55 protein-coding genes and 2 pseudogenes (1 of these 57 running past the window's edge) are annotated in these 56,627 nt (G+C 64.1%); 18 read left to right on the top strand and 39 right to left on the bottom strand.

What is annotated here, in order from left to right:
* Positions 1-110 (bottom strand): annotated as a pseudogene (locus P0R31_RS32410) (IS5/IS1182 family transposase); the annotation flags it as partial.
* A gap of 164 nt (positions 111-274) precedes the next feature.
* Here P0R31_RS32410 and P0R31_RS32415 point away from each other — a divergent pair.
* On the top strand, positions 275-445 hold the full coding sequence (locus P0R31_RS32415) for an RNA polymerase sigma factor region1.1 domain-containing protein (RefSeq protein ID WP_275518645.1): 171 nt from the start codon (positions 275-277) through the stop codon (positions 443-445).
* A gap of 27 nt (positions 446-472) precedes the next feature.
* Here P0R31_RS32415 and P0R31_RS32420 read toward each other — a convergent pair whose 3' ends face one another.
* The 3 genes from P0R31_RS32420 to styA all read right to left on the bottom strand — a co-directional run bounded on the left by P0R31_RS32420 (position 473) and on the right by styA (position 2,622).
* Positions 473-1,000: a flavin reductase family protein gene (locus P0R31_RS32420; protein ID WP_275518646.1), complete on the bottom strand. Its 528-nt coding sequence runs from the start codon at positions 998-1,000 to the stop codon at positions 473-475.
* Positions 1,000-1,302 (bottom strand): EthD family reductase, encoded by a 303-nt coding sequence (locus P0R31_RS32425; protein ID WP_275518647.1) that lies wholly within the window; start codon positions 1,300-1,302, stop codon positions 1,000-1,002. The genes P0R31_RS32420 and P0R31_RS32425 overlap by 1 nt, the downstream gene beginning before the upstream one ends.
* A 69-nt stretch (positions 1,303-1,371) precedes the next feature.
* Positions 1,372-2,622: a styrene monooxygenase subunit StyA gene (styA, locus tag P0R31_RS32430; RefSeq protein ID WP_275518648.1), complete on the bottom strand. Its 1,251-nt coding sequence runs from the start codon at positions 2,620-2,622 to the stop codon at positions 1,372-1,374.
* A 93-nt stretch (positions 2,623-2,715) separates the two neighbouring features.
* Between styA and P0R31_RS32435 the strand changes: the two genes are divergently transcribed.
* Positions 2,716-3,612, top strand: coding sequence for a LysR family transcriptional regulator (locus tag P0R31_RS32435; RefSeq protein WP_275518649.1), 897 nt, complete (start codon positions 2,716-2,718; stop codon positions 3,610-3,612).
* Positions 3,613-3,919: 307 nt separating this feature from the next.
* Here P0R31_RS32435 and P0R31_RS32440 read toward each other — a convergent pair whose 3' ends face one another.
* A complete protein-coding gene (locus tag P0R31_RS32440; RefSeq protein WP_275518650.1) occupies positions 3,920-6,004 on the bottom strand; it encodes a hypothetical protein in 2,085 nt (694 codons plus the stop codon).
* Positions 6,005-6,262: 258 nt separating this feature from the next.
* On the opposite strand from P0R31_RS32440, the gene P0R31_RS32445 reads away from it, so the two are divergent.
* The 3 genes from P0R31_RS32445 to P0R31_RS32455 all read left to right on the top strand — a co-directional run bounded on the left by P0R31_RS32445 (position 6,263) and on the right by P0R31_RS32455 (position 7,704).
* Complete coding sequence (locus tag P0R31_RS32445; protein WP_275518651.1) at positions 6,263-6,430, top strand: hypothetical protein; 168 nt, start codon at positions 6,263-6,265, stop codon at positions 6,428-6,430.
* Between the two features lie 40 nt (positions 6,431-6,470).
* A complete protein-coding gene (locus P0R31_RS32450) occupies positions 6,471-6,638 on the top strand; it encodes a hypothetical protein (RefSeq protein ID WP_275518653.1) in 168 nt (55 codons plus the stop codon).
* Positions 6,639-7,326: 688 nt separating this feature from the next.
* Positions 7,327-7,704: a PRC-barrel domain-containing protein gene (locus tag P0R31_RS32455; protein ID WP_275518654.1), complete on the top strand. Its 378-nt coding sequence runs from the start codon at positions 7,327-7,329 to the stop codon at positions 7,702-7,704.
* Between the two features lie 111 nt (positions 7,705-7,815).
* Here the strand turns inward: P0R31_RS32455 and P0R31_RS32460 are convergent, their stop codons facing one another.
* The 7 genes from P0R31_RS32460 to P0R31_RS32490 form a co-directional block, all read right to left on the bottom strand.
* Complete coding sequence (locus P0R31_RS32460; protein ID WP_275518655.1) at positions 7,816-9,471, bottom strand: amidase family protein; 1,656 nt, start codon at positions 9,469-9,471, stop codon at positions 7,816-7,818.
* Between the two features lie 229 nt (positions 9,472-9,700).
* Complete coding sequence (locus P0R31_RS32465) at positions 9,701-11,197, bottom strand: ABC transporter substrate-binding protein (RefSeq protein ID WP_275518656.1); 1,497 nt, start codon at positions 11,195-11,197, stop codon at positions 9,701-9,703.
* A gap of 56 nt (positions 11,198-11,253) precedes the next feature.
* Positions 11,254-12,258 (bottom strand): ABC transporter ATP-binding protein, encoded by a 1,005-nt coding sequence (locus P0R31_RS32470; protein WP_275518657.1) that lies wholly within the window; start codon positions 12,256-12,258, stop codon positions 11,254-11,256.
* A complete protein-coding gene (locus P0R31_RS32475) occupies positions 12,255-13,268 on the bottom strand; it encodes an ABC transporter ATP-binding protein (RefSeq protein ID WP_275518658.1) in 1,014 nt (337 codons plus the stop codon). Before P0R31_RS32475 ends, P0R31_RS32470 begins: the two co-directional genes overlap by 4 nt.
* A gap of 2 nt (positions 13,269-13,270) precedes the next feature.
* Positions 13,271-14,158: an ABC transporter permease gene (locus P0R31_RS32480; RefSeq protein ID WP_275518659.1), complete on the bottom strand. Its 888-nt coding sequence runs from the start codon at positions 14,156-14,158 to the stop codon at positions 13,271-13,273.
* Complete coding sequence (locus P0R31_RS32485; RefSeq protein ID WP_172784338.1) at positions 14,155-15,105, bottom strand: ABC transporter permease; 951 nt, start codon at positions 15,103-15,105, stop codon at positions 14,155-14,157. Before P0R31_RS32485 ends, P0R31_RS32480 begins: the two co-directional genes overlap by 4 nt.
* 84 nt (positions 15,106-15,189) lie before the next feature.
* On the bottom strand, positions 15,190-16,611 hold the full coding sequence (locus P0R31_RS32490) for an amidase (RefSeq protein ID WP_275518735.1): 1,422 nt from the start codon (positions 16,609-16,611) through the stop codon (positions 15,190-15,192).
* Positions 16,612-16,735: 124 nt separating this feature from the next.
* On the opposite strand from P0R31_RS32490, the gene P0R31_RS32495 reads away from it, so the two are divergent.
* The gene (locus P0R31_RS32495) at positions 16,736-17,623 is read left to right on the top strand and encodes a LysR family transcriptional regulator (protein ID WP_225141478.1); all 888 of its coding nucleotides are present in this window, start codon (positions 16,736-16,738) and stop codon (positions 17,621-17,623) included.
* 6 nt (positions 17,624-17,629) lie between these two features.
* On the opposite strand, the gene P0R31_RS32500 is transcribed toward P0R31_RS32495, so the two are convergent.
* The 23 genes and pseudogenes from P0R31_RS32500 to P0R31_RS32610 all read right to left on the bottom strand — a co-directional run bounded on the left by P0R31_RS32500 (position 17,630) and on the right by P0R31_RS32610 (position 40,955).
* Positions 17,630-18,565, bottom strand: coding sequence for a carbohydrate kinase family protein (locus P0R31_RS32500; RefSeq protein ID WP_275518662.1), 936 nt, complete (start codon positions 18,563-18,565; stop codon positions 17,630-17,632).
* 5 nt (positions 18,566-18,570) lie between these two features.
* Positions 18,571-20,217: an FGGY-family carbohydrate kinase gene (locus P0R31_RS32505; protein ID WP_275518663.1), complete on the bottom strand. Its 1,647-nt coding sequence runs from the start codon at positions 20,215-20,217 to the stop codon at positions 18,571-18,573.
* A 34-nt stretch (positions 20,218-20,251) separates the two neighbouring features.
* Complete coding sequence (locus tag P0R31_RS32510; protein WP_275518664.1) at positions 20,252-21,025, bottom strand: SDR family NAD(P)-dependent oxidoreductase; 774 nt, start codon at positions 21,023-21,025, stop codon at positions 20,252-20,254.
* Positions 21,026-21,056: 31 nt separating this feature from the next.
* Positions 21,057-22,064: an ABC transporter ATP-binding protein gene (locus P0R31_RS32515; RefSeq protein WP_275518666.1), complete on the bottom strand. Its 1,008-nt coding sequence runs from the start codon at positions 22,062-22,064 to the stop codon at positions 21,057-21,059.
* Positions 22,065-22,078: 14 nt separating this feature from the next.
* Entirely contained in the window at positions 22,079-22,909 is an 831-nt protein-coding gene (locus tag P0R31_RS32520; RefSeq protein WP_036005504.1) for a carbohydrate ABC transporter permease, read from the bottom strand.
* Position 22,910: 1 nt separating this feature from the next.
* A complete protein-coding gene (locus P0R31_RS32525) occupies positions 22,911-23,783 on the bottom strand; it encodes a carbohydrate ABC transporter permease (RefSeq protein WP_275518668.1) in 873 nt (290 codons plus the stop codon).
* Between the two features lie 82 nt (positions 23,784-23,865).
* Positions 23,866-25,179 carry an ABC transporter substrate-binding protein gene (locus P0R31_RS32530; RefSeq protein WP_275518669.1) on the bottom strand — a complete coding sequence of 438 codons (1,314 nt, stop codon included), beginning with the start codon at positions 25,177-25,179 and terminating at the stop codon, positions 23,866-23,868.
* A 357-nt stretch (positions 25,180-25,536) separates the two neighbouring features.
* Positions 25,537-26,487 (bottom strand): sugar-binding transcriptional regulator, encoded by a 951-nt coding sequence (locus tag P0R31_RS32535; RefSeq protein ID WP_275518671.1) that lies wholly within the window; start codon positions 26,485-26,487, stop codon positions 25,537-25,539.
* A 6-nt stretch (positions 26,488-26,493) separates the two neighbouring features.
* The gene (locus tag P0R31_RS32540; protein ID WP_275518672.1) at positions 26,494-27,156 is read right to left on the bottom strand and encodes an HAD family hydrolase; all 663 of its coding nucleotides are present in this window, start codon (positions 27,154-27,156) and stop codon (positions 26,494-26,496) included.
* 162 nt (positions 27,157-27,318) lie between these two features.
* Positions 27,319-28,509: a multiple monosaccharide ABC transporter permease gene (mmsB, locus tag P0R31_RS32545; RefSeq protein WP_036005525.1), complete on the bottom strand. Its 1,191-nt coding sequence runs from the start codon at positions 28,507-28,509 to the stop codon at positions 27,319-27,321.
* Complete coding sequence (mmsA, locus tag P0R31_RS32550) at positions 28,506-30,083, bottom strand: multiple monosaccharide ABC transporter ATP-binding protein (RefSeq protein WP_275518675.1); 1,578 nt, start codon at positions 30,081-30,083, stop codon at positions 28,506-28,508. Before mmsA ends, mmsB begins: the two co-directional genes overlap by 4 nt.
* Before the next feature lie 149 nt (positions 30,084-30,232).
* On the bottom strand, positions 30,233-31,303 hold the full coding sequence (gene chvE, locus P0R31_RS32555; RefSeq protein WP_275518677.1) for a multiple monosaccharide ABC transporter substrate-binding protein: 1,071 nt from the start codon (positions 31,301-31,303) through the stop codon (positions 30,233-30,235).
* A 70-nt stretch (positions 31,304-31,373) separates the two neighbouring features.
* Entirely contained in the window at positions 31,374-32,252 is an 879-nt protein-coding gene (locus tag P0R31_RS32560; RefSeq protein WP_275518736.1) for an SMP-30/gluconolactonase/LRE family protein, read from the bottom strand.
* Positions 32,252-33,328: an aldose epimerase family protein gene (locus P0R31_RS32565; protein ID WP_275518679.1), complete on the bottom strand. Its 1,077-nt coding sequence runs from the start codon at positions 33,326-33,328 to the stop codon at positions 32,252-32,254. The genes P0R31_RS32560 and P0R31_RS32565 overlap by 1 nt, the downstream gene beginning before the upstream one ends.
* A 2-nt stretch (positions 33,329-33,330) precedes the next feature.
* Positions 33,331-34,257, bottom strand: a complete 927-nt coding sequence (locus tag P0R31_RS32570) for a Gfo/Idh/MocA family protein (protein ID WP_275518680.1) — start codon at positions 34,255-34,257, stop codon at positions 33,331-33,333.
* Complete coding sequence (locus tag P0R31_RS32575; RefSeq protein WP_275518681.1) at positions 34,254-35,030, bottom strand: FadR/GntR family transcriptional regulator; 777 nt, start codon at positions 35,028-35,030, stop codon at positions 34,254-34,256. Before P0R31_RS32575 ends, P0R31_RS32570 begins: the two co-directional genes overlap by 4 nt.
* Positions 35,027-35,182, bottom strand: a complete 156-nt coding sequence (locus P0R31_RS32580; RefSeq protein ID WP_275518740.1) for a hypothetical protein — start codon at positions 35,180-35,182, stop codon at positions 35,027-35,029. Before P0R31_RS32580 ends, P0R31_RS32575 begins: the two co-directional genes overlap by 4 nt.
* Before the next feature lie 2 nt (positions 35,183-35,184).
* Positions 35,185-35,322 (bottom strand): annotated as a pseudogene (locus tag P0R31_RS32585) (sugar ABC transporter substrate-binding protein); the annotation flags it as partial.
* Between the two features lie 484 nt (positions 35,323-35,806).
* On the bottom strand, positions 35,807-36,979 hold the full coding sequence (locus P0R31_RS32590) for a fumarylacetoacetate hydrolase family protein (protein ID WP_275518682.1): 1,173 nt from the start codon (positions 36,977-36,979) through the stop codon (positions 35,807-35,809).
* A 112-nt stretch (positions 36,980-37,091) separates the two neighbouring features.
* Positions 37,092-38,069: a HEAT repeat domain-containing protein gene (locus P0R31_RS32595; RefSeq protein ID WP_275518683.1), complete on the bottom strand. Its 978-nt coding sequence runs from the start codon at positions 38,067-38,069 to the stop codon at positions 37,092-37,094.
* A gap of 2 nt (positions 38,070-38,071) precedes the next feature.
* Positions 38,072-38,305, bottom strand: a complete 234-nt coding sequence (locus P0R31_RS32600) for a 4Fe-4S dicluster domain-containing protein (protein WP_007593252.1) — start codon at positions 38,303-38,305, stop codon at positions 38,072-38,074.
* Between the two features lie 32 nt (positions 38,306-38,337).
* The gene (locus tag P0R31_RS32605; RefSeq protein ID WP_275518685.1) at positions 38,338-40,080 is read right to left on the bottom strand and encodes a fumarate reductase/succinate dehydrogenase flavoprotein subunit; all 1,743 of its coding nucleotides are present in this window, start codon (positions 40,078-40,080) and stop codon (positions 38,338-38,340) included.
* A 101-nt stretch (positions 40,081-40,181) separates the two neighbouring features.
* Positions 40,182-40,955: a ferredoxin--NADP reductase gene (locus P0R31_RS32610; protein WP_275518686.1), complete on the bottom strand. Its 774-nt coding sequence runs from the start codon at positions 40,953-40,955 to the stop codon at positions 40,182-40,184.
* 205 nt (positions 40,956-41,160) lie between these two features.
* Between P0R31_RS32610 and P0R31_RS32615 the strand changes: the two genes are divergently transcribed.
* From P0R31_RS32615 to P0R31_RS32635, 5 genes are all read left to right on the top strand, one after another.
* Complete coding sequence (locus tag P0R31_RS32615; protein ID WP_275518738.1) at positions 41,161-41,457, top strand: gamma-butyrobetaine hydroxylase-like domain-containing protein; 297 nt, start codon at positions 41,161-41,163, stop codon at positions 41,455-41,457.
* A gap of 99 nt (positions 41,458-41,556) precedes the next feature.
* Positions 41,557-42,330, top strand: a complete 774-nt coding sequence (locus P0R31_RS32620) for a Crp/Fnr family transcriptional regulator (protein ID WP_275518687.1) — start codon at positions 41,557-41,559, stop codon at positions 42,328-42,330.
* Between the two features lie 181 nt (positions 42,331-42,511).
* Positions 42,512-43,927, top strand: a complete 1,416-nt coding sequence (locus P0R31_RS32625; RefSeq protein WP_275518688.1) for an ABC transporter substrate-binding protein — start codon at positions 42,512-42,514, stop codon at positions 43,925-43,927.
* Entirely contained in the window at positions 43,924-44,835 is a 912-nt protein-coding gene (locus P0R31_RS32630) for an ABC transporter permease (RefSeq protein WP_275518689.1), read from the top strand. The genes P0R31_RS32625 and P0R31_RS32630 overlap by 4 nt, the downstream gene beginning before the upstream one ends.
* Positions 44,832-45,704: an ABC transporter ATP-binding protein gene (locus P0R31_RS32635; RefSeq protein ID WP_275518690.1), complete on the top strand. Its 873-nt coding sequence runs from the start codon at positions 44,832-44,834 to the stop codon at positions 45,702-45,704. Before P0R31_RS32630 ends, P0R31_RS32635 begins: the two co-directional genes overlap by 4 nt.
* 133 nt (positions 45,705-45,837) lie before the next feature.
* Here P0R31_RS32635 and P0R31_RS32640 read toward each other — a convergent pair whose 3' ends face one another.
* The 3 genes from P0R31_RS32640 to ald all read right to left on the bottom strand — a co-directional run bounded on the left by P0R31_RS32640 (position 45,838) and on the right by ald (position 48,535).
* Entirely contained in the window at positions 45,838-46,896 is a 1,059-nt protein-coding gene (locus tag P0R31_RS32640) for a YeiH family protein (protein ID WP_275518692.1), read from the bottom strand.
* Positions 46,897-47,007: 111 nt separating this feature from the next.
* A complete protein-coding gene (locus P0R31_RS32645) occupies positions 47,008-47,226 on the bottom strand; it encodes a hypothetical protein (protein ID WP_027546306.1) in 219 nt (72 codons plus the stop codon).
* 193 nt (positions 47,227-47,419) lie between these two features.
* The gene (ald, locus tag P0R31_RS32650) at positions 47,420-48,535 is read right to left on the bottom strand and encodes an alanine dehydrogenase (RefSeq protein WP_275518694.1); all 1,116 of its coding nucleotides are present in this window, start codon (positions 48,533-48,535) and stop codon (positions 47,420-47,422) included.
* 143 nt (positions 48,536-48,678) lie between these two features.
* Between ald and P0R31_RS32655 the strand changes: the two genes are divergently transcribed.
* The 6 genes from P0R31_RS32655 to P0R31_RS32680 all read left to right on the top strand — a co-directional run bounded on the left by P0R31_RS32655 (position 48,679) and on the right by P0R31_RS32680 (position 56,042).
* The gene (locus P0R31_RS32655) at positions 48,679-49,158 is read left to right on the top strand and encodes an Lrp/AsnC family transcriptional regulator (protein WP_225188251.1); all 480 of its coding nucleotides are present in this window, start codon (positions 48,679-48,681) and stop codon (positions 49,156-49,158) included.
* Between the two features lie 140 nt (positions 49,159-49,298).
* Positions 49,299-49,784: a (2Fe-2S)-binding protein gene (locus P0R31_RS32660; protein ID WP_275518696.1), complete on the top strand. Its 486-nt coding sequence runs from the start codon at positions 49,299-49,301 to the stop codon at positions 49,782-49,784.
* Positions 49,781-50,797 carry an FAD binding domain-containing protein gene (locus tag P0R31_RS32665; protein ID WP_275518697.1) on the top strand — a complete coding sequence of 339 codons (1,017 nt, stop codon included), beginning with the start codon at positions 49,781-49,783 and terminating at the stop codon, positions 50,795-50,797. The genes P0R31_RS32660 and P0R31_RS32665 overlap by 4 nt, the downstream gene beginning before the upstream one ends.
* A 7-nt stretch (positions 50,798-50,804) precedes the next feature.
* Positions 50,805-53,009 (top strand): xanthine dehydrogenase family protein molybdopterin-binding subunit, encoded by a 2,205-nt coding sequence (locus tag P0R31_RS32670; protein ID WP_275518698.1) that lies wholly within the window; start codon positions 50,805-50,807, stop codon positions 53,007-53,009.
* A gap of 96 nt (positions 53,010-53,105) precedes the next feature.
* Positions 53,106-55,463 (top strand): Orn/Lys/Arg decarboxylase N-terminal domain-containing protein, encoded by a 2,358-nt coding sequence (locus P0R31_RS32675; RefSeq protein ID WP_275518699.1) that lies wholly within the window; start codon positions 53,106-53,108, stop codon positions 55,461-55,463.
* Between the two features lie 6 nt (positions 55,464-55,469).
* Positions 55,470-56,042: a GNAT family N-acetyltransferase gene (locus P0R31_RS32680; protein WP_275518700.1), complete on the top strand. Its 573-nt coding sequence runs from the start codon at positions 55,470-55,472 to the stop codon at positions 56,040-56,042.
* Positions 56,043-56,045: 3 nt separating this feature from the next.
* On the opposite strand, the gene P0R31_RS32685 is transcribed toward P0R31_RS32680, so the two are convergent.
* Complete coding sequence (locus tag P0R31_RS32685) at positions 56,046-56,258, bottom strand: hypothetical protein (protein ID WP_275518701.1); 213 nt, start codon at positions 56,256-56,258, stop codon at positions 56,046-56,048.
* 164 nt (positions 56,259-56,422) lie between these two features.
* On the opposite strand from P0R31_RS32685, the gene P0R31_RS32690 reads away from it, so the two are divergent.
* A protein-coding gene (locus P0R31_RS32690) for an ornithine cyclodeaminase family protein (protein ID WP_275518703.1) crosses the window boundary here: on the top strand, positions 56,423-56,627 show its start. It continues 737 nt past the right edge of the window; 205 of the gene's 942 nt are visible here — the first part of the coding sequence; the start codon lies at positions 56,423-56,425; its stop codon lies off the right edge, out of view.

Here is a 56,627-nt window from a genome sequence, read left to right on the forward strand (position 1 = left end):
CGCGGGGGCATCTTCCGGGCGATCAGCGCCCATTCGGCATCGGTCAGATCGCTTGCGTAACGCAGTCCACTGCGCTGATACTTGATACGAGCGGCTTTGGTCCACGGCATGGTGTCCTCCCTCGAATTTTTGCAAATCCGAAGGAATCACAAGCCCGCTAAAGCCGCTCACCTTTTTCGGTCAGGCTCTGAGGAGCCCGCCCAAAGCGGGCGTCTCGAAGGATGGCCGCAGCGAAGGCTCTCAATGCGAACCCAGCAGGACAAACGGTGAGAACATGCTCGTGCCGGACATCATACGACGCGCCATCGAAATTGGCGAACGGAGCGGCAAGATCACATTCGATCAGTTGAATCAGATTTGTGACAGCCGTGTACTGAGCCCCGAAGACATCGACCGTATTCTGAGCGCTGTGAGCGAGGCTGGAATTCGGATTGAAGAAGACTGACGATTTGGCGCCTGGCGCAATGTAGGTCTAGGTCCACCATCCGTCACTGGGATAGGCAACAGCATCCGCGGAAGAGATTTCCATCCCCACGCCCTTTCGAAGACGGCTGGCGTAGAATGCGAGAGGCGTTCCCTCGTTCTGCCGGCACCAGCGCACCTCGCCGATGAAGAGCGTATGGTCGGCGATATCGATCGATTGGACCACCTCGCAGGCGAACTGCGCGATGGCCTGCGGGAGCACGAAAAATCCTTGGCGAAGGACGAGCGGCGGAGCGTCGCGCAACAAGGGCTTTCCGGCAAAGTGCGCGCAGAGCGCAGCGTCTTCCGCATGCAGGACATTGACCGAATAGACGCCGGACCTGGCCACAGCCTGCCACGTCCGCCCGTGCATGAGAGAGACAAGCACCGTCGGCGGGTTTGCCGAAACGGTCGTGAAGCTGTTGGCGGTCATGCCGAGCGGCGCGCCATCCTCATCGACCGTCGCGACGACCGCAATGCCCGTCGCGAACCGCGATGCGGCTGCCCGAAAACCGGCCGGTTCGGCATGATGGCCCATTACGCGCCTTCGATCGTGAAATGACAGAGTGTCGCCCCCCTGGGCGAATAGTTCGGCACGTCGGCTGCGACCTTCCGGCCGATCTCCGAACCGAGCGCCGCGTCCATCGCAGCCGCGTCGGGGAAGAAGGCCTGGAAGATGCAGAAAGGCGCCTCCCCCGGTCCGAGTCGTTGGGGGAAAGCGTAATGATGACGCACCAGACCAGGGAGCGTCGCGGCCAGGGGGACGTGCTTGTCTACGTAATAGGCCCTGAAGCCCGATGGATCGTCGGGCGTCGGGTAGAGAACGGTCAGGCAGTGCATTGGTGCTCCTCTCAGACATGGTTCAGCCAACCGCCCAGGACAGGATCGATTCCGTATGGCGGTTCGGCGTCAGGCGGCGATCCTGCCGCGGCTATCGATCCAGGCGTGGATGCGCTTGTCGCTCGCCAAACGATCCCACTGGCGCTCCGGATAATTGAAGTTCTCGGTGAACTCGTCGCAAAGCTCCCGGTCCTGCGACATGGCGAAGATCAGCCGGCCCATGGCCTCCGACGGCGGCTGCAACATCATGTTGGTCCAGCGGGCAGCGGCCAGCACGCGGTTCTCGCGCGCGCGGTCGACATCCTCGACGAAGCGCGCATCGAATGCCACCGCGTCGGCGATCGCCCTGCCGAGCTCGAAGGCGGCATATGAGGCCATGTTGGCGCCCTGGCCCATCAAGGGATCGACGACGGAGTGAACGTCGCCCAGGGCAATGGCGAGCTTGTCACCGTCGAAAGCCACCCAGGATTGCCGCACCGTCGGCACCACCGCGCCTTGCAGCAGGTCGAGCGGCTGAGCCAGCCCGAAGCGGTGGGTGTCGATCCGGTTGTAGGTGTGCGGATGATGCTTTTCCAGCTTGTCCAGAAGGGTCTGGCGGAATGCTGCCGGGTTGGCATCGTAGCTGAGCGACACCAGGTCGGCCATGTCGCCGCCGGGGATGTTTTCCATCAACAGCGCCGTCTTCATGCCGCCGAAGGTCAGCGTGGGAATGACGATCATCTCGCCGTGGCCGGGCGAGACGGACAGGGTGACGCCACGCGGATCGTCGCCATCCGGGCTGCCGTGATCGACGCCGTCGTACAGGCCGACGCAAAGCAGGCGCTGCGGCCGACTGTACGGAGAGAGTTCGGGCCGGTGAGCGAACATGCGCCCGAGCGCGCCCTTGCCGGTGGAGACCACGAGAAGGTCGAAGCGCGAGACCAGCGCGGGGATGTCGTCATCCTGAATGCTGGCATATTCGATCAGGCCGCCACGATCCTCGAAATCCTTCATCAGGGCCGGCAGGTAGATCCGATAATCAACCGCGCGGCTCGGCCGTTGAAATGCACCGCGGAACAGCAGCCCGCCGTTCGGGAAATTGAAGTAATGATCGTGGTGGTGATAGACCACGCGGGGATCGTCCCAGTGGTTCACGCCGAGCTCGTTCTCGCGCGCGATGGTGACGCCGTGATGCGCGACGGTGTTCATCAGCCGCGTCGCCGCATATTGCTCCGGGGCGCGATCCGTCAGCACGGTTGCCATGATGCCCTGCTTCTGCAGGTAGAGTGCCAGATGCAGGCCGCCGATGCCGGCCCCGAGAATGCCGATCGATTTGCTCATTCGCGTTCCTCCCCTGAACGCAGGAAGGCTAGACCGGACCAGCCATGCCGTATATGGAATGGCCAGAATAATATAAATTCCGGCGAGGAATGAATGGACCGGATCGAGGCGCTGCAGACCTTCATCCGGGTGATGGAGGCAGGGAGTTTCACCCAAGCCGCCGACGACCTCGGTCTGGGTCAGCCGGCGATCAGCAAGCGGATCGCGCTGCTGGAAGCCGAGTTTCGCTGCCGCCTGTTCGTGCGCACCACGCGCAAGCTGCGGCCGACCCCGGAAGCCGACCGTGTGTTGAAATACGCCAAGGACATTGTCGCGCTGCTCGAAAGCGCCGGCGCGCCGACGCAGAGCCGGATCGGCAATCCGTCGGGGACGTTGCGGATGACGGTGCCGACCTCGTTCGGCCGCTTCTTCTTCCGTGAGATCTTCGCCGAATACACCCGCCGCTATCCCGATGTCCGGCTGGACGTCAGTTTTACCGAACAGTTCGTCGACCTCATCGAAACCGGGACCGAGCTTGCGATACGGATCGGCAGCCTCAATTCGAGTTCGTTGGTGGCGCGGCGGGTGGGCACCATCAAACGGCTGCTGGTGGCGGCGCCCGGACTGCTTGCGCGCCATCAGGTGCCCTCGCTGCCGGACCATCTGCGCCGCATGCCCTGCGTCACCTATTCACGGCTGTCGCAGAAGAATCAGTGGACGTTCGAATCCGAAACCGGCCGTTACGTCGTCGACATCGCGCCGGCGATGACCTGCGACGATGCGGACGTGATGACGCTGGCTGCATTGGAGGGGATCGGCGTCGCCGTGCTGCCGAACTGGTGCACCCTCGAGCACATCGCGGCCGGCCGTCTCATCCATGTGCTGCCCGACTTCGTCGTACCGCCGCTGCCCATGCATGTCGTCTATCCCGATCCGCAATGGATGTCGCACCGGGCGCGACTGTTTCGCGATCTGATCATCGAACGTGCGGACGTCTTTGCGCTCGGCTGATCGCTTTCGAAACGCTGATCTCGCCCCTTCGGCGACGACGGAAGTCGGCTCGTTCCGTTGAGTCTTCGGCGTCTGGAAAGGGGCCACAAAGCTGCCGGCTTGCCCGGCGGTCGGGCGCTGCCGGTTTAGCCCCGTTTCCGGACAACCCGTCGCCACGTCCTAACGGAAGCGATGGGCCATAAGCGGTCATGTCATCCGATCACCTTCTTCCCGCGTAGAAGCGGCGCTGGCTGCTATATCCAACGACGGCCAAGCCTCAATATTTGGACTCCCTCTATCGTTGGTGACCCCCAAGCTACAAGCCGGCTTACCATGGTCGAACTTGGCTGCCGACCACTGGTGTCCGCACGGGTTTCGCCAAGCCGAAGAATACTACGAAGGCGTTGCCGCCACAGCGGGTCGAGAGGGTTTCGTCAGGGGTCTTCGTTAGACAAACCTCATCCATGAGATCGATATTGTTGGCAGCCCACACATTCCCGGCCGGATCGACGACAACACCGGTCAGAAATTGCATCCCTTTCCCCGCGTAGCCGGTTTTGGGGGGAGAGATCGCGTCGCCCGTCTTGAAGCCAGGAGGACATGTCTCAGTGCGCACGCCGCAAAGCTCGGTAAGCGTTTTGCCGAAACCATTCGCGACCCACACGTGGTCATTGCCGTCAATTGTAATGCCCCAAGGCCCGCTGATGCTCCCGCCACCATCAAACGGCGAGCCGGGCGCCTGGCTGCCGTCCGGGCGTATCATGCTGACGCTGCCGCCGGGGAATTCCTCGATGATGCGGACCAGGGCGATGAATTTTTCCACCGTCTCGTCACCACCGCTCGCGGGTGTCAGTTTGCTTTCCAGCGCGCTCCGCATCTTGGCCCGGAGCAAGTCCAGCTTTTCCCTGATGCTTGGCTCGCCCAATGTATTTGCGACCCATGCATTGCCCTGGCTATCGATGGCGATGGCATGGGGGCTGTAACCGACCTTCAATTGTTCGGCTTTGCCGGGATCATTCGCCGGGAAGCGGGTTACCGTGTTGGAGTTGGAATTGGAAACCAGGACTCGGCCTTGCAGGTCGAACGCGACGTGGAACGGTCCCTTGACCTGGCACGTGCCGTCGACTGGCTTGTCGTTAACAGTGCGGCACAGGATGCGTGCCTGTGCCGGATCGCCCTTTGGTAAGTGGACGATTTGGCTCTTGCTTGAATCCAGCGCCCAGACATCGCCATCGGGGGTCGTATTGACGCCCTGCATTCCACCGAGTTGCCCATTCAAGTTGTAACCAGTCGATGGGGACAGCGGCTTCCCTTTCTTGTCAAACACCGAAATCGTCTTGCCTCCGATACTTGTCACCCACACCTTGCCGTCGCCCGCGATGGTGAGGCCCCAGCCGGGAAAGTCCACGCCGCCCCCGGTATAGCCGGTGGTCATCGGCGAGATTGGACGGCCATTCGGAGCGAGTGCGGAGAGCGTGCCGCCGATCCCGCCGAACATGGTCGATTGCGAGCCTGCCATCTGGTTGTTTGCCGCCCAGGCGTTGCCATCGCCATCGATGCCGATGCCGCCGAGGCCGTTCAAACCGCCGCCGGCGTAACGCAGCGCGATGGTCCATGTGCCGGGAGCGAACAAAAGGTAGGGCCGGAATGGGACGGCGCGCGAGCCCGCCTCCTGCCGGGCCGGATAGAAATAGTCCAACAATGCAAAGAGTTTCGCGGGCTCATTCCATGGATGCAGCGCGATAGCCTCGGCCGCAGTCAACGTATCGGTCGGAGCGGACTTTCCTGGCGGCGTGGAAGCCTGAAACAACCTTTCGCAGGCGTCGGCCTGCACGCGAGTGATGCAGCCCGCCAGCAAGGCGCCCAACGTGTTCAACGTAGCCAGAGTGGTGGTCTGCGTGCTGTTCAATGGATCTTGGATCACTGGACCCAATCCGCCGGTCGTGAGATCCACCAGATTAGGCACATTGCCGGCGGCTATCTTCAATCCGAGCGCATGACCGCTGAGCGTCTCACCCCTCAAGAACTGCGCGGCAGTCCATACCGATGCCACGGTCGTGAGTTCGTTGATGGTCACTTCTGTCGGCGCACCGGTGCCCAAGGTTGTCATCAACGCGATGGCCGGGTTCGCTCCTCCGGAGCCGCCCATCTTGGGCTCCCCACCTCTGGCGGTCAGGTAAAGCACGCCGCCGCCAGCCTTTTCGGTGTCGAACTGAAAGCGAAAGGCGCCGTCGTCATCCGTGCTTGCTTCTGACAGCTTGACAGGCGCTGCCTCACTCGCTGCCCATAGCGTCACTATCGACTTTGCGATGGGACCACCGCCACCACCGACATGGCCGATAAGGTGCTGTGCTGAGGCGACCTCCCCGAAGCCTACTGCGACAAAAGCGAAGGCAAGAAAGGAAAAGCGCATAGTGATCTCCTCGGCCGAGGGGAACGGTTAGCAGGTGGTTAGACTGCGGAATTTCAATAGGTCAGCGGGTCTTTCTGGCGCACGTCGTTTCTACCCTGCACTGTCCAAGCGCGGAACAACAACTCCTTGAGATAGATCAAGGCTGGCCATGGGGCAAAAGTCGCTATCGGCCGCATTGCCATCGATTTCCGCTGAGGGTCCAGAAGCGGTCATCCATAACGGTCGCCGAGATTATCCTAGGCCATTAGGAACGTCTGCATGCATTGGCTCGTTCAGCTCCACATGTTCAATAACCAGCGCTCGATGAAACGCCGCGGAAGCATCGAGATGAGTGCCGCGACTTTCCCGCTCTGGATGTTCGGCATTCTCCTGGTCGCGCATCTTGCCAAGAGGCGTTCCCGCGCGGAAGTGGCGTCTTATGTCTAGAGAAGCTCTTTCAGATCAACTCAGGAACGTGGAACGACAAGTGATTGAAGGAGAGCGGCGGATGGCCGCGTGCGAGGCGCGCATTGTTGAGCTTAAGCGTAGCAAACAGGACACAACGGAAGCTGAAGCAGAGCTCGACGCCATGCGCAAGGATCAGCGTATTCTTGAACAGGACCGGCAGCGGCTTCTAGGGCATCTGCAGCCTTAGTTCTGCTTCCGATGCCGTAGGAGCGGGACCATCGGTTTCAGTTCTGAGCTTTGTAGTGAGGGCGATCTAACTGGCTTTTGATGCAGAGCTATGATGTCCTGATTTTCCGCCATTTTCTTAGGCTTGGTCGCGGGCGCTTTGCGATAGCTGAGTGATCCATTATCGCCGGTCGTCTCGGTATGCCTTGGTTTCTGTCCGGCACATTGCGCTCTCAACTACGGAGATACGAAGCGTCTCCCGAGTATGATGTTGACGAGCTTGCAATGCGCGCTTTTCCTCTTGAAGAGCTTTGCTCTCTTCAATAGCGAGCTGAGCGCGAGCGAAAAGCGGATCAATCATCGCTCGACAATGGACCCGAACGAGCTTGGTTGCTATTGCCCAAGTTATTTTGTCCGTGCCGTTGGGAAACGGCTTGTAAGTCTCGCGACCGAGAGAGGTATCACCGGCTGAAAGAGATCTAGCTGCGAGGCGCATGATTTTCTGTCCGCTTCGGGTCCAGCAGCGCCGGCTTGAAACGGCGCCGTGTCACTTCCGGAGTGTTTGGTCAGCAGACCATAGCTGAGCCAAACAGGAACTTTGCCCTCGGGCCAATCGCGTCGATTTGGCGGTGCGACGGGCGCTTAACGCAGGAACGCCTTCGTAGCCGCCGAGTTAAGCGGGCAAAACCACCTGTGAAGGAGACAAAGTCATGGCCCGCGCAACAGCCCACCCGGATCATCACTGTATCTCAAGCGAAGACATTCAGGGAACCGAGGTCTACGGAGCGGATGGAAAGAATATCGGTGAGATTGATCACCTCATCATCGACAAGGTGTCAGGCCGCGTAGCTTATGCCGTCATGAGCTTCGGCGGATTTGTTGGCTTGGGTCACAGCCACTACCCCATTCCCTGGGGCGCTCTGAGGTATGATACGTCGCTCGAGGGCTTCCGAACTAATATCACAGAGCAACAGCTAAAGGACGCGCCCGAGTTCAGCGATGACTCCTGGCAGGATCGAGACTGGGAAACGCGAACCCACCGGTATTATGGGACGCCCACTTACTGGGAAGGGCGAGGTGGCCTATAGCGTCAGGCGACGCGCCGGAAGCAGGACGGCGCTTCCGCTGGATCGCCGAGAACAGACAGCGGATTTGTCGGCACATGCCATCGGCACAGACCTGCGCACGCATAGTGCACTCTAGAGCGCCGGCAAACCGGGCGGTGGCTTGCGCTTGGCGGAGGCCTGTTCATACGCGTAGGCCAGGCGCAGCAGCTTGTGCTCGCTCCAGGCGCGACCTGCGAAGGTGACGCCGAGCGGATAGTCGGGCGTGTCCTTGCCGTCGACGCCCGCGACGAAGCCGCACGGCACCATGACGCTGGGATAGCCTGCCCTGGCGGTGATCGCGGCGCCTTCGCTGCCTGGGAACAGCACGGCATCGAGCTTGTGCTGGTTCATGTACGCATCCATGCCGCGGGTCCTGGCGCAGTGCAGGTCCATGGCAAGTGCCGCCCTGTACTCGCGCTCGCTGAGGTCGGCCCTTGTGAGGTCGGCGGCGAGGAGGTTGTCCTGGCCGAAGCGGAGCGCTTTGCCCGCATTCGCTTCGTTGAAGGCCACGATGTCGGTCATGGTCTTGATGGCGGTGTTGGTCGCCCAATCCCTCAGATAGAGGTTGAGGTCTCGTTTCAACTCGTAGAGGAAGACGATCCGCTGCGTGACTGCATTGCCCCTGTTGGCGCTCAGCGGATTGCGGTTGAGCACGGCCATGATCGTCCCCGGTCCGCTCATCCAGCCGGCTGTCGGCATGCTGGCGCGCACGATCACGGCGCCGAGATCCTCCAGCACCTTGATCGCTTCGGCCACCACCTTCGCGCCTTTGGGGGGCAGCTTGCGGAAGAAGGGATCGTTCAGGGGATCGGCGGGATCGCTCGGGACGCCGATCCGCGCGCCCTTCAACGCGTCGGCAGCAAGGCCGACGGTGAAATCGGCGGGCCGCCGCTGCTTCTGCGTCGCGAGATCGAGCGGGTCCTTCGCAGCGAGCACGTTGAGCAGCAGCGCCGCGTCGCGCACGGTCCGCGTCATCGGCCCCGCGGTGTCCAGACTATGCGCGATCGGCACGATGCCGGCACGACTGATCAGGCCGACGGTCGGCTTCACGGTGACCAGGCCATTCTGGCTGGCGGGCCACAATAGCGACCCCGAAGTCTCCGTGCCGATCGAGGCCGCGCACAGACCTGCCGCCACCGCGACCGCCGAACCCGCGCTCGAGCCGCCCGGGGACACGACAGGGATGCCGTGGTCGTCGGCCAGCGCCGGCGCATAGGGGTTCTTCACCTGGCCGCCCAGCGACGAATAGCCGGCGGGCATGTCGATTGCGAGCATGTTTGAAAATTCGGTCAGGTTCGCCTTGCCGAGGATCACCGCACCGGCCTCGCGCAGCAGCTTGACGAGCGTCGCATCGGCCCGTGCGCGCGCGCCTTCCAGCGCCAGCGAGCCCGCCGTGGTCGGCTGCGCGTCGCCGGTCGCGATGTTGTCCTTCACCAGGATCGGGATGCCGGCCAGCGGTCGCTCGGCAGACGGCTTGACGCCGTCGAGCCCGCCCGCGATCGCGAGCGCGTCGGCATTGAGCGCGCGGACCGCGTTGAGCTTAGGCCCGTCGCGGTCATAGGCTTGGATGCGCGCGAAATAGGCTTTGACCAGCGCGGTGGCGGTGGCCTGCCCATCGGCCAAAGCATGAGCGATATCGCTCATCGACGCATGATCGAGCTTTGCATGATCAAGCTCTGGGGAGATCGGCGCCTCGGCGCTGACGGCCGCCGCGGCAATGCCGGCATCGCGGCGGGATGATTCCTGCACGGCTGCCTCGCCCGACGGCGCGCGTCTCCACCACGAGACTCGAGCATGCCATCATGCCAGTGTTTTGCCCGACGGTTCAACTTTCGGGCGAATCGCCTCGATCACACAGGCGCAACGTGCAAACCATTGAAATGACTGACCCCGGCTACTGTGCATGGGGTTGTTTTTCAGGTTTTTGTTTGGAGCTGCCCTCTCCTGCACTCGGAGAGGGCACAGCAACGGACGCCGGCTACTCCCAATACCACGTGGAGAAATCGTTCTCGAATTGCGGCACGTCCTTCCAGACGCCCTTCAGCTTCTTGTTGGTGATGGTGATGAGCTGCGGCTGGTACAGATAGGCGGAGACCGCGTCGGTGGCGAGCATGCGCTGGGCGTCGCCGAGCAGCTTTGCGCGGCCGGCTTCATCCGGCGTCGAGACGATCTGCTTGTAGAGCGCGTTGAACTTCTCGTTGTTGTAACCGAGGTAATAGTCCGGCTCGGTGATCTTGACGAGGTCGAACGGCTCGACATGGCTGACGATGGTCAGATCGAAATTGTGCGGACCATTGCCGGCGAACACCTGGGACAGCCATTGCGCCCATTCGACGTTCTCGATCTTGGCGATGATGCCGACCTTGGCGAGCTGGGCCGCGGCGATCTCCCCGCCCTGCCGCGCATAGGACGGCGGCGGCAGCTTGAGCGACAGTTCGAGCGGCGTGGTGACGCCGGCCTCCGCGAGCAGCTTCTTGGCCTTCTCGGGGTCGTAGGGGTTGATGCCGGTGGTGTCGACATAACCGAGCGCGCCCGGCACGTAGAAGCTCCCGATCGGCGTGCCGAAGCCGTCGACGGCGCCGTCGATCATGGCCTTGCGGTCGATCGCGGCAAGGATGGCGCGGCGGACGCGGACGTCGTCCAGCGGCTTCTTGCGATGGTTGATCGCGACGATGGTCTTGGCGCGGGAGCCGCCGACCAGCACCGTGAAGCGCGGATCGGCCTTGAACTGTGCCAAGGCGCGCGCCGCGGCGACGCGCGGGAATGCATCGACGTCACCCGACAGCAGTGCGGCGGTCTGCGCCGCCGGTTCGGAGATGAAGCGGATCGTCACCTTGGACAGCTTAACCGCAGCGGCGTTGCGGTAGTCGGCCCATTTGTTCAGGGTGATCGAGGAGCCCTTGGCCCAGGCCGCGAGCTGATAAGGCCCGGTGCCGACCGGCTGCGTGATGTTCGTCGCCGCGCTCTTCGGCTCGACGATCGAGCCGCCCGCCTGCCCGAGCAGGAACGGCAAATTCGGCTCGCCATATTTCATGGTGATCACGACGGTCTCAGTGTCGGGCGTCTCCACCTTCTCGAACGCCTGGTACAGGCTCTTGTCCTTGTTGGTGCTGGTCGGGGCTGCGTTGCGCTCGAACGAGAACTTCACCGCGGCGGAATTGAACGGCTCGCCATTGTGGAATTTGACGCCCTTGCGCAGCTTGAACGTATAGGTCTTCAGATCGGGCGAGGCGGTCCAGCTCTCCGCCAGCAGCGGCGAGACCGAGCCGTCCTCGTTGATCTTGGTCAGCGTCTCATAGATGTTGTAGAGCGTGACCTCGGCGATCGCCGCCGCGGCGGCGTTGGTGGGGTCGAGCCCCGGTGGCTCCAGCGCCATCGCCATGACGACGCTGTCCTTCTTGCTCTGCGCCAGCACCGGCAGAGGCGCCGCGACGAGCGCAGCGGCAAAGGCGACGATCGATAATTTCCTGAACATGCGCAAACTCCCCTGCCAATCCTGTTTCCAGCTTAACGCCAATCCTGCCCTGAACACTAACCTTCCATGGCCGCCTGCGGCAACGCCATCACAGCCTCGGCCTTGTGGCAGGCGGCAAGGTGCCCCTCGCCCACCTTGCGTAACTCTGGCGGAACCTCTCGGCAATGCTGGTCGGCAAGGACGCAGCGCGATGCATAGGGGCATCCGGCCGCCGCCGCCGATTGCGAGGCGATCGCCTGGGCCCCGCGCCGGCGCCGGCCACCCCCGGCGCGCGCCCGCGGCACCGCATCCAGCAGCGCCCGCGTATAGGGATGGGCGCCGTGCTCGAACAAATCCTCTGGCCGGCCCTGCTCGACGATGCGGCCGAGATACATCACCGCGACCTCGTCGCAGAGATAGTCGACGACGGCGAGGTCGTGGCTGATCAGGATGTAGCTCAGACCGAACTGCTCCTGGAGGTCCTGCATCAGGTTCAGCACCTGGGCCTGCACAGAGACGTCGAGCGCCGAGACCGGCTCGTCGGCAACGATCAGCTTCGGCTGGGTGATCAGCGCACGCGCAATCGCGATGCGCTGGCGCTGGCCGCCGGAGAACTCGTGCGGATATTTTTCCATGTCCGCATCGCGCAAGCCGACCTGGCGCAGCACGGCGGCGACGCGGTCGCGGAACGTGGTGCGGTCGGCGCCTTCCAGCACGGTCAGCGGCTCGGCGACGATCCGCGCGATGGTCTGTCGCGGATCGAGCGAGCCATAGGGATCCTGGAACACCATCTGGAAATCGCGCCGGGCGCGGCGCAGCTCGTCGGCCGGCAAGCGGTTGAGATCGCGCCCGAGCAGCGCGACCTGTCCTGCGGTCGGCCGCTCCAGCGCCATCACGACGCGCGCGAAGGTGGACTTGCCGGAGCCGGACTCGCCGACGATGCCAAGGCTCCTGCCGGCCCGGACCTGCACGCTGACACCGTTGAGCGCGCGCACCTGTCCCGGCGGACGGAACAGGCTCTCGCGCGGCAGCGTATAGCGCTGTTCGAGATCCCTGACGTCGAGAAGCGGCGCGGTGCTCATGCGGTCAGCGCTCCGACGCGTTCGGCCATCGACACGTCCGTTCTTATGCAGCGCGCAAAATGGCCCGGGCCGACGTCCACCATCGGCGGCAGCGCCGCGCGGCACTGGTCGATCACGAGCGGACAGCGATCGGAGAAGGTGCAGCCGGACGGCAGATCGGCAAGCTCCGGCACCGTGCCCGAGATCGTCTTCAGCCGCGTCCCCTTGCGCGCGCCGAGCTTGGGCCGGGCACGGAACAGGCCCTGCGTGTAGGGATGGCCCATGCGACGGAAGACTTCGTCGGTCGGCCCGCTCTCGACGACGGTGCCGCCATACATCACCATCATGCGCTGCACGTTCTCGGCGATGACGCCGAGATCGTGCGAGATCAGGATCATCGACATGCCGCGCTCCTCGACGAGGTCGGCGATGAGGTCGAGGATCTGGCCCTGGATGGTGACGTCGAGCGCGGTGGTCGGTTCGTCCGCGATCAAGAGGTCCGGCTCGCAAGCGAGCGCCATCGCGATGGTGATGCGCTGGCGCTGCCCGCCGGAGAACTGATGGGGATAGGCATCGACGCGCCGCGCCGGGTCGGGCAACCCGACGCGGTCGAGCAAGGCGATTGCTTCTTTACGAGCCTGCGCCGCCGAATAGTTCTTGTGACGCCGCAGCGGCTCGGCGACCTGGTTGCCGATCGTGTGCATCGGGTTGAGCGCAGTCATCGGCTCCTGGAAGATCATGCTGATGCGGTTGCCGCGCAGGCGGCAATAGTCGGCATCCGCAAGTCCGATGAGCTCGTCGCCGTCCAGCTTGATGCTGCCGGTGACGACGGCACTGTCCGGCAGCAACCCCATCAACGACAACGCCGTGACCGACTTGCCGCAGCCGGACTCGCCGACGAGCCCGAGCGTCTCGCCGCGCTTCAGCGCAAAGCTGACCCCGCGCACGGCCTGCGCCGGCCCACGGCTGGTGTTAAGGCGAACGCCGAGATTTTCGACCTCGATCAGCGGCGTGTCGGAGCGCTCGGCCATCGTCATCGCTCTCGCGCCAGCCGGGGATCGAGCAGGTCGCGCAATCCGTCACCGAGCAGGTTGAGGCCGAGCACCGAGATTGCGATCGCAACGCCCGGATAGACCGCGAGCATCGGCGACTGGAACAGCAACGTCTGCGCGTCGTTCAGCATCCGCCCCCAGGACGGTTGCGGCGGCTGCGTTCCGAGGCCGAGATAGGACAAAGCGGCCTCGGCGAGGATGGCGAGCGCGAATTGGATGGTGACCTGCACGATCAGGATCGACAGGATGTTCGGCAGCACATGCTCGATGGTGATGCGGAAGCGCCCCTTGCCCGCCGCCCGCGCCGCCAGCACGAATTCGCGCGCCCAGATCGCATTGGCCGAGCCGCGCGTCAGCCGGGTCAAGGTCGGGATCTGGAAGATGCCGATCGCGACGATCGAGGTCACCATGCCGGGCCCGACGACCGCCGCGAGCATGATCGCGGACAGCACGGCTGGAAAGGCGAAAGTGAAGTCGGAAAAGCGCATGATGATCTCCTCCGTCCAGCCGCGCCGGGCCGAGGCGATCAGGCCCAGCGTGACGCCGAAGGTGAGACCGATGCTGACGGCAATGACACCGACCATGATGGTGGACCGGGCGCCCGCAAGCAGCAGCGAGACGATGTCGCGGCCGAAGGAATCGGTGCCGAGCCAATGCGCCGCCGAGGGCGGCCGAAGCTTTGCGGCGATGTCGATCTCGTAAGGCGACCACGGCGTCCATACCAGCGACAATAGCGCCGAAGCCAGCACCAGAAGGCTCAGCGTGCCACCGAGGACGAAGCTGCGGTGGCGCAGCGCGCGGCGCCAGAACGTGCGCGCCGGCAGCGGACGCGTTGCGACGGGCGCGTCGATGACGATCGGCGCGCTCACAGGTCGTGCACCTTGATGCGGGGATCGATGAAGGCATAGAGCACATCGACCACGAAGTTGACGATCACCACCATCGCGGCGAGCAGCATCACGCAATTGCGCACCACGATCAGGTCGCGATTGGCGATTGACTGGAAGATGAGGCGGCCGAGGCCCGGGAGGTAGAACACGTTCTCGATCACGATGGTGCCGGCGAGCAGATTGGCGAATTGCAGCCCCATCACGGTCATCACCGGGATCATGGCATTGCGCAGCACGTGGCTCCACAGCACCTCGCGCTTGCCGAGGCCCTTCGCGCGGGCGGTGCGGACGAAGTCCTCGCGCAGCACTTCGAGCACGGCCGAGCGCGTGACGCGCGCGAGGATCGCGGCCTGCACCACCGCGAGCGAGATCGCGGGCAACAGCAGCGACTTGATCCCCGGCCAGATGCCGTCCTCCCAGCCGGCAAAGCCGCCCGCCGAGAGCCATTGCAGGCGCACCGAGAACAGCAGAACGAGCAGAATGGCGAACCAGAAGTTCGGGAGCGCGATACCCACTTGCGTCAACGACATCACGCCGACGTCGCCGAGCTTGTTGTGGTTGGCGGCGGTGTAGATGCCGGCCGAAAGCGCCAGCGTCACCGTGATCGTCATCGCCATGATCGCGAGCGGAATGGTCAATACCAGCCGCTCGGCGATCAGGCTGGCGACCGGGGTGCCGTAGACATAGGAATTGCCGAGATCGCCGACGAGGAGGCCCTTGATCCATTGCACGTAGCGAACGGCCAGCGGCTGGTCGAGCCCGAGCTTGACCGTGAGCGCGCGCACCGCGTCCGGCGAAGCGTCGGCGCCCATCAGCATCTGCGCGGCGTTACCGGGCAGCGCGTCGAGCACCAGGAAGATGATCAGCGATGCGCCGACCAGCGTCGCCAGCAGAGTCAACAGACGTCGGAGGACAAAGACGCTCATGCGCGCTCGGCTTCAGGGCTCACCCAGGCCACGATCAACATGTCCGGACGCCTTAAGCAAGCTCTTTGCTGCATCTCCATGTCCTCAAGCCGGCCAGCGGGACAGAAAGTCGCTTGACGCCTCGAACAGTGCGCTCACGCGTAGCAATTCCGCGTCAGCCCGGAAACGGCCGACCAGTTGGAGCCCGATCGGCAAGCCGTCGCGCGCAAAGCCCGAGGGAAGGCTGATCGCGGGGTGACCGGTCATGTTGAACGGCATGGTCCAGGGAAACCAATGCGGCCGGACGCTGTCGAAATGTCTGCCGTCGATCTCGATGCTGCCGAACAGGTCCTGGTTGATCGGCAGCGCGGTGCGCGTCAGCGTCGGCATCGCCAGCAGGTGACCGCGCGCAAGCAGCGATTGCACGCGGCGGAACAACGCGGTGCGCGCGAACATCGCCTCCTGATAGTCGATGCCGCTGACCTCGCTGGCGAGCGCGAGCTGCTTGAGGAAGGCTTCGCTCAGCTCGTCCCGATGCTCGGCCGCAAGCTTGGCAAAGCGCGTCCGCCAGACGGTGTGGTTGATGGCGCGCCAGATCGGCTCGATGTCGAATCCCTCGCCGGAGAATTCCTCGAGCTCGGCCCCTAACCCGGCCAACCGGTCGAGGCTCGCCTTGAAACTGGCGGCGACCTCGGCTGAGACCGGACGGCCCGGCGGCGTCAGGCAGTACAGGATCCTCATCCCGCGCAAATCACCACGCGGGGCGGCGGTGCCGATGAAGTCGGACACGGGCACGGCGATCGACCAGGGATCGATAGGATCTTCGCCCGCCATCGCCTGCATCATCAATGCGGTGTCGGCGACGGTGCGGGTGGTCGGCGTGACATAGGTCTGGTTGCCGAACACATCGAGAGCCTGGCTGTGCGGGATCACGCCGTTGCTCTGCTTCAGGCCCACCACACCGTTGCAGGCCGCCGGAATGCGCGTCGAGCCACCGCCGTCGGTCGCAATAGCGAGCGGCGCGATGCCGCTCGCCACAGCAACCGCCGCGCCGCCGCTGGAGCCGCCGGAGGAACGGCAGGCGTCCCACGCATTGCGGGTCCGACCGAACAAAGGTGAATCGGTGAGGCACTTGCTGCCGAACTCCGGCGTCGTGGTCTTGCCGATCAGGATCGCGCCTTCGCTGCGCAACCGCGCGACGGCGACGGCATCCTCGGCCGGCACATTGTTCTTGTAGGGAACGGCGCCAAAGGTGGTCTTGACCCCCTTGGTATTGACGATGTCCTTGACGGTTGCGGGGATGCCGTGCAGCAGGCCGAGCGGTTCGCCGGCCATCACTTTGCGCTCGGCTTCGCGTGCCGCTGCGATCGCCTCGTCGCCGCACAGCGTGATGAAGCAGTTCAATTCGGGCTGTAGGGCCTCGGCGCGGGCGAGCACGGCGCGGGTGAGCTCGACTGGCGAAATCCGCTTTGTCGCGATGAGACCGCGCAGCTCGGTCGCGGACAACAGACAGGGATCGCCGTTCATCGTCACATCACGCTCCGAAGCGGGCCGCCATTGGCCCGAAGACATTGACAGCGAGACTGACAGTTTTGTTAACTCGCCGTCCAATACGATTTTTGTCGCCAACCCATACGCTGACGGTATGCCAATGGATCTTCGCCGGCTCCGCTATTTCGTCGCCGTCGCCGAGGCGCGCAGCATCGGCAAGGCGGCCGAGCAGCTCCGGATGGCGCAGCCGCCGCTCTCGGTCCAGATCCGCAAGCTCGAGGCCGAGATCGGCGCGCCGCTGTTCCGCCGCGGCACCCGTGGCATGGATCTGACCGAGGCCGGCCAGGCATTGCTGGCGCGCGCCAGCGAAGCGCTGGCGCTGGCAGCCGATGGCGCCGAAGCCGCGCGCGCGGTTGCTTCGGGACGGCGCGGCCGCCTGTCGGTGGGTTACATGTTCGTGCTGGCGAATGCGATGCTGCCGCGGCTCATCCCCGAACTGCGCCGCGCGGTTCCCGGCGTCGACCTCAGCTTCGTTGAGCTCAGCGCCTCGACGCGCGAGGCCCGCGTGCTCGACCGCAGCGTCACAGTCGCGCTGTGTATGCCCGCGATCAATCATCCCGAGATCCAGGTGGCAAAGATCGGTGCACAGCCCTTCATGCTGGCCATGCCGATCCGCTCTCCGCTCGCCCGCTTGAGCTCCGTGCCGATGGCCCGGCTACAGGGCCGTCCGCTGATCGCACTCCCGCATCCGGACCATGGGCCCGCCTCCTCCGCGGTCGTCCCTTTATTGCGTCGGCACCAGGTGGTGATGCCGATCGCCAGCCGGGTGGAGACGGTGCATTCGGCGATGAGCCTGGTCCTGGCCGGCGAAGGTCTCGCCATCCTGCCGGCCTGCGCACAGCTCGGCGCGCCACGCGGCGTCGTGTTCAGGCCCCTGCGTGACGTCGCTGACTCCCTCGATATCGCAGTCTGTTGGCGGCGGGACTCCCACAGTCCGCTGATCGGAACCTTCCTCAAATGTGCCGAGAAGGCCGTCGCGCGGATGTGACGTGGACTACCAGTCCCAATTGATCTCGTGGCTCCAGGGCGGATCGGCGCCTGGACGCGTACAGGTCAGGCCGGCACAATTGGCGGCGAAGGACAGCGCCAGGCGGAGCTCGTCCGCGCCGATGTCCTGCAATCTCGGTCGGGCGATGCGACCCTGCTTGTACAGGGCGAACAGCAGCGCCGCCTGAAAGCTGTCGCCGGCGCCAATCGTGTCGGCCACCTCGACCTTTGGTGCTTGCACTTCGATCTGCCCTGCTTGCGTGTGCCACGCGATGGCGCCGTTGTTGCCGCGGGTGATGACGACGAGGCTGGTGCCCTGCCCCAGCAACGTGCTCGCGCGCTGCTGATAGGGCTCCTCGCCGAAGAGATAGCCGAAATCGACGTCCGACATCTTGATGAGATCGGCACTTCCGGCGAACCCGGCCATGCGCGCGAGATAGCCCGGCTTGTCCTTGACGAGAACCGGTCGGCAGTTCGGATCGAAGGAGATCGTGGACGAGTCCCGTGCGTCTGCGATTAGCGCCTTGGTCTCGGCCGCACCCTGGTCGTTGACCAGCGTGGTCGAGCCGACATGGACGGCCTCGACAGTATCGAACGGAATGGACCCATGCCGGTAAGTCCAGCTCCGCGTCGCGGTCTCGGCATCGTAGAAGGCGTAGTGCGACTCACCCGCGACAATGCGGACAAAGGCGAGCGTAGTCTGGTGGTCGCTGCGGGTGGCGAGATCGAGTGCAACCTTCGATGCGGAGGCATGATCGGCGATCATGCGCCCGAACAGGTCGGTCGAGATGCCGCCGACGAAACCAGTTGGCGCGCCCAGCCGCGCCATGCCGATCGCGACGTTCAGGCAGGAGCCGCCCACCGCGGGCATCACCGCTTCGCGCCCTTCGACGTTTCGCGTCGGCACGAAATCGATCAGCGCGTCGCCGCAGGCAATCAGCATCTCCTTCAACCTCTCGCGACGCTGCGCATCGCGGCACGGCTGCCGCGATCGAGCTCGCGCAGCAGCTTGTAGACCTCGCGCTTGCGGGCGTGAAACGCGGCCATATCAGGCGCGGTCGGCTCGCTCTTGCGTCCCAGCGCCGACATCTTGGCCATCGTCTCACCGATCGAGCCATAGGCGCCACCGGCGACCGCCCCTAACATCGCGGCGCCCAGCAGCACCGGCTCCCTGGTCTGCGGCAACGCGACCGTGAGACCGGTGGTATCCGCCATGATCTGGCGCACCAAAGGACTGCGGCTGGCACCGCCACCCATGATCATGATGCTGGAGCGGACCCCATGCGCGGCAAAAGCCTCGATGACCTCCGCAAGCCCGTAGGCAAGACCGCAGAGGCCGGCGACGAACAGCCGTTCCATCGCGGCGACGTCAGTGTCGAGATCAAGGCCCGCGATCACCGCGCGCGTGTCTGGATCGGCATAGGGCGAGCGGTTGCCAATGAATTCCGGCAGCACGTGGATGTCGCGCGCCAGCAGCGCGGCACGGCTGGCATCGCCGGCGCGCGCCATGATGCGGCGCTCGAGGAAATCGATGAGGTCGAGGCCTTCGCTGCGTGCCGCCGCGGTCGCCTCGGCATGGCCGGGATGCGACTTGAGGAGATGATCGATCGCAGCGCCCGCGGCGGACTGCCCGCCTTCATTGAGCCAGAAATCCGGCACCATGCCGGAATAATAGGGACCCCACACGCCCGGCACGAAGCACGGCTCCTTCGTCGTCGCCATGATGCAGGCCGACGTTCCCATGATGTAGGCAAGACGATCGCAGACATCGCTCGGGCCGCCCGCCCCGTCACGGCCGCCGATCGCACCGATACCGCCGGCATGGGCGTCGATCAGGGAGGCGCCGACCGGGGTGCCGGGAGGAAGGCCGAGCTCGACTGCTGCTGCCGGCGTGAGCCCGACGCCAAGGCGCGTCCCGGGCGCAACGACCTCGGTGCCGATGCGCGCGTATTTTTCGGCGACGAAGTCGGACAGGCCGATGCGCTTGAAGAACGGCGCGCTCCAGCCGCCACCGTCATGGGCGAGATAGTTCCACTTGCAGGTGACGGTGCAGGTCGAGCGCTGCAGCGCGCCGGTCGCCCGCCAGGTCAGATAATCGGCCAGGTCGAAGAAGTGACCGGCGGCATCGAAACTCGCGCGCAGATGCCGCTTCAGCCAGAGCAGCTTCGGCATCTCCATCTCCGGCGAGATCGAGCCGCCGACATAGCGCAGCACGGCATCCTCGGTCTCGTTGATCAGCCGCGCTTCGGCCGTGGCGCGATGGTCCATCCAGACGATGACGTTGCGCTGCGCATCGCCGGAGGCGCTGACGGTGAGCGGCGCGCCTTGCGGATCGAGCACCACGAGGGAACAGGTGGCATCGAAACCGATGCCGCCGATGCTACTAGGTGCAATCGCTGCTTCCGCCATCGCCGCGCGCACCGATTTGGCGCAGGCCTGCCAGATGTCCTCTGACGACTGCTCGACGATGTCGCCGGCCTCGTGCCAGATCCTGATCGGATGCCGGGCCGTCGCGAGCAGCGTGCCGGCCTCGTCAAACACCCCTGCCCGCGTGCTCGTGGTCCCCACGTCGACGCCGATATACGCTCGCGGCATGGTCTCTCCCGGTCCGTCCGTTTTGACGGTGAGCCTACCAGCAAGTGTAGCCGCCATCCACCAGCACGATGCTGCCGGTCATCAGGCTCGCGGCCTCGGACGAGAGGAACAGCACGACGGAGGCGATCTCCTCGACCTGCCCCATACGCGCCATCGGGGTTCCACCGATCCAGGCGTCATACATTTTCGGATTGCTCTTCACGAAGGCGTTGAGCGGCGTCTCGATATAGGTCGGCGCCACCGCGTTGACGCGGATGCCGCGCGCGCCCCATTCGGCGGCCAGCGACTTGGTCAGATGGTGCACGGCGGCCTTGGAGGCGTTGTAGAAGCACTGCTCCTGCGGCTTGTTGACGATGAAGCCGCTCATCGAGCCTATGTTGACGATGGCGCCGCTTCCAGCCTTCAACATATGCTTGCCGAACTCGCGGCAGCACCAGAAAGTGCCGTTGAGATTGACGTCGATGACGTTGAGCCAGTGCTCGTCGGTAACGGTCTCGGCCGGCGTCTCGCTCCGTGCGATGCCGGCATTGTTGACGAGGATGTCGACCTTGCCATGGCGGGCGACGAGATCATTTGCCACCTCCGCCACGCGTGTGGTGTTAGTGACGTCCATGATTGCGGTCTCGATGTCGTAGCCCTTCGCCCTGAGGCTCGCTTTAGCGCCGTCGGCGACCTTGCCGTCGCGGTCGCCGATAATGACCTTCGCGCCGGCCTCAGCCAGCGCCTCCGCGCAGGCGAGGCCGATGCCCTGGCCGCCGCCGGTGATGAACGCGGTCTTGCCGCTCAGCCTGAATTTTTCCAGATACATGGTCGTCTTTCCGTCTTCTTGCCGTTTCTTGTCAGCCCCGAAGAGCGTTGCCGCTCTCGTCGAAGCGGTGAATGCGCGCAGGGTCGGGCATCAGCGACACCCGGTCGCCGGCATGCAGGCTCAATTCGCCGATGTAGCGCGCCGTCAGCATGCCGAGCGCGCCGGCATCGACGTAGAGGAAGGTGTCACTGCCGAGATGCTCGGCCACCGCAATGGTACCCTGCCAGCCGCCACCGCCGTCGCGCTCGATCTTCAGATGCTCCGGCCGAACGCCGATCGTCGCCGCCCCCTTCTGCAAAGCGGGCTCGCCAGTGACGAAGTTCATCCTGGGCGAGCCGATGAAGCCGGCGACGAAGAGATTGGCGGGTCGCTCGTAAAGCTCCAGCGGCGAGCCATATTGCTCGATTTTGCCGCCGTTGAGCACGACGATCTTGTCGGCCATGGTCATAGCCTCGACCTGGTCGTGGGTGACGTAGATCGCGGTGGTGCCGAGCTGCTTCTGAAGTCGCGTCACCTCGATGCGCATCTGCACGCGCAGCGCGGCGTCGAGGTTGGAGAGCGGCTCGTCGAACAGGAATGCCTTGGGCTCGCGGACGATGGCACGGCCGATCGCGACGCGCTGGCGCTGGCCGCCGGAGAGCTCGCGCGGCTTGCGGTCGAGGTAGGGCGTGAGATTCAGCGTCGCGGCGGCCGCCTCGACCTTGCGGTTGATCTCGTCCTTCGGCAAGCCCGCCATCTTGAGGCCGAAGCCGATATTGCCGCGCACGCTCATATGCGGATAGAGCGCGTAGGACTGGAACACCATCGACAGCCCGCGCTTGGCGGGCGGCGTATCGACGACGTTCTTGCCGTCGATCAGGATCTTGCCGCCGCTGACGTCCTCGAGCCCCGCGATCAGCCGCAGTAGCGTGGTCTTGCCGCAGCCGGAGGGACCGACGAACACCACGAAGGAGCCATCGGCGATCTCGAGGTCGGCGCCCTTGATGATGTGTACGGGGCCGAAGGATTTCTGCACGCCCTGAAGTGTGATCTGACCCATGATCCGGCAGCCCCCTATTTCACCGCGCCAAAGGTGAGCCCGCGCACGAGCTGCTTCTGGCTGAACCAACCGAGGACGAGAATGGGCGCGATCGCCAGCGTGGACGCCGCCGACAGTTTTGCCCAGAACAGCCCTTCGGGGCTCGAATAGGAGGCGATGAACGTGGTGAGCGGCGCAGCGCTCGAGGTGGACAGGTTCAGCGTCCAGAACGCCTCGTTCCAGGCCAGGATCAGATTGAGCAGCAGCGTGGACGCCAATCCCGGGATCGCCATCGGCGTCAGCACGTAGACCAGCTCACGGCCGATCGTGGCACCATCCATGCGCGCCGCTTCGAGGATGTCGCGCGGGATCTCCTTGAAATAAGTGAAGAGCATCCAGATGACGATCGGCAAATTCCCGAGGCACAGGATGAAGACGAGGCCGATGCGGGAATCGAGCAGCCCGAGGCTCTTGTAGATCAGGTAGATCGGCACCAACACGCCGACCGGCGGCATCATCTTGGTCGAGAGCATCCAGAGCAGGATGTCCTTGGTGCGCTTGGTCGGCGAGAACGCCATCGACCAGGCGGCTGGAATGGCGATCAACAGCGCAATGAGCGTCGAGCCGCCGGCGATGATGATCGAGTTCATCGCGTGGTGCAGGTAGTCGCTACGCTCCTGCACGGTCGCGTAATTTTCCGTGGTCCAGTGGAAGAACAGGAAGGATGGCGGGATCGCGAAGGCCTCAAGCTCGGTCTTGAAGCTCGCCAGCCCCATCCACAGGATCGGAAAGAAGATCAGGAAGCCGAACAGCCAGGCCGCCGCCGTCGATATCATCACCCGTCGCGTCGTCGCCATCCGTGCCATGTCAGGCCTCCAGGTTGCGGCCGACGATGCGGACCAGGAAGAAGGCGACGATGTTGGCAATGACCACCGCGACGAGCCCGCCCGCCGAGGCGCTGCCGACGTCGAACTGGATCAGCGCCTGCGAATAGATCAAGAAGGCGATGTTGGTGGTCTGCAGGCCCGGCCCGCCGCCGGTGGTGACGAAGATCTCGGCGAACACCGTGAGCAGGAAGATGGTCTCGATCAGGATCACCACCGTGATGGGACGCGCGAGGTGCGGCAGCGTGATGTAGATGAAGGTCGAGACGGCGCTGGCGCCGTCCATCTCGGCGGCCTCCTTCTGCTCCTCGTCGAGCGATTGCAGCGCGGTCAGCAGGATCAGGGTCGCGAACGGCAGCCATTGCCAGGTCACGATCAGGATCACCGCGAGCAGCGGCACATCGTTGAACCAATCGATCGGCGTCAGACCGAACAGCGAGGCGAGCCAGGCGAACAATCCCGACACCGGATGCATCAACAGGTTCTTCCAGACCAGCGCGCTCACCGTCGGCATCACGAAGAACGGGGCGATCACCATCAGCCGGACGAAATTGCGGCCAATCACGGGTTGGTCCATCAGCAGCGCCAGGGGAACGCCGAGCAGGATGGTCAGCGCCAGCACCGAGCCGACCAGCACCAGCGTGTTCTGGAGCGAGGCCAGGAAGGCAGGATCGGTGAGGAAGTAGCGGAAGTTTTCAAGGCCGACGAACGATTCCGAGCCGGGATCGAGCAGGCTGTAGTGCAGCGTCGAGAAGTAGATCGTCAGCGCCAGCGGGACGATCATCCAGATGAACAGCAACCCGACGGCCGGGGTCAGGAGCGACCGCGCAAGAAGCTGCGTCTGCCGGGTTGCCATTCTTGGCGCTCCGCTCGGAGGAAGAAGGGCGGCCATCCAGCAAGGATGGATGGCCGCAAGTTTGAGCTCAGGGAGAGCCCGTTCACTTGATGTAGCCGGCGCGCTTCATCTCGCGCTCGGTAGCGGACTGCGCAGCCGTGAGCGCTGCATCGACCGTCATCGATCCCGCAAGCGCCGCCGAGAACTGCTGGCCCACCTGGGTGCCGATGCCCTGGAATTCAGGGATGGCGGCGTATTGCACGCCGACGTAGGGAACGGGCTTCACCGTCGGCTTGTTGGGATCGGCGGCGTCGATCGAGGCCAGCGTCAGTTTAGCGAACGGCGCGACCTTCAGGTACTCGTCGTTCTGGTAGAGCGAGGTGCGCGTGCCCGGCGGCACGTTGGCCCAACCCTCCTTCGACGCCACCAGCTTGGTGTAGTCCTTGCTGGTTGCCCAGGCGATGAATTTTTCGGCAGCTTCCGTCTTCTTGGAGCCGGCCGGGATTGCGAGATTCCAGGCCCACAGCCAGTTGGCGTTCTTGCCGAGCCCGGTGTTGGGCGCGAGCGCGAAGCCGACCTTGTCGGCGACCTTGGACTCCTTGGGGTTGGTGACGAAGGACGCCGCGACCGTGGCGTCGATCCACATCGCGCATTTGCCGGCGTTGAACAGCGCCAGATTCTCGTTGAAGCCGTTGGAGCTGGCGCCGGGAGGGCCGGCTTCCTTCATCAGGTTGACGTAGGTGGTGAGTGTCGTCTTCCATTCCGGCGTGTTGAACTGCGGCTGCCACTTTTCGTCGAACCAGCGCGCGCCATAGGAATTGGCCATCGCCGAGAGGAACGCCATGTTCTCGCCCCAGCCTGCCTTGCCGCGCAGGCAGATGCCATAGGTGCCGGCGCTCTTGTCGGTCAGCTTCTTGGCGGCGTCGATCACGACGTCCCAGCTCGGCTTTTCCGGCATTTTCAGGCCGGCCTTCTCGAACAGATCAGTGCGGTACATCACCATCGAGCTCTCGCCGTAGAACGGCGCGGCGTAGAGCTTGCCGTCGGCGGAGACCGCGTCCTTGATCTTGGGCAGGAGGTCGGCGACGTCGTAATCGGCGCCGAGGTTGGCGAGCGGCACCAGCCAGCCCTTCTTGGCCCAGATCGGCACCTCGTAGGTGCCGATGGTGAGGACGTCGAACTGGCCGCCCTTGGTGGCGATATCGGTGGTGACGCGCTGGCGCAGCACGTTCTCCTCGAGCGTCACCCATTTCACGGTGATGTCAGGGTTCTTCTTGGTGAACTCACCCGTCAGCCCCTGCATGCGGATCATGTCGCCATTATTGACGGTGGCGATCGTCAGGGTCGTTTCGGCCATCGCCGGGACGGCCAGCAGCAGGCAAGACGCGCCGCAGACGGCGCCCAGGACGTGTTTCACGGTGACCTCCCCTCAATTCGCGTTTTGGGCATATGCCCACGCGTTGGGCGTATGTTCAACGCAAGGGCGGCGCGTTGTCAAGCAGCCGCGTGGGCGTTCCAGCAACTTATGAGTGCTGCGGTGCGGGAGTGATGGAGGTCGCGCGGTGCGGAGGCGATCGCAGTTGTTTGGAACAAACGCAGCGGCTTGGCCCACCTCTCCCGCTTGGGGACGAGGTCGTATCGCATCGACAGATGCGATGCGGGTAAGGGCTTTCTCCCCGGGGGAGTCTTGCCAGCGAAGAGACCCTCTCCTCTCCCCACCCCTCTCCCGCAAGCGAGAGAGGGAGCCGAGTCGCGCTGCCGCACGAGCTCGCCCTTACCGCTCCAGAATGGCCATTGCCGTCGCCTCGTCGGTGATCAGCCCGTTGATCAGGCCACCGTTCAGTGCCGCCGCGATGGCCGGAACCTTGGCCGCGCCCACCGCCGCACCGATCGTCGTGGTCTTCGCCGGCACTTCCGGCGGAATGCTGGTCAGGCGCTTGTTGGTGCCGGCCTTGAGCAGGCGACCCTTGGCGTCATAGGCCCAGCCGGTGATCTCGCCGATGGCGCCCAGTCGCATCATCTCGAACAATTCGTCGCGGGTGACGAAGCCGTCGACGTGCACCTGCGCCTTCTGGTCCATCTGGCCGATGCCGACGAGGCGTAAATCAGCTCTGGCCGCGACCGCCTTGACCTTCGCGATCGGCTCGATGCGTACCATCTTGTTGCGCTCGTCCTCCGACGACATCAGGAACGGCAGCGGCATCGGATAGTGCCGCGCGCCGGTGCGGTCGGCGAGCCGGCCGACCGTGTCGTAGAAGCTCGCCGAGCCGTCGGCGGAGATGTTGCCGACCAGCGAGACAATCTGGTGATTGGGCCGCTCGATCGGCGTGACGCGCTCGACGGCGGCACGCACCGCCCGCCCCGTGCCGAGTGCGACGATCACGGGCGTCTCCGAACGCAGCGTGGAATCGAGCAAATTGGCGCAGCGCTCGGCAATACCCGCCGTCGCCTGCGGCGCGGCCGGATCGGCCGGCACCACCTCGCAATGGACGAGGTTGAACCGTTGCTTCAGGCGCGCCGCCAGCTCCATGCAGGCTGCGATGGGATGTTCGAGCCGGAAGGTGATGAGCCGCTCGGCGAGGCACAGCGAGACCAGCCGCTGCGCCGAGGCGCGCGACACCTGGAGCATCTTCGCGATCTCGTCCTGGGTATGGCCGGCAATGAAGTAGAGCCAGCCGGCGCGCGCGGCGTCGTCGAGTCTCGACTTGTCGTTCTCGGCGGCCATGCGCGCTCACACCTCCCAGAGATCGCTCATATGCGCGAAGACCCGATCGGCCCCGGCGGCGGATAATATAGCCCGGCCATCGCGGTTGCGATAATGGCCGCCGCCAACAAATCCCCAGACGGTCATGCCGGCCGCCTTGCCCGCCTGCACGCCGCTGACGCTATCCTCGATCACCAGCGTACGCGATGGCGGCGTGCGCATGCTTTCGGCAGCATGAAGAAAAAGATCGGGCGCCGGCTTGCCGTGCCTGACCATCTGCGCGGTGTAGATCCGATCGCCGAAATATGCCCGAAGACCGGTGACGTCGAGCGAGAGCGAAACGCGGTCGAGGTCGCTGGATGAAGCCACGCAGAACGGCACGGTCAGTCCGGAGATCGCCGCCTCCACCCCGGGGATCGGCGCGAGCGAGGCGGCAAAATTCTCCAGCACACGCGACTTCAGTCGGGACATGAAGGCGTCCGTCAGCGAGTGGCCGAGATCACGATAATGCTGCTCGACGGCCTTGGTGCTGCGTCCGAGAAACAGCTCGAGCGCCTGCTCCTCGCTGAGCACGAGGCCGAATTCCGCCAGGACCTCAGACAGGCAGCGGCAGCTCAAGAGCTCGCTGTCGACGAGCACACCATCACAGTCGAAGATGATCAGATCGGGATTTGGCCGGCCCTGCTCCATCCGGACATTCGATCATATACTCACGCGGTGAGCAATAGCTCGGCTGGCGCGAGCGATAGGATGCGCGCGTAGGGTGGCTTAGCCGGAGGCCTGATCTACCACTTCTGCATCCGCGGTAACAGGCGCTGGTGGGTTACGCCTTCGGCTAACCCACCCTACGACCTACCGCCGCTGATTGTACACGTCGATACACACCGCACCGAGCAGAACCAGGCCCTTGATGACCTGCTGATAGTCGATGCCGATGCCGAGGATGGACATGCCGTTGTTCATCACGCCCATGATCATGGCGCCGACCACGGCACCGCCGACCCGTCCGACGCCGCCATAGGCCGAGGCGCCGCCGATGAAACAGGCAGCGATGACGTCGAGCTCGAAGCCGAGGCCGGCCTTCGGGGTCGCCGTGTTGAGCCGCGCGGCGAACACGAGGCCGGCGAGCGCGGCGAGGACGCCCATGTTGACGAAGGTGAGGAAGGTCAGCCGCTCGGTCTTGATGCCCGACAGGCTCGCCGCCTTGGCGTTGCCGCCGACGGCGTAGATCTGCCGGCCGATCACGGTGCGGCGGGTGACGAAGCCGTAGAGCGCGATCAGCGCGGTCATGATCACCAGCACGTTGGGCAGGCCGCGATGCGAGGCGATCAGATAGGTGAAATAGAGCACGGCGCAGGCGAGCAAGATGCTCTTGCCGAGGAAGAACGCATAGGGCTCGACCTCGATGCCGTGCGACTGCTCGCGCGACCTTCCCTTGGCACTGGCATAGACGAGCCCGAGCGCGAGAACGGCGCCGATCAGCATGGAGGTCGGATGCAGCGTGCCGGCCTCGGGCAGCAGTTCCGGAATGAAACCCGAGGACAGCTTCTGGAAGGTCGCCGGGAACGGCCCGAGCGACTGGCCCTGCAACACGGCGAGCGCCAAGCCCTTGAACACCAGCATGCCCGCCAATGTCACGATGAAGGAGGGGATCTTGAAATAGGCCACCCAATAGCCCTGCGCCGCACCGATCGCGCCGCCGAGCGCGAGGCAAGCGATGAAGGCGAGCGTATAATCGACCTTGTAGGTCACCATCAGCAAGGCCGCCACGGCGCCGATGAAGCCTGCGACCGAGCCGACCGAAAGGTCGATATGGCCGGTGACGATGACCAGCAGCATGCCCAGCGCCATGATGACGATGTAGCTGTTCTGCAGCACCAGGTTGGTGAGATTGAGCGGCTGCAGCAACGTGCCGCCGGTCACGACCTGGAAGAACAGCATGATCGCAACCAGCGACATCAACATGCCGTAATTGCGCAAATTGTTCTTGATGAAGCTGCCGTGCCGGCGCTCCTCGGGCAGCGAAACCGTCTTGTCGGTCATGGCTGCGATCCTCCCATCTCCGCGGCCGCGGGCGCGGCGTTCCCAATGCTTCGTTCGTTGCGCATGATGGCGCGCATAATCTTTTCCTGTGTCGCCTCTGAGCCCTTGAACTCGCCGACGAAGGCGCCGTCGTTCATGACGCAGATGCGGTCGCAGATGCCGAGCAGCTCGGGCATCTCCGAGGAGATCACCACGACGCCGCGGCCGGCTTCCGCAAGCTCGTTGATGATACAGTAAATCTCATACTTGGCACCGACGTCGATACCTCTGGTCGGCTCGTCCAGGATCAGGACCTTCGGGTCGGTCATCAACCATTTCGACAGCACGACCTTCTGCTGGTTGCCGCCGGAGAGCTGGCCGGTCTCCTGGTAGACGTCGGAGCAGCGGATGCGCATGCGGTTGCGGTAGTCGCTGGCGACCTTGAGCTCGGCGATATCGTCGATCACCCTGCCGGGTGCGACCTGGTCGAGGCTCGCCAGCGTGATGTTCTTGCGGACGTCGTCGGCGAGGATCAGGCCGAGCTGCTTGCGGTCCTCGGTGACGTAGGCAAGGCCGGCATCGATCGCGGCGGCGACGCTCGGCAGCGCGATCTCACGGCCCTCGAGCCGGATAATGCCGCTGATATTGGTGCCCCAGGAGCGACCGAACAGGCTCATGGCGAACTCGGTGCGCCCTGCCCCCATCAGCCCGGCGATCCCCACGACCTCGCCGCGCTTGACGCCGAAACTGACGTTCTTGATCACCTGCCGCTCGGGATGGATGGGGTGATAGACCGACCAGTTCTCGACGTCGAGCACGGGCTCGCCGATCTTCACGTTGCGCTCCGGGAAACGGTGCGCCATATCGCGGTTGACCATGCTGCGGATGATGCGGTCTTCCTGGATCTGTTCGGCATGGCAGTCGATGCTGTCCACCGTGCGGCCATCGCGCAGCACGGTGATGTGGTCGGCAACCTTGGCGACCTCGTTCAGCTTGTGCGAGATCAGGATCGAGCCGATGCCCTGCTCGCGGAAGGCCATCAGGCGCTCCAGCAGCGCGGCGCTGTCAGCCTCGTTGAGGCTCGCGGTCGGCTCGTCCAGGATCAGCATCCGCACCCGCTTGGACAGCGCCTTCGCGATCTCGACCAGCTGCTGCTTGCCGACACCGAGATCGGTGATCAGCGTATCCGGCGATTCCTTCAGGCCAACCTGCGCCAGCAGCTCGCGCGTGCGCCGGTAGACCTCGTCGCGGTCGATCACCCCCAACTTCGACGGCGGATGCGACAGGAAGATGTTCTCCGCGATCGACATCAGCGGGATCAGGGCCAGCTCCTGATGGATGATGATGATGCCCAGCGCCTCGGAATCATTGATGTCGCGGAAGCGGCGCTCCTCGCCCTCGAAGACGATGGTGCCCTCGTAGCTGCCGTGCGGATAGACCCCGCTCAGCACCTTCATCAGCGTCGACTTGCCGGCGCCGTTCTCGCCGACGAGCGCATGGATCTGCCCGGCGCGAACCGAGAAGTTGACGTCGCGCAACGCCTGCACGCCGGCAAAGCTCTTGCTGACGTTGCGCATCTCCAGCATGGCGGTCATGGCTTTGGTGTCCTTGAAAAAGCTTATCTCTCCGCCGTCATTCCGGGGCGATGCGCCGGGGCCGCGAAGCGGGCCTGGAGCATCGAACCCGGAATCTCGAGGTTCCGGGTTCGATGCTTCGCATCGCCCCGGAACGACGGAGCACTCACTTACTGGAACTGCGACTTCTTGTAGTAGCCGCTGTCGACCAGGGTCTTCTCCCAATTGTCCTTGTAGACCACAACCGGCTTCAGCAGATAGGACGGCACGGTCTTGACACCGTTCTCGTAGGTCTTGGTGTCGTTGACGGTGACCTGCTTGCCGGCGAGCGCGGCGTCGACCATGTCAGCGGTCACCTTGGCGAGGTCGCGGGTGTCCTTGAAGATGGTCGAGTACTGGTCGCCGCGCAGCATGGCCTTGATCGAAGGCACCTCGGCATCCTGGCCCGAGATGATGGGCATCGGCTGGCCGGCACTGCCGTAGCCGACGCCCTTCAGCGAGGAGATGATGCCGATCGAGAGGCCGTCATAGGGCGACAGCACGGCGTTGACTTTCTTATTGCCGTAATAGGCGCTGAGCAGGTTGTCCATGCGGGCCTGCGCAGTGGCGCCGTCCCAGCGCAGGGTCGCGACCTTATCCATGCCCATCTGGCCGGACACGACGACGAGCTTGCCGCTGTCGATATACGGCTTCAGCACGCTCATGGCGCCGTTGTAGAAGAAGTAGGCATTGTTGTCGTCGGGCGAGCCGCCGAACAGCTCGATGTTGAAGGGGCCCTTGCCGTCCTTCAGGCCGAGACCTTGCACGATCGACTCCGCCTGGAGCACGCCGACCTGGAAGTTGTCGAAGGTCGCGTAATAGTCGACGTTCGGCGTGCCGCGGATCAGGCGGTCATAGGCGATCACGGTGATGCCTTTTGCTTTCGCCTGCTTGAGCACGTCGGACAAGGTGGTACCGTCGATCGCAGCGATCACCAGCGCCTTGGCGCCCTTGGTCACCATGTTCTCGACCTGGGAGAGCTGGTTCGGGATGTCGTCCTCGGCATATTGCAGGTCGGTGTTGTAGCCGCGCTCCTTCAGCACCTTGACCATGTTGTTGCCGTCGTCGATCCAGCGCGCCGAGGATTTTGTCGGCATGGCGATGCCGACCGTCGCCTTCTGGGCGAAGGCAGTGACGCCTGTGGCCATCGTGGCGGCACTGGCGAGCGCCAGCGCGAGAAATGTGGTCTTCAGTTTCAGCATGTTTCACTCCCTTTGGGTGTCAGACTTTCTTCGTAGTGTCGAGAACGACGGTCGTGTACGGCTTGGCCTCCTATGCGAGCTTGACGTCGGGTTCCGCGCGTCCGCGTGCGGTTGCTTCGAGCAGAAAGGTGCAGCCGGCTTGCGGATCGGCAGCGCGCGCCGCCGCGTCCATGTCCTGCCAGGCCGACGTGACGAGCAGGCGCGACAGGTCGGGGCCCACGAAGGCGGGGCAGCTCGCCTGCTTCGCCGGCACGCTGAGCGAACGCAGGCGCTCGCCTTGCGGCGAGTAGACGTCGATCCGGCTCGCGCCCCAGCACGCATTCCAGATCTGCCCGTCGGCGTCGCACACCGAACCGTCGAGACCGCCGATGCCGCTGTGGCGCAGCAGCACCTCCGGCTCGCCACGCGGCAGGCCGGTCGCGGGATTGAGCGGCACGGCATAGAGCACCGCGCGCGGCGTATCGGTGAAGTAGCCGGTGGCGCCGTCGGGCGAGAAGCAGATCGAATTGGGAATGCTGATGCCGGGAAACAGCGTCGAGATCTTGCCGCGATGGAGCGCGTAGATCGCGCCCGCCTTCGGCTCGGCTTTCTTGCCCATGGTGCCGATCCAGAACGTACCGGATTGATGCACGCGGCAATCGTTTGAGCGCGTCGCCGGATTGTCCGCTTCGAGCGGACAGAACAGCGTCATCGCACCATCAGCGAGCTTGCGAATGTAGAGGCCGTCTTCGGCGACGATCAACTGCCGCTCGGCGTCGATACGCCCCAGCGCGCTTGCCATCCGGCCGAGCGCGTGGATGCGGACAGAACCGCTGCCGAGTTGGGCCTCGAACAGCTTGCCTTCGCGAATGTCGAACCACCACGCCGTATCCGTGGTCACGTCATAGGTCGGACCTTCGCCGAGATGGCAAGGATGGTCCGAGAGGACAGTCGTCGGCACCTGCTCCATCATGGCGACCTCACCGAAAAGCGATAGACCGTGTGATGGCGATAGACCGCGCCGAGATCGAGGCGCGGGCTCGGAAAGTCAGGCCGGTTCGGAGCGTCGGGCCAGATGTGCGGCTCCAGGCACATGGCGTCCGATTGCCGGATCAGCTTGCCGCCCTTGCCGGACATAGTCCCGTCGAGATAATTGCCGGAATAGACCTGAAGTCCGGGCTGATCGGTGAGCAGCTCCATGATGCGCCCGGAGCGCGGCGCCTCCAGCCGCGCCGCGAGCGCAAGCTTGCCGTCGCGCCCGAGGCAATAGGTGTGGTCGTAGCCCCTGCCGTTCTGCAATTGCGGGTCGCCTTCGCGGATGCGCTCGCCCACCGGCCGCGGTTTGCGGAAATCGAACGGCGTGCCGGCCACGCTGCGCGGCGGCTCCGGCAGCGGAATGGCGCTGGGATCGATGGCGAGGAACTGCTCGGCGGCCACCATCAGGCGGTGATCGAGAATGGACGTACCCGACGTCGCACCCTCGAGGTTGAAGAAGCTGTGGTTGGTCAAATTGACGATGGTCGGCCGGTCGGTCCGCGCTTCCATCAGCAGCGACAGCTCGGTCGGGCCTGTGATGCGATAGGTCAGGCGGACGTCGAGCCTGCCCGGATAATTCTCCTCCCCGTGGGGGCTGACATAGGTGAGCGTCACGGCGGGCTCGGCGCCCTGGTCGATGTCCGTGATCTCCCAGAGCTTGCGATCAAAACCCTCGAGCCCGCCGTGCAGCGCATTCGGACCGTTGTTGACGGCAAGCTGCACCGTCTCGCCTTGAAGCGAAAACTGTCCCCTGGCGATGCGGTTCGCATAGCGGCCGACGGTGGCGCCCAGAAACTTCCGTTCGGCGAGATAGCCGGCGAAGGCATCATGGCCAAGCACGACGTCGTCGTATCCGCCGTTGGCATCCGGCGCGATCAGCGCCTGCAGCACCGCGCCGTGGCTGATGATACGCGCCTCGAAGCCGCCCTCCCCGCGCAGCACGACGCGCTCGACCTTGCGACCGTCGGGCAGCGTCCCGAACACGTCTTGTGTGATTGTTGATACGGCCATGCTCAATCCACAAACGGTTCGACGATCGTGCGCTTGCCGAGCAGGAAGGCGTCGGCGACGAGACGGAGCGGCGTCAGATCGACATCACTTGCGCCGGTCGCTGCGAGCGCGACGAAGCGTCGGTAGAGTCCGCGATATTCCTCATCGGGCCCTTCGGCAAGCACCTTGCCGTCGACGGCCATGCGCGCGCCACCGCTGGACAGCGTCAGCCGGCCTTGATCGGTGTCGGCGAGGATATCCCAGCTCTGCGGCCCGGTCTGGCGGAAGTCGAACTCGGCGGTCACGGGCAGGCCGCTGATATCCGTCAGGTTCAGGTTCGCCGCGATCGGCGCCTGGCAATTGGCTGGAAAGGCCAGTTCGGCCGCGGTGACGAACACGGGCTTCGGCAGAATCCTGGTCAGGATCGACAGTGCGTTGATGCCGGGATCGAACACGCCGAGGCCGCCCGGCTCCCAGATCCAGCCCTGTCCGGGATGCCAAACACGCACGTCTTCCTTCCAGCTGATGTGCACGGATTTGATGTGCCGATCAGTGAGCCATTGCCGGGCCGGCTCCACCGCCGGCGCATGGCGCGAATGCCAGGTCGCAAACAATGTCCGCTTCGCACCCGCCGCCATCGCGATCAACGGATCAAGCTCGGCAACGCCGGTGCCCGGCGGCTTCTCCAGCATGACGTGCTTGCCGGCGGCGAGCGCCGCCGCGGCCTGGGCCCGTCGCACCTGCGGCGGCGTGCAGAGCGAGACCGCGTCGATCGGCGGCCCCTTCTGAAGCAATTCCTCGATGGTCGAAAAATGCGGCACCCCCTGCAGCGAGGCGTTGCGGCTCGCCACTGCGGCAAGCGTTGCGCCCGGTGTGGCGGCGATCGCCGCCACATGCTGGTCCCGCGCGATCTTGCCGAAGCCGACGATGGCGATGCGAAGGTCTGTCACGCTTGTTCTCCAGTATCGGCCGACGGCAGCGGCTTGGCCGGGGCGGTCTCGATCGCCGTGCTGTCGTGACGGCGCATGCCGTTGTGAATGACATAGACCATGGCCTCGGACGCGGCACCGGCATCGCGCGCGACGATGGAATCGACGATCTTCTGATGCCAGAGCAGCACGGTCTCGCGGTCCTCCGACTCGACCGGAGCGCTGAGCAGGAACGAGGCGCGTAGCGCGGCTTCGATGACATGCCCGATCGAGCGCATGAACAGATTGCCCGAGGCACGCGCCACGGCCACATGGAGCGCGAGATCGGCATCGGCAAATCCGACCGAGTCGGACGCTTCATGCCGCATGCGATCCATGCAGCGGCGCAGCTCGCTGATGTCCTGCTCGGATCGCTGCGTTGCCGCCAGCATCGCCGCGCGCGGCTCGACGGCCAGACGGATCTCGGCGAGGTCGTTGAGGAAGCGCTTGTCGATGCCGGCGTCGAGGTGCCAGGCCAGCACGTCCGCGTCGAACATGTTCCAGGCGCCGCGCTCGCGCACGACGGTGCCGACCCGCGCCTTGGTGGAGAGCAGGCCCTTGGCGACCAGCGTCTTGACACTCTCGCGCAGCACCGGCCGCGACACGCCGAACATCGCGATCATCTCGGCATCCCCCGGCAGGCGCGTGCCTTCCGGATAGCGGCCGGCGATGATGTCGACGCCGATCGAACGCGCCACCTCCGCATGATTGGAATGGGCGCGCCGCGTCGGGATGACGACGATCCGCGAGGTCATGACGCCGCTCCCGCATGCTTCGCCGCCGGCCGGCGTGCAAGCGCGACCAGCCCGTGCTGCAGGACGATGAAGGCGAACAGAAGCACGCCCGAGGTGCGGGGGATCAGCAAGAGCTTTGGCGCGGTGCGCGCGTTGCAGGAGGTCGACTTCACGCTGAAACGGACGTCTCGGCCGCACGCCAGCCGGATTCCGACCCGATCTGCGAGAAGCCGGTGAGCCCGCCGGCGCCGGAAGGAGTTGCGAGCAATAAGGCGGCCATTGCGCTCGCCGCAAAGAGAGCTTTGGGGGTCATCAGGCGTGTCTCCCAAGATGTTTATCCGGGGCGCCCATTGGTAGCATGGCACCCACAGGCCGGCCTTCGGGCCAGCGGCGGGCACTATTTCACGGAAGTAGAGTTCCGACTAGTCATATTATTTGACTATTGGGAGATGAAGGGGGCGGCGCGAGCCGAGTTATGACACGCTCAGCGCGATTTTGTTCCAGAGATGCAACGAAGAGATGAAAAAATTATGGGATGGCTGGGATGAGGGAGTTTCCGCGAGGACGGTGTCAGACGGACTCGCAGCCTCACCCCTCCTGTCATTGCGAGCGTAGCGAAGCAATCCAGAATCCCTCCGCGTAAAGACTGGATTGCTTCGCTACGCTCGCAATGACGATATGGATGGAGCTGTGTGTCTCAAGCAGATTGACTCGTGGAGAGTCCCCCTCACCCTGATTGCATCTCCGATGCAATCAGGCCTCTCCGCCCGCGCGGGGAGAGGCGAAGCAGGCCCGAGCTAGATCAGCTTCCGTTGCGCCAGGTTCTTCATCAGTGCGCCGATGCCGAACGTCCAAGGCTCGCACTCGTCGCTGGTGCGCATGCGGTTGACGAGCTTGCCGAGCTGAGGCGCTGCGATAGTGACAATGTCGTCGCGCTTGTGGGTGAATCCCTGCCCCGGCGCATCGCGATCCTTCACGGGTGCGAACATGGTGCCGAGGAACAGCACGAAGCCGTCAGGATATTGATGCACCTTGCCGATGGTCTGCGCGACGAGATCGGTCGGATCGCGGCTGATCTTGCTGATCGAGGAATGGCCGTCGAGAACGAAGCCGTCCGCGCCCGTGACATTCAGGCTGATGTCCAGCCTGCGCGCGTCGTCGAGCGTGAAGGTGTCGTCGAACAGGCGCAGCAGCGGGCCGATCGAGCAGGACGCGTTGTTGTCCTTGGCCTTCGACAACAGCAGCGCCGAGCGGCCCTCGAAGTCGCGAAGGTTCACGTCGTTGCCGAGCGCGCCGCCGACGATCTTGCCGCGGCTCGAGACGAACAGCACGAGCTCGGGCTCGGGATTGTTCCAGGTGGACTTCGGATGCAGGCCGGCATCCATGCCGGTGCCGACCGACGACAAGGTGGGCGCCTTGGTGAAGACCTCGGCATCTGGACCGATGCCGACCTCAAGATATTGGCTCCAGGCGTTCTGATCGATCAGCACCTGCTTCAGGTGCATCGCCTGATCCGAGCCCGGCTTGAGCTTTGACAGATCGTCGCCGATCAGGCGCGTCACTTCTTTCCGGATCGCTTCGGCCGAGGCAGGATTACCCTTGGCGCGCTCTTCGATGACGCGTTCCAGCATCGAGATCGCGAAGGTGACGCCGGCGGCTTTCAGCGTCTGGAGATCGACGGGCGCGAGCAGCCAGGGCTTTTGGGGATCGCGCCCGTCCGGCGGGGTGTTGGCCACCATCGCCTCGAGATCACCAATGCGTTCACCCTTGGTGGCGGCAAGCGCCTTGGCGGGATCGTCCGTCTCGCAGAGCGCGCTGATGGTCGGAAATTTTGCTGTGACGTCATACACGCCGTCACCGCGCACGGCGACGACGGCCGGACCGTTGACCTGCGGCAGCCAGACGCGGCCGACCAGCGTCCCCTTCGTGCCGTCCTCGGGGAGAAGGTCTTTTACAGTCAATGTCGTCATGGCCGCGTCCTCGCTGTTCTAAGGAACGGCCGCATTCGCAGCGGCCGTTCCCGTTAGCGAAGACCAATAAACGTCTGGCGCTGGAAGTCCAGAGCGGCGGTGCGGCGTACAGTTATGCCCCTGCCCGCGCCTTTCGCGCCGCAATCTGGTGCAGTGCCCAGCGCGCATTCTTGCGGACATCAGGATCAGGATCGTCGGCGATCACGGCCAGGAATGCCTCGCCGTCTGGATGGCCGATCTCGCCTAGCGCGGCGGCGGCCTCTTTGCGCAAATTCGCCTGGTCGTGATTGACGCAATTGCCGATCGGCCGCACCGCGCGTTCGATCTTCATCTTGCCAAGGCTGCGGATCGCCTTCAGCCGCACCTGCCAGTACTCATCCGCGAGGCAGGCGACGAGCTGATCAGCCGCGATTGCACCATTCACGTTGAGACCCAGCGTCTCCGCTGCCATCTCGCGGACCATCCAGTCGGCATCCTTCAGCGCGCGGGTGATGGTCTCCGCCGCCGGCTTCATCTGCGAAAAGGCCAATGCGCTCACGGCGGCGCGGCGCACATGCGCATCGGGATCGTTGATCAGCGCGGTTAGCGCCGGAATGGATTCCTCCAGCTTGAGGAAGCCGATCACGCCGATCGCCTGCACACGCACGGCGGCGTCAGCGTCCTGGAGCGCTTCCAGCGCGGGCTTGAGTGTATCCCTGCGGCGCAGTTCCTTCAGCGCGCGCAGAGCGCCCAAGCGGACGAAAGCGTGGGTATGCCTGACCAGCGGCAGGATGGCGTCGACGCAGGCGGGATCCTTGAATTCAGCCATGCTGTCGGCCGCAGCCGCCGCGACAATCCTCTCGGGATCGACCAACAGCTTCACCAGCGCGCTTGCTGCCTCCGGGCCGTCGAACTCGCCGAGCGCCATCGCGACCTGCTGGCGCACGCCGGCATCGGGATCGGCGACCATTTTGGCGAGATGTGCGACCGCGGCGGGATCGCCGGAATGGCCGAGTGCGATGATGGCGACGCGGCGTTCGGCGGGATCGGCCGCTTGCAGCCGCTCGTCGGCGTCTTCGAGATCGTCGTAGGATTCGAACGGGCTCGACATGATCACCTCAACAGATAGGGAATGTTGACGGTGACGGCGCCGGTCGGACAATCCGCTTCGCAGGGCATGCAATACCAGCACTCGTCATAAGCCATGTAGGCCTTGTTGGTCATGTCGCTGATGCGCAGCACGTCGAGCGGGCAGACATCGACGCACACCGTGCAGCCTTTGTCCGCGATGCATTTGGCGTCGTCGACCACCACCGGAACCGATGTCTGATAGGACGCGAGAGGCATGTGATGTCTCCTGTTGGCTATGTTCTGGTGGATCAGGCCGAGGCGCGAATGCGCTGCTTGTCGTAGAGGTCCTTCTCGTCGTCCGCGATCGGCACGACATAGGGCTCGACTGCGCGCTTCTCGCTGGTCATCCTGCCGTCCTGCTTGGACAGCAGCGTGTGGCAGAACCAGTTCTCGTTGTCCTTCTCCGGGAAGTCCGTTCGCCAGTGATAAAGGCCCCAACGGCTCTCTTCGCGGTAGAGCGAAGCGTGTGCGGCCATGTCGGCACAGTCCATGATCGACTGCACTTCGAGTGCGCGCAGCAACTCGTGCGCGTTGCGCGCGATCATGCGCTCCTGCATATCCTCACGCGTTTCGGCAAGTCGCCGCATGCCGAGCTCATATTTGCGCGTGACCTTCGGCGGCTGGAGGTAGTCGTTGACCAGGCGGCGGGTCTTGTACTCGATCTGGTTCGGCGGAATGCCGTCCTCGCGCTTGGTCGGCGCCATCACGCGGTCGCGCTCCATGGCGACGTCGGCCGCGTCGAACTCCGCGAAATCATGGTTGTCGGCGAACTCCATCGCGTCGATGCCGGCGACCGAGCCGTTGGTGAAGGCGCCGAGCATGTAATTGTGCGGGACGCTCGCCATGTCGCCGGCGGCATAGAGGCCGGGTACGGTGGTGCGGGCATTGTCGTCGACGAACACGCCTGACGCGCTGTGGCCGGAGCAGAAGCCGATCTCGGAGATATGCATCTCGATGGACTCGCTGCGGTAGTCGACCCCGCGCCCCTGCTGGAACAGGCCGCGCGTCGGACGCTCGACCTTGTGCAGCGTGGATTCGATCTCGGAAATGGTGTCGGGGTGGAGATGCTTGAGCTGGAGGAACACCGGACCCTTGCCGGAGAGGAGCTCGTTGTAGAACTCCAGCATCATCTGGCCGGACCAGTAGTCGCATTCAATGAAGCGCGAGCCTTCGTTGTTTGCCGTATATGCGCCGAACGGGCCGGCGACATAGGCGCAGGCCGGACCGTTGTAATCCTTGATCAGCGGGTTGATCTGGAAGCATTCGAGGTTCGCGAGCGCTGCACCGGCGTGATAGGCCATGGCGTAGCCGTCGCCGGAATTGGCGGCGTTCTCGTAGGTGCCGAACATGTAGCCGGAAGTCGGCAGGCCCAGGCGACCGGCGGCGCCCATGCAGAGGATCACGGCCTTGGCCTTGATCACCAGCATCTCGGCGGTACGCGTATTGACGCTGATGGCCCCGGCAATGCGGCCGTCGGCCGATTTGACCAGGCGCGTCGCCATGTAGCGGTTGGAAATGAGGATGCGGGCGCGGCGGAGCTGACGATACAGCGCCTTCTTCACGGTCTCGCCGTTCGGCATCGGCAGCACATAGGTGCCGATGTGGTGCACCTTCTTGACGGCGTAGTCGCCGTTCTCGTTCTTCAGGAAGCGGATGCCGAAGCTGTCCAGTTCCTCGATGATCTTGTAGCAGTTCTGGGCGTATTTGTAGACCGCCTTCTGATCGACGATGCCGTCATTGGCGATGGTGATTTCCTTGGTGTACTGCTCCGGCGTCGCGTAACCGGGGATGACGGCGTTGTTGAGCCCGTCCATGCCCATCGAGATCGCGCCGGAGCGCTTGACGTTGGCCTTCTCGAGCAGGACGACATTGGCCTTCGGGTTCTTCAGCTTCGCCTTCAGTGCCGCCATCGGGCCGGCTGTGCCGCCGCCGATCACCAGCACATCGCAGGAAACCTCCGAAAGTCCGTCGACGATCTGATCTAGTGCCATCGCTTGCTCCTGGTTCGCCGATCCCGGCGCCTTTGCGTCAGATTTGTTCAGGGGGCGTCGCCGCGATAGCAATTAGTTGTCGCTGGGACGCGTTTTGTAGCTCAGCGCTCGACGAAGGCCTTTTCGATGACGAAATGGCCGGGCTGGCTATGATTGCCCTCGACGAAGCCGCGCGCCGCGAACATCGCGTGGAGTTCCTCGAGCATCGCCGGGCTGCCGCACAGCATGATGCGGTCCGTTTCGATGTCGAGGCTCGCTTGTCCGATATCCTCGAAGAGCTGGTTCGAGACGATCAGGTCGGTGATGCGACCGCGATTCCGGAACGGCTCGCGGGTGACGGTCGGGTAGTAGACGAGCTTGTCGCCGATCAAGGGGCCGAAGAATTCGTGATTGCGGAGGCCCTCGACGAGGTGCTCGCCATAGGCGAGTTCCGAGACCTGACGGCAGCCATGGGCGAGCACGATGGTCTCGTAGTTCTCATAGACGTCGGGGTCCTTGATCAGGCTGGCGAAGGGCGCCAGGCCCGTTCCGGTCGAGAGCAGCAGCAGGCGTTTTCCCGGAATGAGGTTGCCGGTGATCAGCGTGCCCGTCGCCTTGCGCCCGACCAGGATGCTGTCGCCTTCCCTGATCTTCTGAAGGCGCGAGGTCAGCGGGCCGTCCTGCACCTTGATCGAGAAGAATTCGAGCGCCTCCTCGTGATTGGCACTGGCCATGCTGTAGGCCCGCATCAACGGCTTGCCCTCGACCTCCAGGCCGATCATTGCAAACTGGCCATTCTGGAAGCGGAAGCCGGGATCGCGCGTCGCGGTGAAGCTGAACAGGGAATCGGTCCAGTGCCTGACCGACAGAACCGTTTCCTTCTGAAATGCACTCATCGTCTCTCCTTGGTCATCGATGACGCGCAAGGTTTCGGAGAGAGGAGAGTCCGGCAATTCGGAAGTGAAGTTCCCGGTCGATTAGTTTCACATTTCGCGCGGGTTGCTCGAAGAGCGGGCTCGCGATCCCGCCCGCACCGGCAATTAGTTGCTATTCGTGCTTTCCCGCCTCGACGTAGAATGAAGTCAGAGGTTCGTCATGACAATGACATTGGTGGCACCGACCGTGGCCGGCTACGAAGCCAGCGCCGATCTCGCTTCGCTCCTTGTCCGCACCGCGCAGGACGACGCGCTCAGCGTCTCCGCCGAAACACTCCGCCTCTCCTGCAAATGCGCCCATTGCACCCGCGCCCGCTTCGACGGCCGCTTCCCCGAAGCGTTTCCGGGGATTGCGATCACCGACATCGGCGATCTCGGCTATGGGCTGAACATCTCGTTCTCGGATGGGCACAACCGGGGAATATATCCGAAGTCGTATCTGCTGAACCTGGCGGGGCGGTGACCCGGTCTTCGGTGTCATTTCCCCGCGCAAGGCGTCTGCCCCCATCTGGCACGGACATTGCTCCTCTTTAGAACGATTTGAACGTTCGGGAGGCAGGCGATGTTGCAGGCGGCGAATGCGGTGCGCGGGGCTGTTCCCGCAGCGATACGGTCTGCCGGCAGCTCCTCGCTACTGCTCACCGAGAACCAGCAATGGATCGGCGGTCCACCACCGTTGATGGACAAGCTCTCACCGCGCGAGCGGGAGTTGGTGCTGAAGCAGGGCCGCCGCAAGGTGCTGAACCGCGGCCAGACGCTGTTCAGCCAGGGCGGCAAGCATGACGGCATCTGGCTGATCGAGAGCGGCCGCATCCGTGTGTTCTACACCTCGCCACTCGGACGCGAGATCACGCTGGCCTATTGGCATGTTGGCAATTTCGTCGGCGGTCCCGAAGTGTTCGAAGGCACCGTACATCAATGGTCCGGCGTTGCCTCCAGTAATTGCAGCGTCGTGCACCTGCCCGGAAAGGAACTGCGGTCCCTTGCCGCAGAGATCCCGAACCTCGCGATTGGCTTGATCGAAGGCCTGACGTTCAAGGGCAAATGCTATTCGGCGCTGGCCCAGATGCTGGGGACGCGCTCGATCACGCAGCGTCTCGCCCATCTGTTGCTGCATCTCGTCGAGCTCTACGGTGTCGAGGATGCCGACGGCACCGTGATCGCCGCGGCCTTCACCCACGCCGACATCGCCCACATGGTCGGCGCCACCAGGCAATGGGTCACGATCAGCCTGAAGCGGATGCAGGAGAAGGGAATCGTGCTGACCAAACGGTCGCAGATCGTGGTCTGCCGGACCGACATTCTGGAGGAGATGCGCGGCCAGGCGGCGGATTGAAGGGGCCCGCGACCATGGCCGGTGCACAGGCAAGCGGCTTTATAGTGCAGGACTGCCCAAGGAGTATGCAATCAGCTTTTCCCGGCAACTAATCGACTGCGGCGGCCACTCCGGATTTGCCCTGCCTGCGCCCTCCCCCAATCATGGCACCCACAGCACATCCAACCGAATGAGGATGAGAATGGTCCGCCATCTTCCCACGCTCTCGATCGCGATGTCGTCGCTGGCGCTGCTCGTCTCGCAGCCGGCTTCTGCGGAAACCGTCAAGCTCGGCATCGGAACGCAGGATACCACGACCAACACGGTCACCGCAGGCGTCGTCATCCGCCAATTGCAATTGCTCGAGAAGTACCTGCCGAAGGACGGCAAATACGCCAACATCAAGTTCGAGCTGGAATGGCAGAATTTCACCTCCGGTCCGCCCGTCACCAACGCGATGATGGCGAACAAGCTGCAGATCGGCATGATGGGCGACTATCCGCTCATCGTGAACGGATTCACCTTTGAGAGCAATCCGGAGAGCAAGAGTCGCCTCGTCGGCATCGCCGCCTACAGCCTGTCCGGCTCGGGCAACGGCCTCGTCGTCCACAAGGACTCACCCTATTACGACCTCGCCGATCTCAAGGGTAAGCTCGTCAGCGTGCCTTTCGGCTCCGCCGCGCACGGCATGGTGCTGAAAGCGATGCAGGATCGCGGCTATGCGTCCGATTTCTTCCAGCTCGTCAGCCAGAGCCCGGAGGTCGGCTCGACCAATCTGCAGGAGAAGAAGATCGACGGGCATGCCGATTTCGTCCCCTTCGCCGAGCTGTTGCCGTTCCGCGGCTTCGCGCGGAAGATCTTCGACGGCGTCGAAACGAACCTGCCAACCTTCCATGGCATTGTGGTTCGCACAGACTTCGCCGAAAAATATCCCGAGGTCGTCGTCGCCTATTTCAAGGCGCTGATCGCCGCCAACCAGTGGCTGCGCGCCGATCCCAAGCTGGCCGCCGAGAAGATCCAGGAATGGACCGGCATCAACAAGGAGGTCGTCTACATCTTCTTAGGGCCCAGCGGCAATATGACGACCGATCCGACGATTAAGCCGGCGCTGATCGATGCGGCCACGACCGACGTCAAGGTGCTGCAGAATCTCGGCCGCATGAAGGAGTTCGATCCGAAGAAATGGGTCGACGACAAATACATCCGCAAGGCCTATGCTGAAATGAAGCTCGACTACGACGCCCAGCTCGCGAGCACCAACAACTATGAGATCTCGGGCGAGGACAGCTTCTGCAAGAAGCCCATCACCGATCCGCGCAAGGCGGGCGAGGTCTGGGTCGACGGTGCAGGCATCATGCCCTTCTCGTCCGCCAGCTGCACGCTCGGCGCCTATGCCGACTACAAGGCCAAGGGCAAGAAGATCAACGTCGCCTACGTCTTCGACACCACGCGCGGCATCAAGCTGTTCGCCGATCAGGCCTTCTTCGCGGTCGGCAATAGCGAGCTCGCCCCGTTCCTGCTGAAGAAGGACGCCGAAGCCTACGCTGCCAAGATCAGCGGCAAGGTGCTCGGCTTCGATGATGCGATGAAGGCCGCCGTCGGCGGAGGCAAGACGTGAGCAGCCCCGCCCTCGTCAGACAGCCCGAGGACAGCATGCCGGCAACAGCACTTGCTGAGGCGGGCTCCGCGCCCGCCGCCATCACCCGGCCTTCGACGCCGCCTTCCTTCGCCACACTGGGGTTGCGCTGGTACCGGCTCAATCGGGCAGGTCTGCGCGCGGCGGCAATCGGCGTGATTTCGCTGCTCGCCTTTCTGCTGGTCTGGCATCTGCTCACGACCTATCGGGTCGTGTTCTTCGTGCGCTTCACCAATGTGCCCTCGCCGCTCGCGGTCTATGACAGCTTCATAAAGGCGATTCACGATCCTAAATTCCTGATGCACATCCTGCTCAGTTGCCGGCGCATCTTCATCGGATTCTCGCTCGCGGCGATCGTCGGCGTGCCGCTCGGTCTGATCATGGGGCGCTTCAAGCTGGTGCACGAGGTGATTTTTCCGGTCGCCGAAGTGCTGCGGCCGATCCCGGCAATCGCCTGGGTGCCGATGGCAATCATGCTGTGGCCGACCAACGAGCAGAGCATCGTCTACATCACCTTCCTCGGTTCGTTCTTCCCGATTCTCGTCAACACCCTGCACGGCATGTCGCTGGTCGACCCCGTGCTGGTACGCGCCGCACAATGTCTCGGCGCGCGCGAACGCTCGATCTTCCGGGAGGTCTATTTCCCAGCCTCGCTGCCGCACATTTTCACCGGCCTCACCGTCGGCATGGGCGTCGCCTGGGTGTCGCTGATCGCGGCCGAGATGATCTCCGGTCAGTACGGCATCGGTTACTTCACCTGGGAAGCTTATTCGCTGGTCCAATATGCCGACATCGCGCTCGGCATGATCGCAATCGGCGTGCTCGGTCTCGGGTCGAGCCTGCTGATCAGGGGCGCGGGGCAATTGGTGATGCCGTGGAGATCGACATGAGCCAGGTGCTAGCGAACAGCCCAAAAGGCCACATCGAAGTCAAGAACTTCTCCCTCGCCTACGAGACCATCGAGGGCGCGGTGCAGGCTGTCACCGACACGCAGATCCATGTGCGGCCCGGCGAGTTCGTGTCGATCGTCGGCCCGTCCGGCTGCGGAAAGTCGACGCTGCTCAATGCAGTCGCAGGCTTCCTCAAGCCGACGACCGGTGTAGTTACCGTCGACGGCGAGCGGGTAAACGGTCCGAGTGCCGAACGCGGCATGGTGTTTCAGCAATATTCTCTTTTTCCGTGGAAAACCGTGCGCGAGAACGTCGAGTTCGGCCTGAAGATGCGCGGCATGCCGCGCTCGCAGCGCGAACGCGCCGCGCGCACGCTGCTGGGGCTTGCGGGACTCGAAGCGTTCGAAAAGCATTATCCGGAAAAGCTCTCCGGCGGCATGAAGCAGCGCGTCGGCATCGTCCGCGCGCTCGCGACGGGACCGAAAGTGCTGTTGCTGGACGAGCCCTTCGGCGCGCTCGACGCTCAGACGCGCGTCATCATGCAGCAGATCCTCACCAACATGTGGCAGCGGCTGAAGATCTCGGTGCTGTTCGTCACCCACGACATTGACGAAGCCATCTTCCTGTCCGACCGCGTCTATTGCATGACCGCGCGGCCGGGCTCGATCAAGGCGGAGATCCCGATCCCGCTGGAGCGGCCGCGGCAGCAATCGATGATGATGTCGTCGGAATTTTTGGCGCTCCGCCGTGGGCTGATGTCACTGATCCGCGAAGAGAGCCTGAAGGCGATGGGCGGCGAGATCAACGACTTGGGCATGCAGGGGTTGAACATCGAGCTGCACGGCCACTCGCTCGCGGACGTGATTTAGCTTACCGCTCGCAGCAATGACGGCCTCGTAGGGTGGGCAAAGCGAAAGCGTGCCCACGATTCTCCGTCTCTTACAGAACTGGTGGGCACGGCGCTTGCGCTGCTTTGCCTACCCTACTGCAGCTTTGCCCTAATCACTTGAACCAGTGCACCAGCGCGATGCTGATCCCCAGCAGCAGGATCAGCGACAGCGTCACGGCGGCCGTCACCCGGCCGCCGACATTGGCGAGCACGCGCACGTCGACGCCAAGGCCGAGGGCGGCCATCGAGACCACCGTCAGAAAGCCCGTGATCTTCGTCACAGGGCCAACCACTGTCGCCGGCACGATCTCCAGCGAGCGCAGGGTCGCAAGCGCAAGGAAGCCGAGGATGAACCAGGGGACCAGGCGGAAGAAGCCGACGCTGGTTTTCTTGGCATCGCTCTGCCAGCGCGAAGCGACCAGCGACAGGCCGACGACGACCGGGCCGAGCATCAGGACACGCATCAGCTTCACCAGCGTGCCGATCTGGGTTGAGACGAGACCTGCCGGCACCGTCGCGGCAAGCACCTGCGGCACCGCGTAGACGGTGAGCCCGGCGAGAATGCCGTACTGCGTTGCGGACAATTGCAGCAGCGGAATCAGCAGCGGCAGGCCCAGCACCATCATCACGCCAAGGATCGCCGTAAAGGAGATCGAGGATGCAATCTCGTCGTTGCTGGCGCCGATGATGGGCGCCACCGCAGCGATCGCGGAATTGCCGCAGATCGAGTTGCCGCAGGCGATCAGGATCGACAGCCGCGTCGACAGGCCGAGCAGCCGGCTGAGGCCGAAGGAGACGCAGAGCGCGACCACGACGACCGCGGCAATGGAGGCGAGCAGCGCAATGCCGGAAGCTGCGATCGCGGCAAAGCTGATCGAGGCCCCGAGCAGCATCACCGCGACTTCCAGCAGTTGCTTGGCGCTGAAGGCGATGCCGGCCTGCCAACGCGGGGCCGGCTTCCAGAAGCTGCGCACCGCCATGCCGAGCAGGATCGCCATGACCAGCGCCTCGACATAGGGGTGCTCGAACACGCCCAGTTCGGCCCGCTCGAGCAGGGCCGACACACCGGCCACGAGAATGCAGAGGAGGATGCCCGGAATCAGCGCCGCAATACGGCCCGCGGCGGTGACCGGCTTGCTATCGACCGGGCTGGATGCTTGATTCTGCGACACAAATCTCTCCCGAAGGAGAAAGATTTATACGCACCGCGACCCGATTGGGAAATATGTTTTCGACATATCAGGGGCGAGAGAAGTTCTGTCCTCGGACCGGAATAAACGGACTCAGAAGATCAGGTTCTTGGCCAGCGAGGCGACGCGGCTGAAACCGTCATAGATGCCGGGCTCGAAGAAGGCTGCACGGGCCAGCACGATGCCCGCGACCAGCGACCAGAACAGGGTGGTGCCGGCCCGCAGCAGGAGCTTCGAGGCGCGCGACTTCGGCTGTGTGTCCGTTGCGGACACCAGTTGCTCGCCGAAGGGCTCAAATCCAGTGCGTTCCATGGCTGCCGATCCACCAGTTTCTGGCGGAAATGTCGTCGTTTCGGCTCCAAACAGCAATGGAAGCGATTGGCGTTTTTGCCCTCGGAAGGGGAAACTCCTTCCTCCTGACAGAGCCGCGGCAATAGTTTTCTTCTTTCTGCCTGTTTGGACACCGCCGTCCCGGTCACAATGCCCTCGCCGCGTCGGCACCCCCCTAAGCCGCCAGCCCGCTCTCCACCGGCGCAAACTCCAGCCCCAGACTCTCCGCCACCGCCTTGTTAGTCACCCGGCCGCGATGCACGTTGAGCCCGTTGCGCAGATGCGGATTCTCCAAGATGCCCGCAAATCCCTTGTTGGCGAGCATCAGGCCGAACGGCAGCGTCGCGTTGTTCAGGGCTTGGCTCGAGGTCACCGGCACCGCTCCCGGCATGTTGGCGACGCAATAGTGAACGACGCCGTCGACCTCGTAGGTCGGCTCCGCGTGCGTGGTCGGGTGCGAGGTCTCGAAGCAGCCGCCCTGGTCGATCGCGACATCGACCAGCACGGCTCCCGGCCGCATCGATTTCAGCATCGCACGGGTGACGAGTTTCGGCGCGCTGGCGCCGGGCACCAGCACGGCACCGATGACGACGTCGGCGGCGAACACCTCATCCTCGACCGCCTCGATGGTGGAGAAGCGGGTGCGCACGCGTCCGGCAAAGAGATCGTCCAGTTCGCGCAGGCGCGGAATCGAGCGGTCGATCACGGTGACTTCGGCACCTAAGCCGGCGGCCATGCGTGCCGCCTGCGTTCCGACCACGCCGCCGCCGAGCACGACGACGCGTGCCGGCTGCACGCCGGGCACGCCGCCGAGCAGCAGGCCGCGGCCGCCGGTCGAACGCTTGAGCGCGGCGCCGGCGGCCTCGATGGCGAGGCGGCCGGCGACTTCGCTCATCGGAGCGAGCAGCGGGAGGTGACCACTCGCGTCCGTGACGGTTTCATAGGCGATTGCGGTGCAGCCCGAAGCAAGCAGGCCCTTGGCCTGCTCGGGATCCGGCGCAAGATGAAGGTAAGTAAAAAGGATCTGGCCTTCGCGAAGCTGAGCCCATTCGCTCTTCTGCGGCTCCTTCACCTTCACGATCATGTCGGACTTTGCAAAGATCTCGCGAGCGGTCTCGGCAATGGACGCCCCTGCCCGCCGGTACACCTCGTCGGACGCACCGATGCCGCTGCCGGCGCCGCTCTCGACCGTCACCTGGTGCCCGGCGGCAACGTATTCGCGGACCGCGCCTGGGGTGAGCCCGACGCGATATTCCTGCACCTTGATCTCCTTCGGGACTCCGACGCGCATCTTGATCTCCCTCGCCAATGCTTTGATTCCATTGTTGATCGTAGCGAGAGGGTCGGTTTGGTTTCGTGCAAATATCCGCTACCTTGGCAGCGCCCGCGCCGGTTTCCGGCGCGAAATGGTCCTTTGACGCTGGAAACGAAACCTTGGCCCTCGACCGGAAAGACCTCGCCATCCTCGCGGAACTCACGACCAATGCGCGAGCCAGCCACACCGAGCTTGCCAACAAGATCGGCTTGTCGAGCACGGCGCTGGCGCGGCGGCAGAAGGCGCTGGAGGATGACGGCTACATCCAGGCCTACCAGGCCGCGCTCGACCTGGCCCAGTTCGGCCTCACCACCACGGTGCTGGTTCGCATCGCGCTGGAGAGCCAGAGCGACGAGGCGCTGAAGGCGTTCGAGGCAGAGGTGACGAAATGCCCCTCTGTCGTGCGCTGCTTCCTGATGTCGGGGACGGACGACTACATCCTGATCGTGCTCGCCCGCGACATCCAGGATTTCGAGCGCATCCATCGCACCGAGCTGTCCCGCCTGCCCCGCGTCGCGCGGGTGCAATCGAGCTTCGCGCTGCGCGAAATCGTCAACCGCGCGGTGCCGACCGTGGTGTTCAGCGAGACAAAGCGCTGATCTCGTAAATCCAATCGGGAGAACCGGTCAGGAACCAAGCAACCCGTCATCCGTTGGGCGCTATCGGCCAGCGGCGGCAACGCAGTCTCGCGTCATTTGCACAATTTGCCCGGCTCGGCCTTTCCGCGGGGAAACACAATATGGCCGACATTACGATTCCCGAACGCATTCCGATCACCCTCGTCGTCAACGGCGAAAGGCGCGCGCTCGAGGTCGTGCCGTGGACCACGCTTCTGGATGCGCTGCGTGACCGTCTGGAGCTGACCGGCACCAAGAAAGGCTGCGATCACGGCCAATGCGGCGCCTGTACCGTGCTGATCGACGGAAGACGGGTCAATTCCTGCCTGACCCTGGCCGTCATGAAGGATGGCGCCGAGATCACAACCATCGAAGGCTTGGCAAAGGACGGCACGTTGCATCCCCTGCAACAGGCCTTCATCGACCACGATGCCTTTCAGTGCGGCTATTGCACGCCGGGACAGATTTGCTCTGCCGCGGGCCTGTTGGCCGAAGGCCGTGCGCGCAATGCGGATGAGATCCGGGAGCTGATGAGCGGGAACCTCTGTCGCTGCGGTGCCTACCCCAACATCGTGGCTGCGATCGAGCAGGCAATGAGCCGGTCATGAACAACTTCCGATATTCCCGCGCAAGCGACCTTGCCGACGCCATTCGCCTGCTCGCCGCCGATCCCGGCGCGAAGCTGATTGCCGGCGGCACCAACCTCATCGATCTGATGAAGGAGAACGTCGAACGCCCCTCCCGGCTGATCGACATCTCTCGCCTGCCGCTCCGCGACGTCGAGGAGACAGCGGACGGCGGTCTGCGCATAGGCGCCTTGGTGCCGAATTCGGACCTTGCCTACCACCCGTTGATCGAGCAGCGCTATCCCCTCCTTGCCAGCGCCATCCTGGCTGGCGCCTCAGCGCAACTGCGCAACATGGCCTCGGTCGGCGGCAATCTGATGCAACGTACGCGCTGCCCCTACTTCTATGACACGACGACACCCTGCAACAAGCGAAGCCCCGGCTCGGGCTGCTCGGCCCTCGATGGCCTCAACCGCAACCATGCCATCCTCGGCACCAGCAACTCCTGCATCGCGACCAATCCATCCGACATGAGCGTGGCACTGGCCGCGCTCGGCGCGCTCGTGCATATCGCACGCCCCTCTGGTCAGCGCACCATCGCGCTGACGGATTTCCATCGGCTTCCCGAGGACAAGCCTCACCTCGATACCAATCTCGGCAGCGGCGAGATCATTATCGCCATCGAGCTGCCGCCGCACGGCTTTGCCCGGAACTACAGCTATCTGAAGATCCGCGACCGGCTGTCCTACGCCTTTGCTCTGGTCTCCGTCGCGGCCGCGCTCGACCTGGAGGGCAACGCGATCGGCGAAGCGCGCCTTGCTCTCGGTGGCGTGGCCCACAAGCCCTGGCGAAGCCTCGAGGCCGAAGCCGCATTGCGCGGTCAGGCGGCAACACCGGATCATTTCGGGCGCGCCGCCGACCTGCTGCTGCAGGGAGCGACGGCACGCTCCCACAACGGGTTCAAGATCGACTTGGCGCGCCGAGCCGTCGTGCGTGCGCTGATGCAGGCCGCAAGCGCCACGCCGCAATCACAAGCTCACAAGAAGATCGCATGAGGGCTCGATGAACGCCTATGTCGGAACATCAACGTCGCGCGTCGACGGCCGCGCCAAGGTCACCGGGGCCGCCAAATATGCTGGCGAGTTCGCAGCAGACCGTCTTCTTCACGGCTTCGTCGTCGAGGCCAGCATCGCGCGTGGGCGCATCGTTCGTCTCGACACCAGCGAGGCGCTGAAGGTGAAGGGCGTGGTCGACGTGCTCACGCATGAACATCGGCCGCCCCTCGCCGACAAGGACGAAGCCTGGAAGGATGAGGTGGCGCCGGAGAAGGGCTCGCCGCTCCGGCCGCTTTATGACAACAGGATCAAGTTCAACGGCCAGCCGATTGCACTGGTCGTCGCGGAGGACTGGGAGACCGCCAAGTTCGCCGCAACCCGCGTTCGCGTCGAATATGAGCAGGAGGCGTTTGCGACCGATCTCGAATCCGAACGCGGCAAGGCCAAGAAAGTGGATCAACCGCACAAGCCGCGTGGTGATGCCGCAGCAGCCCTGGCGCGCGCGGCCGTGCGCCACGAGGCGGATTACGTCATCCCGACCGAGCACCACAACCCGATGGAGCTCTTCGCGACGACGGCCGTCTGGAACGGCAGTGGCGGGCTCACGGTCTACGACAAGACGCAGGGCGTCCAGAACGTCCAGAAGTTTCTCTGCAGCGTTTTCGCCAAGAAGCCGGACGACATCCGCGTGATCTCGCCCTATGTCGGCGGCGCCTTCGGCTCGGGCCTGCGGCCGCAGCACCAGGTGGTGCTGGCAACCCTTGCCGCGCTCGCACTGAAGCGGTCCGTCCGCGTCGTGCTGACGCGGCAGCAGATGTACGGCCTGGGCTATCGCCCCATGACCATCGAGCGCGTTGCGCTCGGTGCAAGGCCGGACGGCACGCTCGATGCAATCACCCACGAAGCCATTGCCGTGACCTCACGTTATGAGGATTTTTCGCGCAACGATACGGGCTGGGCCGAGCAGCTTTACAAGAGTCCCAATAGCAAGTTTGCGCATAAGCTGGTCGATCTCGACGTTTCGACACCCTGCGACATGCGCGCGCCGGGTGCGGCAACGGGCGTCTGCGCGCTCGAATGCGCCATGGACGAATTGGCCGTCGCGCTACAGCTCGATCCGGTCGAGCTGCGCCTGAGGTGCTACTCGGATCGCGACCAGAGCGAAGGCCTGCCTTACACCAGCAAGCAGCTGCGCGAATGCTACGCCCGCGGCGCGGAAGCTTTTGGCTGGAGCCGCCGCAATCCCGCATCCCGCTCGATGCGCGACGGCAAGGAACTCGTCGGCTGGGGCATGGCGACCGGGGTGTGGGAAGCGCTGCAGATGCCGGTCGCCGTCCGCATCGTGCTGACGGCCAACGGCCATGCCGAGGTCTCCTGCGCCGCCTCCGACATCGGCACCGGCACCTATACCATCGTGGCGCAGGTCGCGGCCGATGCCCTCGGGCTGCCGATCGAGAATATCAGCGTACGGCTCGCCGATTCGACCTTGCCGCAAGCCCCCGTCGAGGGCGGCTCCTGGATGGCGGCATCGAGCGCGCATGCGGTCTTGGGAGCGGCCGAAGAGATTCGCTGGGAGCTCGCATGTCTCGCCAAGGCCATGCCGGGCTCGCCGCTCGCTGACCTCGACGCCGCCAACGTCACCCTGACTGACGGCATGATCGTCAATAACGACAGGCGCGGAGCTGCCGTCTCGATTGCGGATGTCATGCGCCACAGCAAGCTCGAGCGGATCGAAAAGGAGAAGCTCAACCAATTCGCGGAAGATAAATCGCATGCCCGCAACACACATTCAGCGGTCTTCGCGGAGGTGAAGATCGACGAGGAGCTGGGGATTATCCGCGTCACCCGCATCGTGAATGCGGTCGCGGCCGGGCGCATCCTGAACACCAAGACCGGCCGCAGCCAGATCATGGGCGGGGTGGTCTGGGGAATTGGAATGGCGCTGCACGAGGAAACGGTGATGGATCACCGCTTCGGCCGCATCATGAACGCGAACATTGCCGAATACCACATTCCCGTGAACGCCGACGTCCACGACATAGACGTCATTTTCGTCGACGAGCCCGACGACCGCATCAACCGGATGGGCATCAAGGGGCTCGGCGAAATCGGCATCGTCGGCGTGCCGGCCGCGATTGCGAACGCCGTCTATCATGCGACCGGCAAGCGTATCCGGCGCTTCCCGATCACGCTGGACAAGCTGCTGGAGTGAAGTCGCAAGCCAACCTTGCCGCAGCACTCGGGCATGTCATCCAGATGTCATCGAATGTGCAGAGAGCTGTATCTTCCTGCACATTCGGAACCCGCCATGGACTATTTCAAGCGCTTCAACTTCCTGTTCGCCGCCCCTGTGTTCGATGCCGACGATCTCGAAGGCGTCCGCTTCAACCAGATCATCGAGGAGATCCAGCGCTCCGGCTTCGAGGTGGTCCGGGCCCGCAAGCTGGAGGATGCCGAGATGGCGGTGCAGACCGATGCCGCGATCGGCTGCATGGTGGTGGACTGGGGCAAGAAGGGCCTGGAAGGAAAGACCTCGGCGCTGATCAATCTGATGCGCCGCCGCGGCCTCGACTTCCCGATTATCCTCTTGATCCGCCGCAAGCGGTTCGAGGACCTGCCGGTCGAGGTGCTCGATTTCATCGACGGCTATGTCTTCCTCTCCGAGGAGACGCCAACCTTCATCGCCAAGAACTTGATCAGCCGGCTCAAGCAATATGCCGAAACGCTGAAGACGCCGTTCTTCGGCGCGCTGGTCGACTATGCCGAGGAAGGCAACCAGCTTTGGACCTGCCCGGGCCACAATGGCGGCGTGTTCTACAACCGCAGCCCGATCGGGCGCGTGTTCGTCGAGCATCTCGGCGAATCCGTGTTCCGCGACGACCTCGACAATTCCGTGCTCGACCTCGGCGACCTCCTCACCCATGAGGGCCCGGCTCTGAGGGCGCAGAAGGAAGCGGCGGCGATCTTCGGCGCGGAAAAGACCTATTTCGTGCTCAACGGTACCTCGACCTCGAACAAGGTCGCGCTCGGCGCCCTCGTCACCGACGGTGATCTCGTGCTGTTCGACCGCAACAACCACAAGGCCGCCCATCACGGCGCGCTGATGATCAATGGCGGCATCCCGGTCTATGTGCCGACCGTTCGCAACGCCTGGGGGCTGATCGGCCCGATGCGCTGGGACCGGCTCGATGAGAAGGCCCTGCGCGAGGCGATCCGCAACCATCCCCTGGTGAACGATCGCGACGCCTGGCGCAAGGAGCGGCCGTTCCGCGTCGCCGTGGTCGAGCAGTGCACCTATGACGGCTCGATCCACAGCGCCGAGATGATCATCAAGCGCATCGGCCATCTCTGCGACTACATCCTGTTCGACGAGGCCTGGGCCGGCTTCATGAAGTTCCACCCCCTTTATGCCGGCCGCTTCGCCATGGGGCTGGCAAATCTTCCGCCCGACGCCCCCGGCATCATCGCGACGCAGTCGACCCACAAGCAGCTGGCAAGCTTCTCGCAGGCCTCGCAGATCCACATCAAGGACCGCCACATCCGCGGCCAGAAGCGCCGCGTCGAGCACCGCCGTTTCAACGAAAGCTTCATGCAGCACGCCTCGACCTCGCCGTTCTACCCGCTGTTCGCCTCGCTCGACGTCGGCGCACAGATGATGAAGGGCCGCTCCGGCGAAGTGCTGTGGGACGACACGATCCGGCTCGGCATCGAGCTGCGCAAGAAGATCCGCGCGATGCGCCGGGAGTTCGAGGAGAAAGAGCAGAATCTGGATCGCCGCTGGTTCTTCGAGCCATTCGTTCCCGATCGCGTCGCCATTGCCGACGTCAGCCGCCCCGGCGCGGCGCATAACGTCGCCTGGGAGACCCTCTCGACCGACGAGCTCGCCACCAACCCCGCGCTGTGGCAGCTCTCTCCGGACACCAACTGGCACGGCTTTCCCGATCTCGCGGAAGGCTTTGCCATGACCGATCCAAACAAGCTGACCTTGCTCACCCCCGGATTCGATCGTGCGACCGGCGCCTACGCCGAGCACGGCATTCCCGCGCCGGTCGTCGCGCAATATCTGCGCGAGAATCGCATCGTCCCCGAGAAGAACGACCTCAACTCCCTGCTCTTCCTGCTCACGCCCGGCGTCGAGGCGAGCAAGGCGGGCACGCTGATCTCCGGCCTCGTCGCGTTCAAGAGGCTGCACGACGACAATGCGCTGCTGGCCGATGTCATCCCCGAATTCTATCAAAGGCGGCAGGCGCGCTACGCCGGTGCGCGGCTGCGCGACCTCTGCGGCGAGATGCACCGTTTCTTCCGCGCCGCCGATGTCAGCGCGCTCCAGGCCCGGCAGTTCATGCCCGAGCACATGCCAGAGATCGCGATGTCGCCCCGCGATGCCGCGCGCTATCTGTTTAAGAACGACGTCGACTACCTCCCGATCGAGGCGATCGCCGGCCGAATCGCGACCACGCCGTTCGTGGTCTACCCGCCGGGCATCGCCACCATCGTGCCCGGCGAGCGGCTGACGGAACGGGCCAAGCCCATGATCGATTATCTCAAGATGTTCGAGACCTGCTTCAACACATTTCCGGGCTTCGACGTCGAGATCCAGGGCGTCTACAAGGAGGTCGATGCGAATGGGCGCATCGGGCTCTACACTTATGTCGTGACCGAGTAGGTGCCGATGAACGAAGCGGCTGCGCGCGCGAGCGATGAACCCGTCCTGGTTCGGCCATCACGCGAGAGCGACGTCGAGGCGATGCTGGCGATCTACCGCCATCACGTCCGCAACGGCGTGCCGCGCGATGAAGGAACCGGTGCGCCGGAGCCGGACGATCTGCGCGAGCGGCGCAAGAACCTGAAGCAGACCCGCCTGCCGCATCTGGTTGCGACCTGGCGCGGCGAAGTCGTCGGCTATGCCTATGCCGTGCTGTTCCGCAAGAGGCCGGCCTATCGATACACCGCCAAGCACTCGATCTACGTCCATCACGCTCATCTCGGCCGCGGGGTCGGACGGCTGTTGCTGCAGGAATTGATCGACGCCTGCGCGGCGGCCGGCTTCCGCCAGATGATCGGCTATATCGATGCAGATAACGCGCCCTCGCTGGCGCTGCACGGGCGGTTCGGTTTCGCACGCGCCGGCCTGCTCAGCGGCGTTGCCTATCGCCACGGCCGCTGGTCCGACACCGTCATGGTGCAACGCTCGCTCGGCGCGGGGACGACGACGCCCCCGCCCGTCACGGCACCCGGGCGTTAGGCCCTAGGACGGGTAGTCGGCCGGTCTGACGTGGATACGGTCGGCATGCAGTGACCAGTGATGCAACGCCTGGTCCTTGCAGAACCTCGCTTTCGCCCGTTCCCTGGCCTCGTCCTCGTCGGCGGCGTCGATCTCGAGCGTGCCCTGGCAGACCTCGCATTGCCGGCCGTATTCGCCGAGCACGTCCTTCATGAACCTGACGACATAAGTTGACATGGGACCTCCCTGCCTGCCCGCCGGCACTCTAGTCCCATTTAGGCCGGACGGGGAAAGGAGATTTTGACGCGGATCAAGGCTTGTCCAGTCCCGGCGAGAGATTCGTTGCGGAACCTGCCGCGCGGGTTTATGGGCAAATGCCGGTCGCCAATAAGGAACTTGCCTTGCACTTTGTCTCCGATACCGAAGTCACGAAAGCTCTGACCTTTCCGATCCTTATTGCGGCCCTCGAAGAAGCGCATCGCCGGCCGAAGATGGAAGTGCTGGACGCCTTCCTTGGAGACGAGAGGGGGCAATACGTCATCCGCAGCGCCGTCGATCCCGGCCGATACATGGCCAGCAAGATGTTCACCAGCTTTCCGGCCAATC

The organism is Bradyrhizobium yuanmingense (assembly GCF_029167105.1).
GTDB classification, from domain to species: domain Bacteria; phylum Pseudomonadota; class Alphaproteobacteria; order Rhizobiales; family Xanthobacteraceae; genus Bradyrhizobium; species Bradyrhizobium yuanmingense_A.

Bases quoted from the DNA above. Each gene is read 5' to 3' on its own strand.
- P0R31_RS32590 (WP_275518682.1), bottom strand. From the start codon at position 36,979: ATGACGACATTGACTGTAAAAGACCTTCTCCCCGAGGACGGCACGAAG.
- styA (WP_275518648.1), bottom strand. From the start codon at position 2,622: ATGAGCAAATCGATCGGCATTCTCGGGGCCGGCATCGGCGGCCTGCAT.
- P0R31_RS32510 (WP_275518664.1), bottom strand. From the start codon at position 21,025: ATGTATCTGGAAAAATTCAGGCTGAGCGGCAAGACCGCGTTCATCACC.
- P0R31_RS32415 (WP_275518645.1), top strand. From the start codon at position 275: ATGCTCGTGCCGGACATCATACGACGCGCCATCGAAATTGGCGAACGG.
- P0R31_RS32495 (WP_225141478.1), top strand. From the start codon at position 16,736: ATGGATCTTCGCCGGCTCCGCTATTTCGTCGCCGTCGCCGAGGCGCGC.
- P0R31_RS32660 (WP_275518696.1), top strand. From the start codon at position 49,299: ATGGCCGACATTACGATTCCCGAACGCATTCCGATCACCCTCGTCGTC.
- P0R31_RS32665 (WP_275518697.1), top strand. From the start codon at position 49,781: ATGAACAACTTCCGATATTCCCGCGCAAGCGACCTTGCCGACGCCATT.
- P0R31_RS32670 (WP_275518698.1), top strand. From the start codon at position 50,805: ATGAACGCCTATGTCGGAACATCAACGTCGCGCGTCGACGGCCGCGCC.
- P0R31_RS32625 (WP_275518688.1), top strand. From the start codon at position 42,512: ATGGTCCGCCATCTTCCCACGCTCTCGATCGCGATGTCGTCGCTGGCG.
- P0R31_RS32605 (WP_275518685.1), bottom strand. From the start codon at position 40,080: ATGGCACTAGATCAGATCGTCGACGGACTTTCGGAGGTTTCCTGCGAT.
- P0R31_RS32685 (WP_275518701.1), bottom strand. From the start codon at position 56,258: ATGTCAACTTATGTCGTCAGGTTCATGAAGGACGTGCTCGGCGAATAC.
- P0R31_RS32520 (WP_036005504.1), bottom strand. From the start codon at position 22,909: ATGGCACGGATGGCGACGACGCGACGGGTGATGATATCGACGGCGGCG.
- P0R31_RS32470 (WP_275518657.1), bottom strand. From the start codon at position 12,258: ATGAGCACCGCGCCGCTTCTCGACGTCAGGGATCTCGAACAGCGCTAT.
- P0R31_RS32455 (WP_275518654.1), top strand. From the start codon at position 7,327: ATGGCCCGCGCAACAGCCCACCCGGATCATCACTGTATCTCAAGCGAA.
- P0R31_RS32525 (WP_275518668.1), bottom strand. From the start codon at position 23,783: ATGGCAACCCGGCAGACGCAGCTTCTTGCGCGGTCGCTCCTGACCCCG.
- P0R31_RS32645 (WP_027546306.1), bottom strand. From the start codon at position 47,226: ATGGAACGCACTGGATTTGAGCCCTTCGGCGAGCAACTGGTGTCCGCA.
- P0R31_RS32675 (WP_275518699.1), top strand. From the start codon at position 53,106: ATGGACTATTTCAAGCGCTTCAACTTCCTGTTCGCCGCCCCTGTGTTC.
- mmsB (WP_036005525.1), bottom strand. From the start codon at position 28,509: ATGACCGACAAGACGGTTTCGCTGCCCGAGGAGCGCCGGCACGGCAGC.
- P0R31_RS32505 (WP_275518663.1), bottom strand. From the start codon at position 20,217: ATGCCGCGAGCGTATATCGGCGTCGACGTGGGGACCACGAGCACGCGG.
- P0R31_RS32440 (WP_275518650.1), bottom strand. From the start codon at position 6,004: ATGCGCTTTTCCTTTCTTGCCTTCGCTTTTGTCGCAGTAGGCTTCGGG.
- P0R31_RS32445 (WP_275518651.1), top strand. From the start codon at position 6,263: ATGCATTGGCTCGTTCAGCTCCACATGTTCAATAACCAGCGCTCGATG.
- P0R31_RS32565 (WP_275518679.1), bottom strand. From the start codon at position 33,328: ATGGCCGTATCAACAATCACACAAGACGTGTTCGGGACGCTGCCCGAC.
- P0R31_RS32515 (WP_275518666.1), bottom strand. From the start codon at position 22,064: ATGGGTCAGATCACACTTCAGGGCGTGCAGAAATCCTTCGGCCCCGTA.
- P0R31_RS32500 (WP_275518662.1), bottom strand. From the start codon at position 18,565: ATGCTGATTGCCTGCGGCGACGCGCTGATCGATTTCGTGCCGACGCGA.
- P0R31_RS32635 (WP_275518690.1), top strand. From the start codon at position 44,832: ATGAGCCAGGTGCTAGCGAACAGCCCAAAAGGCCACATCGAAGTCAAG.
- P0R31_RS32560 (WP_275518736.1), bottom strand. From the start codon at position 32,252: ATGGAGCAGGTGCCGACGACTGTCCTCTCGGACCATCCTTGCCATCTC.
- P0R31_RS32540 (WP_275518672.1), bottom strand. From the start codon at position 27,156: ATGGAGCAGGGCCGGCCAAATCCCGATCTGATCATCTTCGACTGTGAT.
- chvE (WP_275518677.1), bottom strand. From the start codon at position 31,303: ATGCTGAAACTGAAGACCACATTTCTCGCGCTGGCGCTCGCCAGTGCC.
- P0R31_RS32435 (WP_275518649.1), top strand. From the start codon at position 2,716: ATGGACCGGATCGAGGCGCTGCAGACCTTCATCCGGGTGATGGAGGCA.
- P0R31_RS32420 (WP_275518646.1), bottom strand. From the start codon at position 1,000: ATGGGCCATCATGCCGAACCGGCCGGTTTTCGGGCAGCCGCATCGCGG.
- P0R31_RS32465 (WP_275518656.1), bottom strand. From the start codon at position 11,197: ATGTTCAGGAAATTATCGATCGTCGCCTTTGCCGCTGCGCTCGTCGCG.
- P0R31_RS32680 (WP_275518700.1), top strand. From the start codon at position 55,470: ATGAACGAAGCGGCTGCGCGCGCGAGCGATGAACCCGTCCTGGTTCGG.
- P0R31_RS32600 (WP_007593252.1), bottom strand. From the start codon at position 38,305: ATGCCTCTCGCGTCCTATCAGACATCGGTTCCGGTGGTGGTCGACGAC.
- P0R31_RS32575 (WP_275518681.1), bottom strand. From the start codon at position 35,030: ATGACCTCGCGGATCGTCGTCATCCCGACGCGGCGCGCCCATTCCAAT.
- P0R31_RS32615 (WP_275518738.1), top strand. From the start codon at position 41,161: ATGACATTGGTGGCACCGACCGTGGCCGGCTACGAAGCCAGCGCCGAT.
- P0R31_RS32620 (WP_275518687.1), top strand. From the start codon at position 41,557: ATGTTGCAGGCGGCGAATGCGGTGCGCGGGGCTGTTCCCGCAGCGATA.
- P0R31_RS32425 (WP_275518647.1), bottom strand. From the start codon at position 1,302: ATGCACTGCCTGACCGTTCTCTACCCGACGCCCGACGATCCATCGGGC.
- P0R31_RS32610 (WP_275518686.1), bottom strand. From the start codon at position 40,955: ATGAGTGCATTTCAGAAGGAAACGGTTCTGTCGGTCAGGCACTGGACC.
- P0R31_RS32595 (WP_275518683.1), bottom strand. From the start codon at position 38,069: ATGTCGAGCCCGTTCGAATCCTACGACGATCTCGAAGACGCCGACGAG.
- P0R31_RS32490 (WP_275518735.1), bottom strand. From the start codon at position 16,611: ATGAACGGCGATCCCTGTCTGTTGTCCGCGACCGAGCTGCGCGGTCTC.
- P0R31_RS32535 (WP_275518671.1), bottom strand. From the start codon at position 26,487: ATGGCCGCCGAGAACGACAAGTCGAGACTCGACGACGCCGCGCGCGCC.
- mmsA (WP_275518675.1), bottom strand. From the start codon at position 30,083: ATGACCGCCATGCTGGAGATGCGCAACGTCAGCAAGAGCTTTGCCGGC.
- P0R31_RS32485 (WP_172784338.1), bottom strand. From the start codon at position 15,105: ATGAGCGTCTTTGTCCTCCGACGTCTGTTGACTCTGCTGGCGACGCTG.
- P0R31_RS32475 (WP_275518658.1), bottom strand. From the start codon at position 13,268: ATGGCCGAGCGCTCCGACACGCCGCTGATCGAGGTCGAAAATCTCGGC.
- ald (WP_275518694.1), bottom strand. From the start codon at position 48,535: ATGCGCGTCGGAGTCCCGAAGGAGATCAAGGTGCAGGAATATCGCGTC.